General features: G+C 53.1%; 52 protein-coding genes and 1 tRNA gene (2 of these 53 cut by a window edge). 42 read left to right on the plus strand and 11 right to left on the minus strand.

Annotated elements, in window-relative coordinates:
• Nucleotides 1-322: the 3' portion of a leucine-rich repeat protein gene (locus ABXT62_RS07100; RefSeq protein ID WP_415357905.1), read on the plus strand. 1,760 nt of this gene lie to the left of the window's left edge; 322 of the gene's 2,082 nt are visible here — the last part of the coding sequence; its start codon lies beyond the left edge, outside the window; the stop codon is at nucleotides 320-322.
• Between the two features lie 107 nt (nucleotides 323-429).
• Here ABXT62_RS07100 and ABXT62_RS07105 read toward each other — a convergent pair.
• From ABXT62_RS07105 to ABXT62_RS07115, 3 genes are all read right to left on the minus strand, one after another.
• A tRNA-Arg gene (locus ABXT62_RS07105) sits at nucleotides 430-506 on the minus strand.
• A 50-nt stretch (nucleotides 507-556) separates the two neighbouring features.
• The gene (locus ABXT62_RS07110; RefSeq protein WP_415357906.1) at nucleotides 557-2,065 is read right to left on the minus strand and encodes a flavin-containing monooxygenase; all 1,509 of its coding nucleotides are present in this window, start codon (nucleotides 2,063-2,065) and stop codon (nucleotides 557-559) included.
• Nucleotides 2,066-2,179: 114 nt separating this feature from the next.
• Nucleotides 2,180-2,836, minus strand: a complete 657-nt coding sequence (locus ABXT62_RS07115; protein ID WP_415357907.1) for a TetR/AcrR family transcriptional regulator — start codon at nucleotides 2,834-2,836, stop codon at nucleotides 2,180-2,182.
• Nucleotides 2,837-2,953: 117 nt separating this feature from the next.
• Between ABXT62_RS07115 and ABXT62_RS07120 the strand changes: the two genes are divergently transcribed.
• The 6 genes from ABXT62_RS07120 (at nucleotide 2,954) to ABXT62_RS07145 (ending at nucleotide 9,215) form a co-directional block, all read left to right on the plus strand.
• Nucleotides 2,954-4,240 carry an aromatic ring-hydroxylating oxygenase subunit alpha gene (locus tag ABXT62_RS07120; protein ID WP_415357908.1) on the plus strand — a complete coding sequence of 429 codons (1,287 nt, stop codon included), beginning with the start codon at nucleotides 2,954-2,956 and terminating at the stop codon, nucleotides 4,238-4,240.
• Nucleotides 4,237-4,797 (plus strand): aromatic-ring-hydroxylating dioxygenase subunit beta, encoded by a 561-nt coding sequence (locus tag ABXT62_RS07125; protein WP_415357909.1) that lies wholly within the window; start codon nucleotides 4,237-4,239, stop codon nucleotides 4,795-4,797. The genes ABXT62_RS07120 and ABXT62_RS07125 overlap by 4 nt, the downstream gene beginning before the upstream one ends.
• Nucleotides 4,798-4,919: 122 nt before the next feature.
• On the plus strand, nucleotides 4,920-6,881 hold the full coding sequence (locus tag ABXT62_RS07130; RefSeq protein ID WP_415357910.1) for a transglycosylase SLT domain-containing protein: 1,962 nt from the start codon (nucleotides 4,920-4,922) through the stop codon (nucleotides 6,879-6,881).
• A 66-nt stretch (nucleotides 6,882-6,947) separates the two neighbouring features.
• Nucleotides 6,948-7,901 (plus strand): arsenosugar biosynthesis radical SAM (seleno)protein ArsS, encoded by a 954-nt coding sequence (gene arsS / locus ABXT62_RS07135; protein ID WP_415357911.1) that lies wholly within the window; start codon nucleotides 6,948-6,950, stop codon nucleotides 7,899-7,901.
• Complete coding sequence (locus ABXT62_RS07140) at nucleotides 7,901-8,578, plus strand: TIGR04283 family arsenosugar biosynthesis glycosyltransferase (RefSeq protein ID WP_415357912.1); 678 nt, start codon at nucleotides 7,901-7,903, stop codon at nucleotides 8,576-8,578. Before arsS ends, ABXT62_RS07140 begins: the two co-directional genes overlap by 1 nt.
• Entirely contained in the window at nucleotides 8,568-9,215 is a 648-nt protein-coding gene (locus tag ABXT62_RS07145; protein WP_415357913.1) for a TIGR04282 family arsenosugar biosynthesis glycosyltransferase, read from the plus strand. Before ABXT62_RS07140 ends, ABXT62_RS07145 begins: the two co-directional genes overlap by 11 nt.
• A 38-nt stretch (nucleotides 9,216-9,253) precedes the next feature.
• Here ABXT62_RS07145 and ABXT62_RS07150 read toward each other — a convergent pair whose 3' ends face one another.
• Nucleotides 9,254-9,637: a hypothetical protein gene (locus ABXT62_RS07150; RefSeq protein ID WP_415357914.1), complete on the minus strand. Its 384-nt coding sequence runs from the start codon at nucleotides 9,635-9,637 to the stop codon at nucleotides 9,254-9,256.
• Nucleotides 9,638-9,967: 330 nt separating this feature from the next.
• Nucleotides 9,968-10,333, minus strand: coding sequence for a translation initiation factor Sui1 (locus ABXT62_RS07155; protein ID WP_415357915.1), 366 nt, complete (start codon nucleotides 10,331-10,333; stop codon nucleotides 9,968-9,970).
• Between the two features lie 86 nt (nucleotides 10,334-10,419).
• Here ABXT62_RS07155 and ABXT62_RS07160 point away from each other — a divergent pair, with 86 nt between their 5' ends.
• From ABXT62_RS07160 to ABXT62_RS07180, 5 genes are all read left to right on the plus strand, one after another.
• A complete protein-coding gene (locus ABXT62_RS07160; RefSeq protein WP_415357916.1) occupies nucleotides 10,420-10,653 on the plus strand; it encodes a SlyX family protein in 234 nt (77 codons plus the stop codon).
• Nucleotides 10,654-10,674: 21 nt separating this feature from the next.
• Nucleotides 10,675-11,910, plus strand: coding sequence for an acyl-CoA dehydrogenase family protein (locus ABXT62_RS07165; RefSeq protein ID WP_415357917.1), 1,236 nt, complete (start codon nucleotides 10,675-10,677; stop codon nucleotides 11,908-11,910).
• Between the two features lie 10 nt (nucleotides 11,911-11,920).
• On the plus strand, nucleotides 11,921-13,048 hold the full coding sequence (locus tag ABXT62_RS07170; protein ID WP_415357918.1) for an acyl-CoA dehydrogenase family protein: 1,128 nt from the start codon (nucleotides 11,921-11,923) through the stop codon (nucleotides 13,046-13,048).
• Between the two features lie 63 nt (nucleotides 13,049-13,111).
• Entirely contained in the window at nucleotides 13,112-14,821 is a 1,710-nt protein-coding gene (locus tag ABXT62_RS07175; protein ID WP_415357919.1) for an amidohydrolase, read from the plus strand.
• Between the two features lie 220 nt (nucleotides 14,822-15,041).
• Nucleotides 15,042-16,424, plus strand: coding sequence for a hypothetical protein (locus ABXT62_RS07180; protein WP_415357920.1), 1,383 nt, complete (start codon nucleotides 15,042-15,044; stop codon nucleotides 16,422-16,424).
• 6 nt (nucleotides 16,425-16,430) lie between these two features.
• On the opposite strand, the gene ABXT62_RS07185 is transcribed toward ABXT62_RS07180, so the two are convergent.
• The 3 genes from ABXT62_RS07185 to ABXT62_RS07195 form a co-directional block, all read right to left on the minus strand.
• The gene (locus tag ABXT62_RS07185) at nucleotides 16,431-17,582 is read right to left on the minus strand and encodes an epoxide hydrolase family protein (protein ID WP_415357922.1); all 1,152 of its coding nucleotides are present in this window, start codon (nucleotides 17,580-17,582) and stop codon (nucleotides 16,431-16,433) included.
• Nucleotides 17,583-17,737: 155 nt separating this feature from the next.
• Nucleotides 17,738-18,070 (minus strand): hypothetical protein, encoded by a 333-nt coding sequence (locus tag ABXT62_RS07190; protein ID WP_415357923.1) that lies wholly within the window; start codon nucleotides 18,068-18,070, stop codon nucleotides 17,738-17,740.
• Nucleotides 18,071-18,235: 165 nt separating this feature from the next.
• Nucleotides 18,236-19,198: an MBL fold metallo-hydrolase gene (locus ABXT62_RS07195; RefSeq protein WP_415357924.1), complete on the minus strand. Its 963-nt coding sequence runs from the start codon at nucleotides 19,196-19,198 to the stop codon at nucleotides 18,236-18,238.
• A gap of 128 nt (nucleotides 19,199-19,326) precedes the next feature.
• Between ABXT62_RS07195 and ABXT62_RS07200 the strand changes: the two genes are divergently transcribed.
• The 7 genes from ABXT62_RS07200 (at nucleotide 19,327) to ABXT62_RS07230 (ending at nucleotide 29,174) form a co-directional block, all read left to right on the plus strand.
• Nucleotides 19,327-20,082: a lysophospholipid acyltransferase family protein gene (locus tag ABXT62_RS07200; RefSeq protein WP_415357925.1), complete on the plus strand. Its 756-nt coding sequence runs from the start codon at nucleotides 19,327-19,329 to the stop codon at nucleotides 20,080-20,082.
• Nucleotides 20,083-20,086: 4 nt separating this feature from the next.
• Nucleotides 20,087-20,344: a hypothetical protein gene (locus ABXT62_RS07205; RefSeq protein ID WP_415357926.1), complete on the plus strand. Its 258-nt coding sequence runs from the start codon at nucleotides 20,087-20,089 to the stop codon at nucleotides 20,342-20,344.
• Between the two features lie 69 nt (nucleotides 20,345-20,413).
• Complete coding sequence (locus ABXT62_RS07210; protein WP_415357927.1) at nucleotides 20,414-21,598, plus strand: acetyl-CoA C-acyltransferase; 1,185 nt, start codon at nucleotides 20,414-20,416, stop codon at nucleotides 21,596-21,598.
• Between the two features lie 292 nt (nucleotides 21,599-21,890).
• Nucleotides 21,891-22,457 (plus strand): class I SAM-dependent methyltransferase, encoded by a 567-nt coding sequence (locus ABXT62_RS07215; protein WP_415357928.1) that lies wholly within the window; start codon nucleotides 21,891-21,893, stop codon nucleotides 22,455-22,457.
• Nucleotides 22,458-22,546: 89 nt separating this feature from the next.
• On the plus strand, nucleotides 22,547-24,223 hold the full coding sequence (locus ABXT62_RS07220) for an autotransporter assembly complex protein TamA (protein WP_415357929.1): 1,677 nt from the start codon (nucleotides 22,547-22,549) through the stop codon (nucleotides 24,221-24,223).
• Nucleotides 24,224-24,228: 5 nt separating this feature from the next.
• Nucleotides 24,229-27,924 carry a translocation/assembly module TamB domain-containing protein gene (locus ABXT62_RS07225; protein ID WP_415358177.1) on the plus strand — a complete coding sequence of 1,232 codons (3,696 nt, stop codon included), beginning with the start codon at nucleotides 24,229-24,231 and terminating at the stop codon, nucleotides 27,922-27,924.
• A 248-nt stretch (nucleotides 27,925-28,172) separates the two neighbouring features.
• Complete coding sequence (locus tag ABXT62_RS07230) at nucleotides 28,173-29,174, plus strand: metal-dependent hydrolase (protein ID WP_415357930.1); 1,002 nt, start codon at nucleotides 28,173-28,175, stop codon at nucleotides 29,172-29,174.
• A gap of 12 nt (nucleotides 29,175-29,186) precedes the next feature.
• On the opposite strand, the gene ABXT62_RS07235 is transcribed toward ABXT62_RS07230, so the two are convergent.
• Together ABXT62_RS07235 and ABXT62_RS07240 are read right to left on the minus strand one after the other, a co-directional pair.
• Entirely contained in the window at nucleotides 29,187-30,368 is a 1,182-nt protein-coding gene (locus tag ABXT62_RS07235) for a pyridoxal-phosphate-dependent aminotransferase family protein (RefSeq protein WP_415357931.1), read from the minus strand.
• Between the two features lie 222 nt (nucleotides 30,369-30,590).
• Nucleotides 30,591-31,487, minus strand: coding sequence for an LLM class flavin-dependent oxidoreductase (locus ABXT62_RS07240; protein ID WP_415357932.1), 897 nt, complete (start codon nucleotides 31,485-31,487; stop codon nucleotides 30,591-30,593).
• 199 nt (nucleotides 31,488-31,686) lie between these two features.
• Here ABXT62_RS07240 and ABXT62_RS07245 point away from each other — a divergent pair, with 199 nt between their 5' ends.
• The 6 genes from ABXT62_RS07245 to ABXT62_RS07270 all read left to right on the plus strand — a co-directional run bounded on the left by ABXT62_RS07245 (nucleotide 31,687) and on the right by ABXT62_RS07270 (nucleotide 38,258).
• Nucleotides 31,687-32,697, plus strand: coding sequence for a TIGR03617 family F420-dependent LLM class oxidoreductase (locus tag ABXT62_RS07245; protein WP_415357933.1), 1,011 nt, complete (start codon nucleotides 31,687-31,689; stop codon nucleotides 32,695-32,697).
• Nucleotides 32,698-32,820: 123 nt separating this feature from the next.
• On the plus strand, nucleotides 32,821-33,543 hold the full coding sequence (locus tag ABXT62_RS07250; RefSeq protein WP_415357934.1) for a hypothetical protein: 723 nt from the start codon (nucleotides 32,821-32,823) through the stop codon (nucleotides 33,541-33,543).
• Nucleotides 33,522-34,625 carry a hypothetical protein gene (locus ABXT62_RS07255; protein WP_415357935.1) on the plus strand — a complete coding sequence of 368 codons (1,104 nt, stop codon included), beginning with the start codon at nucleotides 33,522-33,524 and terminating at the stop codon, nucleotides 34,623-34,625. The genes ABXT62_RS07250 and ABXT62_RS07255 overlap by 22 nt, the downstream gene beginning before the upstream one ends.
• Before the next feature lie 115 nt (nucleotides 34,626-34,740).
• A complete protein-coding gene (rlmKL, locus tag ABXT62_RS07260; RefSeq protein WP_415357936.1) occupies nucleotides 34,741-36,909 on the plus strand; it encodes a bifunctional 23S rRNA (guanine(2069)-N(7))-methyltransferase RlmK/23S rRNA (guanine(2445)-N(2))-methyltransferase RlmL in 2,169 nt (722 codons plus the stop codon).
• Between the two features lie 397 nt (nucleotides 36,910-37,306).
• Entirely contained in the window at nucleotides 37,307-37,762 is a 456-nt protein-coding gene (locus tag ABXT62_RS07265; protein WP_415357937.1) for a flavodoxin, read from the plus strand.
• 13 nt (nucleotides 37,763-37,775) lie between these two features.
• Nucleotides 37,776-38,258 (plus strand): PaaI family thioesterase, encoded by a 483-nt coding sequence (locus tag ABXT62_RS07270; RefSeq protein WP_415357938.1) that lies wholly within the window; start codon nucleotides 37,776-37,778, stop codon nucleotides 38,256-38,258.
• On the opposite strand, the gene ABXT62_RS07275 is transcribed toward ABXT62_RS07270, so the two are convergent.
• Nucleotides 38,255-39,139, minus strand: coding sequence for a LysR family transcriptional regulator (locus ABXT62_RS07275; RefSeq protein WP_415357939.1), 885 nt, complete (start codon nucleotides 39,137-39,139; stop codon nucleotides 38,255-38,257). The genes ABXT62_RS07270 and ABXT62_RS07275 overlap by 4 nt on opposite strands.
• Before the next feature lie 121 nt (nucleotides 39,140-39,260).
• On the opposite strand from ABXT62_RS07275, the gene leuC reads away from it, so the two are divergent.
• The 17 genes from leuC to ABXT62_RS07360 all read left to right on the plus strand — a co-directional run.
• Nucleotides 39,261-40,679 (plus strand): 3-isopropylmalate dehydratase large subunit, encoded by a 1,419-nt coding sequence (gene leuC, locus ABXT62_RS07280; RefSeq protein ID WP_415357940.1) that lies wholly within the window; start codon nucleotides 39,261-39,263, stop codon nucleotides 40,677-40,679.
• Between the two features lie 12 nt (nucleotides 40,680-40,691).
• On the plus strand, nucleotides 40,692-41,339 hold the full coding sequence (leuD, locus tag ABXT62_RS07285) for a 3-isopropylmalate dehydratase small subunit (protein WP_415357941.1): 648 nt from the start codon (nucleotides 40,692-40,694) through the stop codon (nucleotides 41,337-41,339).
• A 46-nt stretch (nucleotides 41,340-41,385) separates the two neighbouring features.
• Nucleotides 41,386-42,411 (plus strand): aspartate-semialdehyde dehydrogenase, encoded by a 1,026-nt coding sequence (locus ABXT62_RS07290; RefSeq protein ID WP_415357942.1) that lies wholly within the window; start codon nucleotides 41,386-41,388, stop codon nucleotides 42,409-42,411.
• A 187-nt stretch (nucleotides 42,412-42,598) separates the two neighbouring features.
• Nucleotides 42,599-44,704 (plus strand): FimV family protein, encoded by a 2,106-nt coding sequence (locus ABXT62_RS07295; protein WP_415357943.1) that lies wholly within the window; start codon nucleotides 42,599-42,601, stop codon nucleotides 44,702-44,704.
• A complete protein-coding gene (gene truA, locus ABXT62_RS07300; RefSeq protein ID WP_415357944.1) occupies nucleotides 44,694-45,533 on the plus strand; it encodes a tRNA pseudouridine(38-40) synthase TruA in 840 nt (279 codons plus the stop codon). The genes ABXT62_RS07295 and truA overlap by 11 nt, the downstream gene beginning before the upstream one ends.
• 79 nt (nucleotides 45,534-45,612) lie before the next feature.
• Nucleotides 45,613-46,266, plus strand: a complete 654-nt coding sequence (locus ABXT62_RS07305) for a phosphoribosylanthranilate isomerase (RefSeq protein ID WP_415357945.1) — start codon at nucleotides 45,613-45,615, stop codon at nucleotides 46,264-46,266.
• Nucleotides 46,256-47,476, plus strand: coding sequence for a tryptophan synthase subunit beta (gene trpB, locus ABXT62_RS07310; RefSeq protein WP_415357946.1), 1,221 nt, complete (start codon nucleotides 46,256-46,258; stop codon nucleotides 47,474-47,476). The genes ABXT62_RS07305 and trpB overlap by 11 nt, the downstream gene beginning before the upstream one ends.
• Before the next feature lie 24 nt (nucleotides 47,477-47,500).
• Nucleotides 47,501-48,322 (plus strand): tryptophan synthase subunit alpha, encoded by an 822-nt coding sequence (gene trpA / locus ABXT62_RS07315; protein WP_415357947.1) that lies wholly within the window; start codon nucleotides 47,501-47,503, stop codon nucleotides 48,320-48,322.
• Between the two features lie 53 nt (nucleotides 48,323-48,375).
• Nucleotides 48,376-49,320, plus strand: coding sequence for an acetyl-CoA carboxylase, carboxyltransferase subunit beta (gene accD, locus ABXT62_RS07320; RefSeq protein ID WP_415357948.1), 945 nt, complete (start codon nucleotides 48,376-48,378; stop codon nucleotides 49,318-49,320).
• Nucleotides 49,313-50,605 (plus strand): bifunctional folylpolyglutamate synthase/dihydrofolate synthase, encoded by a 1,293-nt coding sequence (locus ABXT62_RS07325; protein WP_415357949.1) that lies wholly within the window; start codon nucleotides 49,313-49,315, stop codon nucleotides 50,603-50,605. Before accD ends, ABXT62_RS07325 begins: the two co-directional genes overlap by 8 nt.
• Entirely contained in the window at nucleotides 50,606-51,205 is a 600-nt protein-coding gene (locus tag ABXT62_RS07330; protein ID WP_415357950.1) for an SPOR domain-containing protein, read from the plus strand.
• A gap of 26 nt (nucleotides 51,206-51,231) precedes the next feature.
• Nucleotides 51,232-51,717 (plus strand): CvpA family protein, encoded by a 486-nt coding sequence (locus ABXT62_RS07335; RefSeq protein ID WP_415357951.1) that lies wholly within the window; start codon nucleotides 51,232-51,234, stop codon nucleotides 51,715-51,717.
• A gap of 60 nt (nucleotides 51,718-51,777) precedes the next feature.
• The gene (purF, locus tag ABXT62_RS07340) at nucleotides 51,778-53,298 is read left to right on the plus strand and encodes an amidophosphoribosyltransferase (protein WP_415357952.1); all 1,521 of its coding nucleotides are present in this window, start codon (nucleotides 51,778-51,780) and stop codon (nucleotides 53,296-53,298) included.
• A 9-nt stretch (nucleotides 53,299-53,307) separates the two neighbouring features.
• Nucleotides 53,308-54,510 carry an O-succinylhomoserine sulfhydrylase gene (locus ABXT62_RS07345; RefSeq protein ID WP_415357953.1) on the plus strand — a complete coding sequence of 401 codons (1,203 nt, stop codon included), beginning with the start codon at nucleotides 53,308-53,310 and terminating at the stop codon, nucleotides 54,508-54,510.
• 26 nt (nucleotides 54,511-54,536) lie between these two features.
• On the plus strand, nucleotides 54,537-55,466 hold the full coding sequence (locus tag ABXT62_RS07350; protein ID WP_415357954.1) for an AAA family ATPase: 930 nt from the start codon (nucleotides 54,537-54,539) through the stop codon (nucleotides 55,464-55,466).
• Complete coding sequence (locus tag ABXT62_RS07355; RefSeq protein ID WP_415357955.1) at nucleotides 55,450-56,481, plus strand: DUF58 domain-containing protein; 1,032 nt, start codon at nucleotides 55,450-55,452, stop codon at nucleotides 56,479-56,481. Before ABXT62_RS07350 ends, ABXT62_RS07355 begins: the two co-directional genes overlap by 17 nt.
• Nucleotides 56,478-57,671 carry the 5' portion of a transglutaminase TgpA family protein gene (locus ABXT62_RS07360; RefSeq protein WP_415357956.1) on the plus strand. 846 nt of this gene lie beyond the right edge of the window, so the window shows 1,194 of its 2,040 coding nt (coding positions 1-1,194); its start codon is at nucleotides 56,478-56,480; its stop codon lies beyond the right edge, outside the window. Before ABXT62_RS07355 ends, ABXT62_RS07360 begins: the two co-directional genes overlap by 4 nt.

Below are 57,671 nucleotides of genomic sequence, written 5' to 3' on the forward strand. Positions count from 1 at the left end.
CACTGCCTTGTGCTTCAACACCATCTCTGATTCCTCCATCGTTAGCAGCTCGGCCTCACCCATAACGGTCACGGGGCTTAACAACGGTGTGAGCTATGTCTGTTTAGTCTCAGCGACCAACGATGTAGGAACCGGTCCATACTCCGCACTCAGTGCACTGGTTACACCCGCAGGCGATGTTGACGGTGATGGCGTGAATGATCTTCTCGACAATTGTGTGTCCATTGCAAACCCCGGCCAAGAGCCTTCTGCCATCAATCCAAATTGCGGTGAAGCCTGCGTGACATCGAGTTGTGCAGGGACGTTTTGTGAGAATCACTGATAGAGGCAGCTTAGATAAGCTTTGCAACAAATGCGCAACAAAGTGTCAAGCATGTAAAGCCCTAGGTGAGGATAATTAAGAAAAATATATATAAATCAGTAATTTAATGGTCCGCCCTTCAAGATTCGAACTTGAGACCTTCCCCTTAGGAGGGGGACGCTCTATCCAGCTGAGCTAAGGGCGGATAACTGATGGGCGCGGATTATTCCGTGTCCGATTACAAATCGCAAGTCACTATTTTATCAAGTGGTATTCAGAATAGTCGGGATTGCGCATTGATTTCAGATAGTGCAGTGGCTTCCACGGATAGAGGTTGGGCACGCCGCTTTTATCGAAGTACCAGCTTGTACACCCTCCGGTCGCCCAGGTAGTGTTTTTGATCGCTTCTCCCATAGCTGCGTTATAGTCATCATAGGCCGTCTGTTTCGCGGCGATAGCGGCGAGTCCCTCTGCCTTCATGTGGTCTAGCATGCTCACGATGTAATCGACCTGATGTTCGGAGATGGCAATGAGTGACAGGTTGCCCACCGGTCCAGTGGGGCCTTCTACCATCCAAAAGTTTGGGAAGCCCGGCAACGCAACGGCACGGTGGGCTCGTGGTGCACCGTCCCATTGGGTCTCCAGATCGACACCGTTCTCGCCTGTCACACGCGCCGGCAGAACAAATGCAGCGGCATTGAATCCCGTCGCCAAGATTAATGCATCGAGCTCATGCAACTTGCCGTCTGCCGTGCGGATGCCTTGCGCTTCTATCTGCGTGATAGCGTCGGTAATAAGATGGGCGTTAGGCCGACTGATTGCTGGATAAAAGTCAGAGCAAAAAATCAGGCGCTTACACGTTGCATCGTAAGCTGGGGTTAGTCTAGCGCGCAGTGCTGGGTCAGGCACATTGTCTTTAAGGTGCTTCACGCACGTTTTGTTAATGAGACGTTGCATGAACTTGTTGCCAACAGTGGCCGCGCTGAAGGTGTGGACCATAAGCCGGCAGTAATAGTGATAAGCCAGTCGTTGCATGAAAGGAAACGCAGACAATAAGCGATTCCAACCTGTCGAATAGGCTATCTGCGGCAGTGGCGACAACCAATGCGGTGTGCGCTGGAATACGTGCATTTCGCTCACCTGATCGGTGATAGCACCGACGATCTGGCAGGCTGTAGAACCGGTGCCGATGATGCCAACGCGTTGACCTTTTAATTCTGAGGCGTGATCCCAACGTGCGGTGTGGAAACAGGCACCCTGAAAACTGTCGAGGCCATCGATGTCCGGATAGTTTGGCTGATGCAGGATGCCCGTCGCCGAGATGACCACATCGAATATTTCCTGCTTGCCATCGGAGGTTACAAGGTGCCAGCAGGGCGCATCGTATGTGAGTTCGGTCACGGCGGTGTTGAATGTCACTTTGTGTGTGACGCCAAAATCCTCTGCCACCTGTTCCAGATAAGCTTGAATGTCTGCGCCGTAAGAGTATCGATGCGGCCAGTCGGCCTTCAGCGCAAAGTAGAAACTGTACCAACGTGACGGAACATCGCAGGACAGTCCCGGGTAAGTGTTTTCTCGCCAGGTGCCGCCTACTCGATCGGTTTTTTCATACACGGTGACATCTGTGTAGCCTGCTTTTTGTAGTTTCACCACGGCGGCAATGCCGGACATACCTGCGCCAATGATTGCGATGCTAGGCTGGCGTCCTGACTGTGCCCACGGTGCGTTGTTCGTGGCAGTCTCATGGGCTTCTGATGTAGTCATGCTGACATTCTTGTTGTCCGGTGGGTGGCGACATTACTTGATACCAGTAGGGTATCGGTTCTGGCTGTGCGCGGCCAGTGTTGGCGCTGCAATTTTTGTGTGGAACGAGGCTATTTAGCTGATTAACATCGCCCTGATGACTTTATGTAGTAGCCGTTTTTGTCTGGCGATGTTGTCCGCATCTAGCAGGTCGCCTTGCGCAAGGGAGGTGAATACCCGCTGCGATAGAAAGTACCCCGTCGTGAGATTGAACATGGCGATTAAGTTGATGGCAAGTGCGGCGCGGCTCTGCGAGTCGGTTTTTTCGGTTCCGGTGGTCGTGATGCCGTCAAACGATTGCAGACTTATCATGCCCTGATTCAATAATTTCTCCAGCCAAGCATTTACCAATTGGTTACCTGCAGACGCACTGTCGCCTTGCATGGCCCGCTGGAACAATACCGCCATTAGAGGGTGTTCTAGCAGTATGTCTGTAATAGTAGCGGGTAGGTCTGCGTATTCTCTGAGTGTTGCCGCATTGTTTATGTGATTCGACAAGGCCAGCGTCATTGGGTTCAGCGCTCGAAATAAGACCGCTTTGTAGAGCGCCTCTTTGCTTGCAAAGTGGTTGTAGAGTCCAGGTTGCGCGATATCCGCTCTCTCGGCAATCTGGCGCAAACTGGTGCCGTCGTAGCCGTGTGCGGCGAAGAGATTTTCGGCAATGTCCATGATGCGGTTGGCGGTGCGCTCACCCTTGGTTCTTGCAACTGGTTCGGCAGTGTTCAATGACATAAATGATCGTATGATTGCTAAATATTGGTCAAAAACTACCACAAACCCCTTCAAGTTTCGATCTGAAGCCGCTTATACTGATTAAATATTACTAAGTGATAATATATGGAGTCTGTGGTGAGTCTGAATATCAGTGCTTTAGTCAATGAGGACGCCTCTCTAATAAGCCGGCGCTGCTGGTCCGATGAAGGCGTTTACGTACTGGAAAAGAGGGGTATTTTCGGGAAATCCTGGCTGTTTCTTGGGCATGAATCACAGATCCGCGCGCCGGGTGATTTCGTGCAGGCCTATATGTGTGAAACGCCAATCATTCTCTCCCGCGGTCAGGATGGCGGTATTTACGCCAATATCAACAGCTGCACGCATCGTGGGTTACCCGTCTGTCGGGCTGATCACGGCAATACCAAGCGGTTTGTTTGCCCCTATCATAATTGGTCATACTCGGTGGAAGGGAATCTGATGACAATTCCACAGGAGAGCGAAGTCGTCCGCAAACCGGATAAGACTCAGCTGGGCCTCAAACGGGTGCCACGCGTTGAGTCCTGGCGGGGCATGATTTTCGGTAGCTTCGATGAAGCCATTATTCCTCTGGACGAATACCTGGGCGATATGCGTTTTTATTTGGATGCTTTTTTTGACCGTTTCCCTGCCGGCATAGAATTTATGGGTGCGCCTCACCGCTGGGTGATCAATGCTAACTGGAAGCTTCCAGTAGAAAACCAGTTGGGGGATGTCAACCATGGAGCCTTTCTGCACAGTGCCATTATTCCCAAAGAAGCACAGGACATCATTGAACAGCTCGGCCACAGTGTGGTGACTACCCCCGGGCATGGTGCCACGTTTCGCTTGATGCCCGAGAACACGCCGGTGGACGATGTTGCCTGGGGGATGGAGGCGGTGGGTTCAATCTTCGGTGGCGGCGAGGTGCAAAATTATTTGCGAGACATTCAGGCGCAGGCCAGCGAGCGCGTAGGGGACCTGCGTTCGCGAATGAAAGGGTTAACCTATGGGGTCTATCCCAACCTATCGTTCCTCTGGTCGAACACGTCGTTTAAAGTGTCTCATCCCAGAGGCCCCGGTAAAGTGGAATACTGGTCATGGGCGGTGGTGCCAGCCGACGCGCCGGACAATATCAAGAAAATTTTACGCACCAATTACAGTTCCTTTTTTGGCCCCGCGGGCATACTGGAGCAAGAGGATTCGGAGGTGTGGGCGCAGCAGTTTTTGGGCAGTAATATCGACTTTGCTGATGACCGTCCTTATTACTACGGGTTGGGTCTGGGTGAAGAAAAGCCCCATCCCGATATGCCGGGTCTGGTCAGTGTGACGGCAAACGAGTTTTATGCGCGACACTTTTTTACCCGGTGGAAAAATGAGCTGCAGGCAGTGGAGGGTTCACTATGAGCGCACTGTCTGTTGAGGTCACTCCAGAGCAGCAGAGGCAGTTGGAGCGCTTTTATTTTCACGAGGCTAGGCTGCTCGATAGTCGCCAGTATCTGCAATGGTTAACGCTGCTCAATGAAGATGTGCGTTATATCATTCCCTCTCGCGTCAATGTGCAGGTGAACAATCGCGCGCGTGGACACGAAGACATGATCAGCGTTGAGCATGAGTTGGAGGGAGAGGACTCCATGGGTTGCCCGCACCGCGAAGAAGGTTATATTCTTCTAATGTTGCGTGCTGAGCGAGCCTACAAGATAAATTCTTGGTCAGAAAATCCGCCTGCTCGCACCCGACGTATTGTCGGCAACATTGAGTTGATGGAGCACAGTGGCGACACGTTATCCGTGTTGAGTAACTTCCACCTCTATTACGCACGCCCCGGTAGCGACACTATTGTCTACAGTGGGCAGCGGCGCGATACGCTATTGTCTCAGACTGATGGATTTCGCATTGTTCGCCGTGAGGTGGTGCTGGACTATGCCGCTATAGAGTTGCCGACACTCGGCTTGTTTTTCTAGGCTGAGTGAGGTGCCGCCAGCGCCCCTAACGAAAATACCGATGGATCTATTGCAATTGTGCGGTACCCACCTCACTCTAGCGACAGTTTGGGTAGGGGTCAGCATGCGGCGTGATCTTAAATATGGGTGTGATTGAGGGAGGTGTTGTGCGGTACCGGTCGAGTCAGGGTAAGAAGCGTTTTACATGGGTGTGTGTGCTGTTGGCAGTGGCGACACAATGCACTGTTGTGGTGGCCCAGAGCCTGGCCGATCAGCGCAGCAATTATGCGGAGGCTGTGCAAGCGATAGACCGCGGCCAATGGACGACGTATGAAACATTGCGTCCGGCGCTGGATGACTACCCCTTGGCGATTTATTTGGATTATTTCCAACTGACGCGTCAGTCGGGCAGGGTGGATCCGTCAGACGCTCAGGCTTTCCTCGTTCGCAGCGCTGATACGCCACTACCCAACCGTTTTCTGGCGATATACCTGCGTGAGACGGGTAGCGCGCAGCGTTGGCAGGATTTTTTGCAAGTTATGCCACAAGAGCCCAACAGTATTGTGCTGAAATGTTATTACTTTAGAGCACAGTTGGCGCAAGGCAATAAGGAGGCGGCCTGGAATGGTGCCCAAACATTGTGGGTGTATGGCAAGTCGCAGCCGAAGGAATGTGATCCGTTGTTTAAAGCCTGGCAGTCTGCGGGGCAATTGACCGATGAGATTGTCTGGACGCGGATGCTTAATGCGTTCGCCGCGCGGCAGCCCTCGTTGATGGGATTTGTCGGCAAAAAAGGCAGTGCTGCCCTGCAGCCCTGGGTGAAAAAATTACGGGCGGTGTATGCCAGTCCCGAGTCTCTCACCCGGATGTCTTTGCCGGCGGACAACCCTCACTCATCAGACATCGCCATTCGCGGCCTGGCCTATCTGGCTACGTACAGTCCGCAAAAGGCATTGGCTGATTGGGCCGAGTTGCGGCCTAAGCTAACGTTCAGTCCTGAACAAATCAATCAGGTGGAGTACGCCATTGCGCGACAAACGCTGCTCTCACGCACCGCCTCCAACAATGATTGGCTGGAGGGCGCTCTGGCCCGCCTCGACGATGATAAGCTCACTGGCATCCGGCTACGTTGGGCGCTCAAGGAGCAAGACTGGGCAGCGCTGGAGCGGAACCTGTCACTGCTGTCCACAGCCGCTAAAGAAGAGACCGTATGGCGCTACTGGCTTGCGTTCGTGCAGGAATGGCGGGGTGAGGCCGCAACGGCAAGGTCCACCCTAGAACGTTTGGCGGACGAACGTGATTACTACGGGTTTCTTGCAGCAGACAAGGTCGGACTGCCGTATTCACTCAACCATGAAACGCTAGTGATGGACGCTGCTAGCCCGGTGCAAGATTTTCCTGCTTTGCAGCGTATTGAAGAGCTGAAATTTCAACAGGAGGATAGGCTCGCACACTCTGAGTGGTACACGTTATTACAAGGTACGGAAGATCTTGCGCAACAGCAGAATCTCGCATTGCTGGCCACACAAAACGGTTGGTATCGTATGGCGATCGACGCGGCGACGAGGGCCAAAGTCTGGGACGCGTTGGATCAACGGTTTCCTACGCCTTATCAGGATATTTTTACGCGGCACGCCGCGACCCATGACGTGCCCCGTACAGAACTCATGTCCATTGCGCGTCGGGAGAGCGCATTTTTCCCGGGTGCGCAGTCTCCTGTTGGCGCGCGCGGTCTGATGCAGATTATGCCCGCCACGGCGAAGCAGGTAGCGGCATCTTTGAAGGAGCCTCATACGCAGGCTGACTTGTTCGAGGTGGAGCACAATGTACTGCTAGGAAGCGCGTATTATCGTCAGGTGTTAGCCCGTTTCGGCGGCAATAGAGTGTTCGCCCTGGCCGCTTACAACGCCGGTCCTCATCGAGTAGATCGCTGGCGCGACAGGGCAGGCGAAGGCGTTCCGGTTGAGGTTTGGATTGAGACGATTCCTTACCGAGAGACGCGTAATTACGTGCAGGCCGTGCTCGCCTATAATGTGGTGTTCCAGTATCTGCTGGGTGATACTCAACGTCTGTTCACTCCCCTCGAGCGACAGACGCGTTATTGAGTGGTTGCAGCGCTGCTGCGTTGACGCCATTCGAATCATAGTTTTTATAGAGGTTGCTCGACGGTAATGCGTGACACACGTCCACTTTTATTACACAGCGATTTTCCGCCGGTTCATCGCGCCTCGCTCGAGACACTGCAGGTGAATCTGGGGTATTTATGTAATCTCAGCTGCGTGCATTGCCATGTTAATGCGGGCCCTCACCGCACTGAACAAATGGACAGGGAAACGATTGACACGCTGCTGGCATTGCTTGACAGGGCTGCAATCCACACGCTAGACCTCACTGGCGGCGCGCCAGAGTTAAATCCGCATTTTCGATATCTGGTGCGCGAAGCGCGTGCTCTCGATGTGCATGTTATCGACCGTTGCAACCTCACGGTATTGTTAGAGCCTGGTCAGGAAGATCTGGCCGATTTTCTTGCAGAGCAGCAAGTCGAGATCTGTGCATCGCTACCGTGTTATGTGCAGGAGAATGTCGAAGCGCAGCGTGGCAAAGGTGTTTACGATGCGAGTATTCAGGCATTGCAGCAGCTCAATGCGCTTGGCTACGGCGCAGAGCGAATACTCAATCTGGCCTATAATCCGGTGGGGCCTGTGTTGCCGCCGCCGCAGGAGGCGTTGGAGGCGGATTACCGACGTGAGCTGAAAGATCGATTTGGCATTCGCTTTAACCACTTGATGACGATTACGAATATGCCTATTAGTCGTTTTGGGTCGGTACTGTTGGCGCAAGGCCAGTACACGGAATATATGCACTTGCTGCGGGAAAACTTTAGTCAATCCAATATGGAGACGCTGATGTGTCGTCGCCTGCTTAGCGTCGATTGGCAGGGTTTTCTTTACGATTGTGACTTCAACCAGATGCTGGACTTGCCGTTGTTGGCCAGTGATCGACGTCGCCATATCCGCGACTTATTGTCGACCCTGACGCTGGACGAGCCGATTATCACAGGGGAGCATTGCTATGGCTGTGCTGCAGGGCAGGGCAGTAGCTGTGGCGGCGCTTTGGACACCTGATGAGCGTCGGCGTCAGTTTTGTTATCCCGGTACTCAATGAGGAGGATGCAGTAGCCGATTTACTGCGGGACTTGCGACAGCGTTATCCACACAGCCAATTAATTGTAGTTGATGGCGGTAGTCGCGATCGTACCGTGGCATTGGCGCTCCCTCTGTGTGATCAGTTGTTGTTGATGGCAACTGGTAGGGCGCGGCAGATGAATCTGGGGGGGCAGGTAGCGTGCATGCCTTACGTGTGCTTTCTGCACGCCGACAGTCGCCCCGGTGTTTCCGCGTCAGCGCTTGAAGCATATCTTGTGGCGCGACCCGCGTGGGGTTTCTGTCGAGTGCGTTTGAGTAGTGAGAGGCTGCCGTTTCGTATTGTCGAATGGTTTATGAATCAACGTTCACGTATGACTTCAGTGGCGACAGGCGATCAGATGATGTTTGTCAAAAAAACCGTATTTGATGAAAGTGGGGGATTTGACGATATCCCCTTGATGGAAGATGTTGCCTACTGCAAACGCCTGCGTCGCGTGCAAACGCCAATCATTATTCAGGCACCGGTGCTGACGTCTAGTCGTCGCTGGGAGGAGGGTGGTGTGGTGCCCACGGTGCTGCGTATGTGGCTGCTGCGCTTGGCCTACTTTTTGGGTGTGGCGCCTGCCACTTTATGGCGCTACTACTATGGACACTGATAGGGGGTCGCTACTGCTTGTTCAGTTCGCCCGGTCGCCTCAGGAGGGCTGCGTTAAAACCCGCATGATGCCGCATCTTTCCGCCTCTGAGGCCTGCGATTTACATTGTCAGTTAACGCTCTGGACGTGCGATCAGTTGCTCAACTGCGGTCTTGGTGCTGTGGAGTTATCAGTGGCGGGAGATACAGATCACGCTCTCTTTAGACAGTGTGAGGCAATGGGCATTGCTCGACTGACAACCCAATATGGCTCAGATCTCGGCGAGCGTATGTTTAATGCTGTGGCTCAGGGTTTGGCGCATTACGAATGCGTTATTCTGGTGGGCAGTGATTGTCCGGGTATTGACGTGTCATATCTTGAGCAGGCGTTTGAGGCATTGCAGGCGTCATCCGTGGTGGTGGGTCCGGCCACTGACGGTGGCTATGTATTGATTGGCGCCCGGCAGATCAAGGACGAGATTTTTCAAGGCATACCCTGGGGCAGTGATCAGGTTTATACGCAAACGCGTCTCGCGTTGACGCGGTCAGGGCTGACGTGGGCGGAGTTGCCGTACTTGGCGGATATTGACAGACCAGAAGATCTCCCTTTATGGGAAGCACTGCAGCGCGATAGACCGAGCGGCTCAATAGGCGTCTAGCACCAGGAGACTCATGGCCAGCTCGACCTGCGGTGGTGTCAGGCTCGGGCCACGGACTGGGGTTGTGCCTGCACGCCACCGGCGCGATGTTGCATTAGCCACGCTATCGCAGCGCAATAACTGAGGTTGGTTTGCAGTTCACTGTCAGGGTCACTGAGAAACGCCCGCTGGCTGGCTAACCCCCTGACTCTGCTAGCGAAATCGGGATTGAAAGCCAGGTATCTATCCCACAGGTCGCTGTGTTGGGCGGCGGTGATGTGGAAAATCCCCAGACCCTCAGGTTTCGCGGCGAACAGTCCCACATCAGGGGGATTAACCGCGGCATTGAGGAGAAACGCTTCATTCGCTGGGTTCAAAGCACCCATATATTCGAGGGCGGGTCGAATGACCTGATCTCTCAGGTGGTCTGCGCTAAGGTACATATCGCTCGTCCTCGGAGGGATGACTCGTCCCTCATTTACGGCTGTTTCATTCTTATCGTTTTTTAAAGCGGCCGGGGTATTTTGCGACTTCTGTGGAGATCGTGCCCACATCGCGCCTTTTCCTAGCTGCCAGACAACTTTTTAGCACAAATAAAAAAATAATCCAATAAAAATAAGGAGTTGTGGTGGATAATTCACAATTATTTTGGAAAAGAGAGCTAACTAGTACTCAGCAGCGGCTGGTGTAATCCTATTCTTCGGCAAAAAAGACGCTAAAATCGCTCCAATAGGCGGCATAAATCGATAAATTCTCAAAACACACGGTATCTTTTAGCCGCCTGCAATTTTAACAGTGTAGCCAAGTTTTTCTAATTCTTCTTTGAGGAGCTCGCGCTGGTCGCCTTGAATTTCAATAGTATTGTCTTTTATGGCACCTCCAACGCCGCACTTTCTCTTTAGTTGAGTGGACAGAGACTTTAATTCATCGCCGGCTAGGGGAAGACCTTTGACGAGTGTGACGGCCTTGCCACCGCGCCCCTTGGTTTCCCGGTGAAGTCTTACGATACCGTCTCCAGTGACCGAAGGTCGGTCTTTTCCGCAGACACAGCTGGTCACCGTGCGCAGGCATTGCGGACAAAGCCGGCCCCCGTCGGTGGAATAAACGAGGCGGCTGTCAGTATTTTTTTGTTTACTCATGGGCAGATCGTGTCTTTATGGCGAAGGGGGCAGTATATTAGGCGCCCGTGCCCATGCAAACCTGGAATGCGAGGAGACAAGCCGGAATGTCAGCAGACGTCGATATATTGAAACAACAAATACTGGAACTGCAAAGTCAGCTTGCGTTCCAGGAAGACGCAGTACAGAGTCTCGACCGGGCTCTCGCGCAGCAACAGCATGAGATGTTAGTGATGCGGCGACAATTAGAGTTACTGCGCCAACATCAACTGCAGCAAGCCGAAGACAACGGCGCTGGGCCCGATGGCAATCCAGCCAATGAGCTGCCGCCACACTATTAACGAGAAGTCAGAGAGGGATATATGTCAGAAAGTGCCCGTCAGGATTCGCCGGAACAGGCGGAGTTTCGTCAGTATTGTCGACAGTGGTTAGCGAGTAATAAACCGGGGGAGCCGTCGGTGCGGTTGCCATTGTCTCCGCTGGAAATCATGACAGAAGAACAACTCTCCTATTTGCAGGACTGGCAGAAGTCTGCTTACGACGCGGGTCTGGTGGGTTGTGATTACCCGGTCGCGGTCGGAGGCGGAGGACGCACCGATTGTCAGCGTATCGCCAACGATGAAATGATTGGTGCGCGAACGCCCTTTATGCCCAATGTGATCGGGCTGGGTATGGCTGCGCCCACAGTGTTTCATCACGGACAAGAAGCACTCAAAGAGCGGCTATTGCCACGCCTGTTTTCTGGTGAGGATATCTGGTGCCAAGGTTTTAGTGAACCCGGGGCCGGTTCGGATCTTGCCAGTGTACAGACCTTTGCTGAGCGCAAAGGCGACAAGTGGGTTATCAATGGCCACAAAGTCTGGACCTCTCTGGCGCATTTTGCCGAGTGGATGATCCTCCTGTTACGCACCGACCGTTCGCATAAATACGACGGCCTATCGTATTTCGTAGTGCCGATTAAGTCCGCCCTGGGTAAGGGCGTTACCGTGCGACCGCTGATCAAAATCACCGGCGAAACCGGTTTTAATGAAGTGATTTTTGAAGACCTTGAAGTGGATGATGGTTATCGCTTGGACGAGTTGGGTAAGGGTTGGCAAGTCGCCATGACTACCTTGTTGCATGAGCGTGGCGCAGGAGAATTGCAGACGCCGCGTTCGGGCGGGATGAAGAGCAAGGCGACCCACTCAACCAATACGGCTAACCTGATCGAGTTGGCTCGTGTGACGTCGCGTAATGGCAAGCCGGCTGCGGACGATCCGCTGATCAGAGATCGCATCATGCAATTGGTGATTCAAGAAGCGGGTTTGGGACAAAATCAGCGCCGCGCACGGGTGTCTGCCTTGCAGGACCATCCGGCCCGTCTGTTGCTGCAAAATAAATTGCTGGCCAGCGAAATTGCGCAGGCCATTGGTGCCACAGCAATGGAAGTGGAGGGCGCTAGTGCGTCTTTGTACCTCGGCGATGACAATGCACCGGCCGGGGGGCAGTGGCCTATGGCCTATATGAATTCCTACGGCATGACCATCGCCGCAGGTACCAGCGAAATACAGCGCAATATTCTCGGCGAACGTGTACTTGGCTTAGCGAAATCAAAATAGGGTAGGGGACATGACACAACCGGACAACTTTGGTTTTGGTGAAGAAGCTGGGCTGCTAAAGGATTCTGCCCGTAAATTTTTTGCCGATAATTTTACCACGGATAAATTACACCGTATGGTGGCCTCGGATCATAATCCAGAACGCATGAGTGCCTGCGTCTGGGACCGCGATCTGTGGCAGCAGATGGTAGAACTTGGCTGGACCTCGTTGGCAATACCGGAATCTGCGGGTGGACTGGGTATGCCGCTAGTGGCTGTAGCGGGGTTGGTAGAGGAGTTGGGGAGGGCTGCCTTTCCCTGTCCACTGCTGGGGTCTCTTAACGCGACCTACGTTTTGTCCGCCTGCGACAGTGGTGGTGAAGCAGCCTTGACTGAAATTGCTGAGGGAATGACGGCAACGCTTGCGATTACCAATGCTCAGGGTTCCTGGGACTTGGCTGATACGGATGTGCAAAGTACGAAAGGGCAGTTGAACGGTATGGCCTACTTTGTGCAGGATGCACGCAAAGCCGATCGTCTACTCGTCAGTGCGCGAACGGAAAAGGGACTGTCACTTTACTGGGTGGCGACGGACGCCGCAGGCGTCACGATTGCGCCTGATGCCATCGTGGACCTCACCCGCGATCAGGCACATGTCCGTTTTGAGAATGTGCAGGCGCAGGCAGTATCAGACAATGGCGTGGCTGCGCTGTCACAGGCCATGCCCGCCATCTGGACGTTACTGGCTGCAGACATCACTGGCGCAGCTGAGTGGCAGTTGCAGGCAACAGTTGAGTACGCCGGCACACGTCAGCAGTTTGAGCACCCTCTAGGATTTTTTCAGGCGGTAAAGCATCCACTGGTGGATGTTATGATACTGATAGACCAGTGCAAATCACTGGTGTACAACGCTGCATGTGCGTTCGATATGCAGCCGCCACGCGCTGCTGAGTTTGCGCATATGGCCAAGGCCTCAGCCAGCGAATGTGCGGCCTTTGCCTCTAGTCGCTCGGTGCAGTACCACGGCGGTATCGGCTTTACCTGGGAGTGCTTTATCCATCTTTATTTCAAGCGGCAGAAACACAGTCAATTATTGTGGGGAGATGCGGCCTGGCACCGGGCACAACTGGCGAACATTTTAATAGGTACGGCGGCTTGAAACTGATCATTCCCGCGTGCCTGCGCGGTCGTAAAACAACCTAATCAAACCGGTAGATTTTTTATGAATTGGAAAACAGTCTTCGCTGTGCTGCTCGCGCTGGTGTTTGGTGTAGGGGTGTTGATGAAAATCGCCCTGCGTACTCCTCAGGCGCCACCGCATCAGGTGTTTATTAATGGCAACGTCTTGACCATGGATGCCAATAATACAGTGGCTGAAGCGTTGTCGACCAAAGGCGAGTTGATCGAGGCCGTCGGCTCCACTGACGAAATAATGGCGCTGGTGGGCAATGAGACTGAAGTTATCGATCTGCGCGGACGCACGCTGCTGCCAGGATTTATTGACGCGCACGGTCATTTTCCGGGCTCAGGTTTACGGGTTGTCGCCGCGGACCTGAACAGCCCTCCCATTGGGAATATCGAGACCATGGCGGAGGTGATGGCGGCACTGAAGGAGCAGGCTGAAAAGGCTGCACCCGGTGAATGGGTCAGCGGCTTTGGCTATGACGATACGTTATTGGCGGAACAGCGCCATCCTACTCGCGCGGAGCTGGACGAAGTTTCCATCGAGCACCCGGTGGTGGCCATGCATATATCAGGGCATATGCTCGTGGCCAACAGCATGGCGCTCGAACAGGTTGGCATTAACGCATCCACGCCTAACCCTGAAGGTGGCGTGATTGGAAGGCGGCCTGGCTCGCAAGAACCTAACGGCCTATTGGAAGAAACGGCTAGAATGACGGTAATGAGTCAGATGCAGGATATCAGCATTATTGACACCTATCGTCTGATGAAGGCTGCGGCCAACGAATATTCGGCGATGGGTGTGACCACCGCGCAATCTGGCGGGGTCAGTGCGCGCTTGGCGACGGGTCTTTCTTGGTTCAGCAAGGTGGGGGTGATTCCACAGCGACTGGTGGCATTCCCTCTTGCAGAGGAGTTTGGTGAAACACTGCTGAATGGGGATTACAACCCTGAAGAGTACAGTGGTGATAAACTGATGATGGGCCCCGTCAAGATTGTCGCGGACGGCAGCATACAGGGCTTCACTGGTTATTTAAGCGCACCCTACTATACGACCTACAAGGGAGATGCTAACTATAGAGGCTATCCGTCAGTGCCGCGCGAAAAGTTATTTGAGCAGGTGAAGGGGCTACACAAGGCAGGCTACCAAATGGCCATTCACGGCAACGGTGACCAATCGATTGAAGATATTTTAGACGCCTTTGAGGCCGCGCAAGACGCGCATCCTGTCGACGACCCGCGCATGATCCTCATCCATGCTCAGATGGCCAGACAAGATCAGATAGCCAGAATGCGCGAGCTGGGTGTTACGCCGAGCTTTTTTACCGCCCATACCTGGTATTGGGGAGATCGTCACCGGGATATTTTCATGGGGCCAGAGCGCGCCGCGGTGATGAGTCCCTCTCAGTGGGCGCTGGATTATGGCGTGCGCTTTAGTTCTCATCTGGATACGCCGGTGACGCCGATGTCGCCGCTGCAAGCCGTATGGAGTCAGGTGCACCGCATCACCTATGGTGGTGATGTGTTGGGGCCAGAGCAGCGAATCGGTGTGATGGACGCATTGCGGGCGGTGACGATCGATGCCGCATGGCAGATATTTCAGGAAGACAACCGAGGTTCGCTGGAACCGGGAAAATACGCGGATATTATTGTGCTGTCGGGGAGTCCTCTGGACGATGCCATGGGGATGCGTGATCTTGTTGTGGAGCGCACCCTAATTGGTGGCGCGACCGTCTACCAGAAATACTAGCCGTCCATCATTGATGGCCGGCGTAAGTTGCACTCAGGTAGGCGCCCAGTCGTGTTGAGCGAGTCTGCTTCGAATTGCCCATGACAGCAGCCTAGAACTGCACTAAATGACTGATTACATGGACAGATGCGTGCTATTCGGCTATAAATACCTCTACCGCTTAGCGAAAATTTCGCTGACGCTTTGTTTGCGATTTTCAAGGAAAGTAGGTCGTATTTAAATGATTCGACATAGTATAAGCAACACAGTCATATACAGCCCGGATGATATTGTCCTTTTCAGGGAATCGCCCTTCGCCGCTTGGATGGAGCGGCTGACTCTGGAGAACCCCCGCCACGGAATTCCGCCTGACATACACACTACGGCGTCAAAAGATACGGAGTCGTCGCAAGCGACCCTCGTTGCAACCCTGCGGGTCGAGGGTAGGAATGTCGTCGTAATCGACTCGGAACTGCAGGAACCTGATCGCAACATTGCCACCCTGGAAGCGATGCGCACTGGCGCGGACTTTATCGTCAATGGGCAGCTGACCGTCGATACGTTGTCAGCCAAACCCCATTTTCTGATGCGAACCAGTGGCTATTCCGACCTTGGGGCTTTTCTGTATATTCCCTGCGACACGCAGGCTGAGAGCAGTCTGAATTCGGGCTTTCGATTGTCTTTTGTGGCCGAGCTGTTGCATGTGTTGCAGGGTCAACTGCCTCCACAGATGTTGATTATTCGTGAAGGCGCAGACGTTGTGCCGCTGCTGACGGAAGATTATATTTATTACTATCGGACCGTGCAGCAGCGATTTTTGCAGGCTATGCAGAGTTTCCGCAAGCACCGGATGCCTGATCCGGCAGAGTCATCACATTTTGGCCGCTGGTCGGTCTGCGCTAGCGAGATGTTCAAACAAAGGGCTAGGCGCGAACAGCAAAAAATAGAAGAGCCTGAAGCTGATGAGCCACCTGAAGAAACATTCGAAATGCCTCAGCAGGCCGTCGCTAGCGCAAATGCAGCGACGTATCCCTTTTATGACAATGCGATGGTGCGCCAGCCTGACGCAGGCTCGGAAGAGATCAATCGCTCCACTCTGGTCGCGACAAATACGCCCCGCAGCGAAACTGACGCTAACGCTAACGCTAACGCTAACGTGGCTGGGCAGGCTATGCCTAGCCATTATGGTGATGACGCTAAATCCAGCTATACGCCTGACCTCGCCCCTTTAAGTTGGGCTCGTACCGTCGCAGCAACGCCGTCTCTAGCAAATATCGATGCCGCCCTGCATAACCTAGAGTTTATCGGCAGCAGCGGGCCGCAAGATCCCGGGTTTCTTTCGGAAAGTGAAGCAGCACGGTCTGAACGACAACAATACAATTTCATCGATAGTGACCGTGTCGAGGTTAGCGCTGTAAGCGCTGATTCCCTGATTGATATGGACGATGTTTCAGCTGTCCCTCCGCAACCGTTAGCGGACGTTGAAGAGCCACAGGTTGAAGCTGCTGTCAGCGCTTCATTGAGGAATACGGAGCAGGATCAGGCGCAACCTGAAGCCGAAAACCCTGTCGCACGGCCATTCAGCAACAGCCTGCTTACCAGCGAAGAAAGCGGCAGATACTAGCCTTATTTAGCGCAGTGCACTAAAGCAGCTGCGTATCTCTTGCAAGAAAAGCTCAGGCTGTTCCAAGGCTGCGAAATGCCCGCCGCGTTCCAGTTCGTTCCAGTGAATGAGGTTTGAAAAGCGCTTTTCTGCCCAGCGGCGGCTGCTGCGAAAAATCTCCTTGGGGAAGATAGAGCACCCGACAGGGATGTTAATCGGGTCCATATTAGCGTTTTCGAAACTCTCCCAATATAGACGTCCGGAACTGGCAGCGCTATTGTTTAGCCAATACATCATGACATTGTCCAGCAATTCATCTTTTGTCAGGACATTTTCTGGGTGTTTCGTGCCATCCTTTTCGCAGTCGGTCCACATGTAGAATTTCTCGACCACCCACGCCATCTGCCCGACGGGAGAGTCAGCGAGACCATAACCCAGCGTCTGGGGGCGGGTTGATTGTTGCTTGGAATAGCCAGAGCCTTGTTCCATATAGGCGCCCATGTCGACCAGTGCGGACTGCTCCTGTGCGGTGAGGTTGTCCATCGTGTCTGGGTCTGGTGCGACGATCGGCATGTTGATGTGAATGGCAGCACAGTGCTCAGTCTCGGTCATGCCCATGCTTTGGGTGACCATGCTGCCCCAGTCACCACCTTGTGCCACATAACGCGTGTAACCCAGTCGGCCCATCAGTTGGCCCCACATCTGGCCAATTTTTTCTACAGAGGTGCCTGTGCTGGTGGGTTTGCCGGAAAATCCGTAGCCGGGTAAACACGGAGCTACCACATGGAAAGCGTCTTCTGCTTTTCCGCCATGTTCCGTTGGGTTCGCCAGTGCGTCGATGATTTTGTGAAACTCTACAATTGAACCGGGCCATCCATGGGAGATAATAAGGGGAAGGGCATCTTCATGCGGGCTTCTCTGGTGAATAAAGTGAATGTCGATGCCCTCGATACTGGTCATAAACTGTGGCCAGCTATTCAGCTTTTTTTCAAAGCGTCGCCAGTCATAATCTGTCGCCCAGTACTGTGCCAGCTCTTGGGTATACTGCAGCGGAATACCCTGACTCCAGTCTTCGCAGGTCTCTTTCTCGGGCCAGCGCACATGTTCAAGGCGCTGTTTAAGGTCCTCTAGTGCCGAGGAGGGGATAGCTACTGTGAACGGAGTGATATCGATAGTCACGTGTCGGTTCCTTTTCGTTTGGCCTGATAAAATAGCCACTGGATTGCGTCGATGCAAGTATTTCGGACAGATCGGGGAGTTTTCTCAGCGAAAAGCGCTGCCATAGTGGCGTTGTAGAGGGAAGACTTCGGTGACGTTGCTGAGTCCGAGAAAATTTATTCTTCTTGCCAGATACGGCGCAGAGGTTCGCCGAAATCGTCGTAGATTATTTTGCGTTGCCGGGATGGCGTGCGACTTTTGAATCGCGGCTTGTGGCGTATTTTTTGAATACGACGCGCTTCAATAGCCGCGACGACTTCTGGCACAGGGGTGCGGGGGCTTTTGGGCTCAGCGAAGAGCGTGCGATTAAGGAATACCGCTGGATCTCCCGGGTTCTTGCCCGAAATGCCCTGAGCAATTTCATTAACAGCGCCGCCGGCTTTGAGGAAGCGTTGGGTCTCCTCGAACAGTTCGTCCCTGATGTCTGCTTTTGTTGTTAGTTTTTTCAATGATCCTGTTGCCAGCACGGCGCGGTTTTGCTCGCCCACTAGTATAGCGGTGTCGTTAGAGAATAACAGGTTCTTTGGTAGAACGATCTGCAGGCGGCCTGGAGCATTCAATGTGGTGAAGTGTGTTGAAGTGTGGCGTAGCGTTGCCGAAAAAATGGACTAGGCTTATGTTCGATCGGTGGTGTCAAAGCCGGCCAGAGCAGCCATTTGACTCATTAACTCAAGCATATTGGTCTTCGCCTGGTCTCCTGAAAATTCTCGATACAGACTGTCCACATTGACCGCGATTCGTTCCGGGTCAGACCAGGCAGAGTATTCCGTCAACTCAATATCCTTGGCGGCCTCGAATGCGCTCATGCCAGCGTCATACCGTATGCGTGCCTGATCATGCACATATTGCAGGTAGCGCCGGACCTTGGCTACACCGTGTTTGTCAGTGATGGGTCCGTGCCCCGGTACAATGAAGTCTACGTCCATCGCTTCGATGAGTAGGCAGGCCTTAATCCAGTTTGCGGCCGGCCCCTCCCACATGAGCGGTGTGCTATCAATAAATAGAATATCTCCGGTAAACACCACTCGGTCGGATGGAGAATGCACCAGCACGTCTCCTCGGGTGTGGGCCGGGCCAACTTCTAACAGATGTACCTGCTTGTCGCCTATCTTAAGGTCTAATTCACCGTTAAAGGTGTGCGTTGGTGGCGTAAAGCGGATCCCATCAAAGCGAAACTGACCAAAGCAGTGCTGAAAATAATCGCTTAATGGGCCAGGCTCCCGTGTGCTCTCCATAATGGCCGCCATCGCTTCAGGCGTTAACTCGCCCATTTCCAGGGCCGAGGCCGCTGATGCGATAATATTGGCACCCGTGACCAGTTCGTTGCCGTGACAGTGATCGCCATTAGCGTGAGTATTGACGAGCGTGCCAATCGAATGTGTCGCCGGTTCAGCGGCGCGCATCTTACGCAGCATTTCCCCCGTCAGTTCGAGGTCGTACAGCGTATCGACCAGCAATGACTCCTCTTCATCGACGATCAGCCCCGCATTACTCCAGCCCCAGCCTCCGCTTGGCGCTAACCAGGCATACGCTCCTTTCGCCAATGGGTGCAGGCCGGGGTGTTGCTCAGTAGGCATAGAGATTGATTCCAATACGATCGAAAACGCAATATTAACGCTATTATAGGGAAAAAGGGCATGTCGGGTTTTCGTCGGGGGCAACAATCTGTTTTAATGCACTTCCGTTAAATTGTGGTTCCCTGACAATGAATGCCATTCGATCGGTACTTGTCTTTACTTGGATTGTTATCACTGTTATCCCAGTCGGGCTTACGCTGGTCTTTTGCTCGCTCTTTCTCAGTGATATTAGGCTGTGGTGGTGGTTCGCAGCGCCCTGGCTGCGCGGCGTTATCGGCGCGGCGCGCATGGTTGGGCGGGTTAATTACCGCGTGCATGGCGAGTCCAATCTGCCCGCAGCTGACGATATGCGTCGCGTTATTCTCTGCCCTAAGCACCAGTCGACTTGGGAAACCTTTTTTTTCGCAAGTTTTACCTCGCACCCGCTAGCCTATGTGTTTAAAAAAGAACTGTTACGCGTCCCCATTTTTGGCTGGGTGATGGGCCGACTGGGTATGATTCATATCGACCGAAAGCAACGCATTGATGCGTGGGCTAAAGTAAGGGCGCAGGGAGAAGTGCTGATGGATCGCGGTAAGTGGATCATTATGTTCCCCGAGGGGACTCGCGGTGAGCGGGGCAAAAAAGGTAACTACAAAGCGGGTGCGACACGGTTGGCAGTGGCCACCGGAGCGTATATCGTGCCGATTGCGGTTACGTCAGCGCGCTGCTGGCCGCGGCGCTCTTTTTCACTCATACCAGGGACCATCGATGTGTCGATTGGCCCACCTGTGTGTGCTGAGGGGAGAGAGCCTGGAGAATTGATGGACGAAGTAGAGCGATGGATTGAATCGGAGATGCACCGTCTCGATCCGCAAGCGTATAAAAACCAACTAAGAGGATAAAGAGATGTCTGTAGGAAAAATAGTAATGGTAGTGCTGTATGCCGTTTTAGCAGGGCTGGCGATAACGCAGGGTGATACTTCTGCGGGTATTTGGGCCGTGCGCGTACTTGGGATACTTGCCGTGGTGCATATTATTGAGACAGTGGTTTTTTTCAATCTTTGCAAAGCGGCAGGAGGCTCTCTCGGCGTGAATCTTCTGAGTGTATTCTTGTTCGGCGTGCTCCATGTGAAAGAGCTTAAGGCGGCACAGGGCGAAAGTTGATGGTCATGCACTGATGCAGCAATTCTGCGGGTCAGTTTACGTTACGCTAAATATAATGGAGTGTGAAAGGTGACAGATGCCTATATCGTAGGAGCGGTACGCAGTGCCGGTGGTAAGAAAAACGGGCGGTTGTCTAAGATCCACCCGATAGACCTCGGAGCGGAGGTAGTAGATGCCCTCGTGGCGAAAACCGGCGTTGCTGTATCTGAAATAGATGACCTGATCTTTGGGTGTGTTTCTCAGGTGGGTGCCCAATCCAGCAATATTGCACGCAATATTTGCCTGTCATCCGTGTTAGGCGAAGTAGTGCCGGGAACGACGGTAGATCGACAGTGTGGATCGGGGCAGCAGGCGATGCATTTCGCTGCACAGGGCGTGTTGTCAGGCACCCAAGATCTGGTTATCGCCGGCGGTGTAGAGAGCATGAGCCAGGTGCCCATCGGCGCAAATATTATTGATGGCTACAAGGCCGAACACGGGCTTCCCTACGGTAAAAAAATGTCGGAGCGGTATCCAGGTGTGCAATTCAATCAATTTGCTGGCGCAGAAATGCTGGCACACAAATATGAGCTGACACAGAATGAACTGAACGCGTTCGCATTTGACAGTCATGTAAAGGCAAAGCGCGCAGTATTAGAAGGGCGATTCAAGGACGAAATAGTCGCAATTCAGATCGAGTTGGAAGACGGCACCACTGAGTCGCATGAGCAGGACGAGGGTATTCGCATGGATGCCACTCTTGGCGCGATTGCGGGCCTACAGCCTCTGCAGGAAAATGGGCTGCTAAGTGCCGCGAATGCTTCGCAGATTTGTGACGGTGCAGCGGCGGTCATGATCGCTAACGGGGCTACCTGCAAGCGACTTGGCCTCAAGCCGCTTGCGCGAATCGTAGCCATGAGTGTTATTGGTTCGGACCCAGTTATCATGTTGGAAGGCCCTATTCCAGCGACCAAAAAGGTGCTCGAGAAGGCCAATCTAAGTGTGGATGATATTGACCTGTTTGAAGTGAATGAGGCCTTTGGTTCCGTGCCTTTAGCGTGGGTTAAGGCGTTGGGCGCAGATATCAGTAAGCTCAATGTTAACGGTGGCGCTCAGGCTTTGGGCCATCCTCTGGGGGGGACCGGCGCAAAACTCATGACGACCCTCGTACATGAATTACATCGCACGGGTAAGCGCTACGGATTACTTGCGATCTGTGAGGGAGGTGGGACCGCCAATGCCACGATTGTCGAGCGTGTGGAAGAGGTTTCCTGATCAGAACAAGCGACAGTGATTTTTAAACCTTAGGGTTGCGCATGCGGTGCTCAGCACTCGGCTAGTTGGTGATTGATGTGCAGTGATATGATTACGTACGGCCTGGGTGTAACTGGATGCGGTTAAAAAATAGTGGAAGTATGTTGTATTGAGTGGCAATTTTTCCTGGTATTTCTGTCTACCACTTACAGTGCAATCAATCCTCGTCTCAGCCGGAGAATTTACAATGGGATTTTACGATAGGTACGTAATGCCACGGTTTATCAACTGCGCTTGCGCAACCAAACCGATCATGAAGCAGCGCGAAAAAGTGGTACCGCGTGCGTCTGGCACCGTGCTAGAAATTGGCATTGGAACAGGGCTCAATCTGCCGTATTACGATGCCAGTAAAGTGAAGCGAGTCATCGGCCTGGACCCGTCGGAAAAATCTTGGGACTTGGCAGGCGAGCGCGCTGCGCAGCTTGCGTTTCCCGTTGAGTTTATTGGGTTGCCCTCAGAGACTATCCCGCTCGAAGACGACTCTGTTGACACGGTAGTCGTCACCTTTTCCCTGTGTACGATTCCTGACCCTGTCACGGCTTTGTACGGTATGGCGAGGGTTTTGCGACCGGGGGGGCGTCTTATCTTCTGCGAGCACGGCAGGGCGCCTGATGAGAGTGTTTATCGATGGCAAAATCGAATCAATCCGCTCTGGAAAAGGTTTGCCGGTGGCTGCCATTTAAATCGCGACATTCCGCAGCTGCTCATTGCAGGCGGCTTTGCGGTGTCTGATATGGAGGCGGACTACCTTCCTAGTACGCCCAGAATTGCGGGTTACAACTTCTGGGGCAGCGCTAGGCCGATAAATTCCGCATCCTAGATCGATATTATTTTATGAGGTGTCCAGCGCTTGGATGCGGCTTATTAATTCTGTTGCTGATGTCTTCCGCGGCGGGTGCCACCACAACATTGAAATTGTCAGTTGTGGGCATTCAGGGCGAGCAGAAGAAAAATGTACTGGCATACTTAGGAGCTGTACCTGAGTCAGATGAGAATCGGCGGAATTTTGTAGTCTCTGCCAGAGACAAAGTGGAGAGCGCTCTGCAGGCCTTGGGCTATTACCAGCCAGAGATAGAGATTGATCTGCAGCGTACAGAGCCAAAGTGGCGACTAAGCATAGTGGTTAATGCTGGCGAGCCCGTGCGTGTTCGCGATATCAACATTCAAATACTGGGCGCCGCCGCCAACGACGATAATTTTACGCGTCTCACTTCCGATATCGGTTTTTCCTCAGGTGATGTGCTTCATCATGGGCGGTTCGAAAGTTTTAGGAAAAAGGTGCTATCACTGGGGCAGCGACGCGGCTATCTGCGCGGCGAAATTGTAGCGAGTAGGATAGAAATCGAGGTTGACGCCGGCACCGCAGATGTCATGCTGTGGTATGAGAGTGGCCCCCGCCTACGATTTGGTGAAATCATTGTCGACAATACTCTCATTGACAGTGACCTGTTCGATTCAATGTTAACGTTTCAGCCGGGCGACTATTTCGATCAGGTTAGGCTGCAAGAGCTTCAGTCACGGCTACAGAGAACCAACTATTTTTCCAGCGTCATTGTCCTGCCGCAGCGTAAACGTTCTCTCGGCGACCGGATCCCAATTATGGTTAACTTACAGCGCGCGAAACGGCATAGTTTCGATGTTGGAGTGGGTTACAGCACCGACACAGAGGAGCGTCTGTCGCTAACGTGGCGGACGCCGAGAATCAATCGCCACGGTCACAGTCAACAGACACGACTGGTATATTCTCCCATCAACCCGAGTGGCCGTTTTACTTACTCCATACCCGTTTCGGATCCGCTGACCGATGTTGTTCAGCTGTGGGCGAGAGTTGAAGAGAACGAATTTGGCGATATTGATAGTCGGCAAAATGAGCTGGGTATAAAGCGAGAAACGAAAAATCGCAATTGGATATATGGGTACTCACTACGCGAGCTCAACGAATCTTGGGATATTGCGGGTTATAGCGCCTCAAACGACTATCTGTTGTTTGGGGGTTCTGTTTCCCGCAGGACCCATCGGGGATCCATCGTAGATCCTGAAGGGGGCTTTAGCCAGCTGTACACCGTGGAGGCGACTGCTGATCAATTGGGCTCTGATTTAGATCTACTGCGTGTCACCGCAGCACTGCGATATGTGATGACTCCTGTGCCGCGCAACCGCTTGGTCACACGGCTTGACCTAGGGCGAGTCAAAATAGCGAATGGTGATAGGCGGGATCTTGCACCGTCGCTCGCTTTTTTCGCAGGTGGCAGCCAGAGCATACGCGGTTATGCCTATCAATCGCTGGGTGATGAACTGACGGTAGTAGAGCCAAACGGTGAAACAAAGACGCTTGTCGTGGGTGGAGATCGATTAGTCATAGGGAGTCTCGAGTACCAGTATTATTTTACAGCCACCTGGCGTGGCGCACTTTTTGTTGATGCAGGCGATGCCTTTGATAGAGGAGAGTTTGATGCCAAGGTCGGCGCTGGTTTCGGCGTTCACTACGTGACTCCGGTTGGGGCTGTTCGAGTTGAGTTGGCCAACAGTGTGAGTGAAGATGATCCTAGTTGGCGGCTGGTGTTTGCCATAGGGGCTGAATTTTGAAAGCTGTGGTGCGATCCCTGCTGTTGTTTTTGCTGCTCGCGGCAGCACTGTTGTTTGCTGTTTCTACGGAGCTGGGAAGCCAAAGGTTGCTCCAGGTCCTAGAAAAGGTTTTGCCGATAGAGATCAATTACGGTAGCGGCAGTTTAAGCGACCGATTATACCTTGAGCGATTACGTCTTGAGACAGACGACATTCACATTGAGCTGACAGGACTAGTGACGCAGGTCGACCCCATCTGCCTGTTGCGGGGCACCATCTGTCTTAGCGAGTTTCAGGCCAGCAAGCTGGATATTGCACTTTTGGAAAGTTCAGAGCCCGCAGTGGAAACGAAGCCTGACCTAGATGAGCAAAATGTCGCTGAGTTGATCGCGTTCCCTGTAGCATTAGAGATAGAAAGTCTTGATGCTGATGCCGTTCTCGTCCATTGGTCCGCAGGTGAGTGGAGACAGGGATCAACACGGGGTCGGGTGCATATCAGTGGTTCCGTCATTAAGGTGTTCAGCGGCATGATAATAGAGCCACAGTTGGTTCTACAAAAAATGACAGACGAAAACATTGCTGAGATCGATCCCACAGTGCTGCCGCGTGTTGATCTCCCGTTTGAGCTGTTAGTTGATGAATTGACGTTGATCGAGCCCTCGTGGGATTTCTATGGCGCCCAATACCGACAGGACAGCATCATACTGGCGGGACGCTGGCTTAATCGTGTTTTAAAGATGACTCGACTGGATGTCAGTAGTCGGGATCTTGGTGAGCTCACGCTGCAGGGCGAACTGGCGTTTGAAGCTGATTGGCCTGTGCATGCCGGTGCAAAAATCGATCTTGCACAGCCATCTATTCTCCCGGATTTGTTCGGTCAAAGACTCACAATAGACGTCCAGGGAAGTCTGGCATCACTGGCAATGCAGCTCACCTTTGCAGGCGATATTCAGACCGTAGTCGATGCAGAGGTCAATGTGCTAGGCGCCGAGCTGCCGTTTAGTGCAACGCTCACAGCGACATCAAATGTCGCTTTGAGGCTTGCTGACTTAGACGCCGTGCCGGATTTTTTTCCTGATGTTGAATTAGCGTTTCCTGTTGTGGCATCCGTCAGCGGCACTGCGTCCAGCCAGAAGTTTGCAATGCAGGCCGTCGCCGCCGGAAAGGATTATGACGCTTTGGCGTTGTCTTTAAAGGGCGAGCATGAGGCGGGGAAGGTGCTTATTCGCCAGCTGTCGATACTGGATGGCACCGCAGAGAATGCACTGCATGCCAGTGGTGAAGTGGTGGTGGCGGATGCCGTTACGTGGTCAATACAATTGCAGTCCGACGGTGTCGATTTGCCGAATGTGATCGACGCTGTGGAGGGTCGCATGGCTGGTATTCTGCAGCTCTCGGGTGAAATGCGTGCCGCACACTGGGCGGTTAGTGTTCGGGACGTGCAGTTAGACGGTGCGATCAATGGCTTGCCCGCTCACATTAGCGGCTTCGCAGGTATCAATAGTGAAATACGGTTACTCCGTAGTGAACTCGACGCCGAATTAAACGGCGCTAAGGTATCGCTGCGGTCGGGGGGCGCAGTAGACGATGTGGGTCGTGTCAAACTGTCCATCGATGACATCGGCCGGTGGCAGGCCGGTGACCAGGGACAGGTGCAGTTGGAGGCGTTGATTTTATCCAAGGCGAAGCAGTTTCAGTTGTCCGCAGAGGTCCAAAATATTGTCTGGCGTGGTCTAACGCTGCATACGGGAGCGGTGGCTGGAGAGTACCGGCTGGATGCGAAACAGCCGTTCAGTCTCGACGTTGCTCTGGCTGATGTGGTGTTCGGTGGTGTCGAGCTGAGTTCAGCATCGTTGTCGGCGCAAGGAGATGCTACGCAACAGTCAGTGTCCGTTCTCAGCGCCGGCGACTTTGTGGGAGAGTGGGTGTTGACGGGAACCCGAAAGGGACCACTGTGGGAAGGCACCCTGAAACCCACGCAACTGCAAACGGCCTTTGGGCTGTGGCAGCTATCAGACCCTGTGCAATTAGTGTGGTCGGGCGCTACGGAGCAACTGGCGTTAGACGCGCACTGCTGGCGGAATCAGTACGCAAATCTCTGTTCTGGCCAATGGTTACTGGGGGCACGCGGCCGAGGCAGTGTGGACATGTCAGGTGACATAAAGCTGTTTGCAGATCTGCTGTCTTCAGACTTGGATATGCAAGGCGCGATGGAATTTGAGGTTGAGGCCAGTTGGGATCAGGGCGGTGAGATTGTCGCCACGGGTAAAGCACAGGTGCGGGATGTTACCGTCACTCGGGAAATTCCCGAAGAGCAAAACGCTATCGTTGGCTGGGAGGCGGGTGATGCGAGTTTTACCTACGATAGCGATGGCCTCCAGCTGGACTTGGGACTACAGCACGAAGGACGCGAGATTGCCGACGTGAAACTGCAATTGCCTGCTGACAGAAATACTGCGCTTGCAGGTTCAGTGCGTTTTGATCGTCTTCAATTAACGAGCTTTACACGGTTCATTCCTGCAGTGTCTACCCTGTTGGGTGAGGTGACGGGCAAGCTTTCGTTATCAGGAACAGTAGACCAACCCATGGGCTATGGGAGCCTATCGCTGTCAAACGGGGGTTTACTTTTAGCGGACAACCCTACCGAACTGGATCGTTTGGATCTGACTTTTGATGTACGCGGTGATAGCGCAAAGATACAAGGATCTGGGTTGCTCGGCGGCGGCGAACTCGCGCTTTCCGGTGAGCTCAAAACACGCCCCCGTCTGAGTATGGTTTTGTCGGTGGACGGGCATAAAAATACTATTTTGTATCCACCGTCTGCCCAGTTACAGGTGTCGGAGAGTCTTCAGTTGCGCTTAGGACGTGATCTTCTTGCCATCAGAGGTGACGTCATCGTGCATAAAGGTTCAGTCCAACTTGAGGAACTGCCGCAGGACAGTGTTTCCATATCAGCGTCAGCGGTAGAGGTTGATTATGCCGGGAATGTCCTTCAGGAAACGCTGCCTTTCAAAACCAGAATGAATTTGAAGATCGCGATAAAGGACAAACTCAAAGTCGCCAGCAGTGTATTTCAGACCACTTTGGGTGGAGACCTCAATGCGCAACAACGTCCCGGACATCCATTGGAGCTGTTCGGGAATTTACGCACTATTGGGGGCGAGGTTTATGCGTATCAGAGTCATCTAAAAATCAAGCGCGGCACGCTGAGCTTTTCTGGGCCTCCTGGCAATCCCACGCTTGATTTACGTGCTGAGCGCGATATCACTGCAGGCAATATTACGGTAGGCGTGCAGGTGCAGGGGCCATTAGGGGAAGACCTTGAGTTAGATGTTTATTCTGATCCGGTGATGTCCCAGCCCAATGCCATGTCGTATTTACTCAGGGGTAGGGCGATGGACGTCGGTGCTGGCAGTGATGGCGCTGCCCTGGCCTTATCTTTGGCTAGTGGCGTGGTGAACCGCTCTTCACTGGTCTCAGAGCTCAACAGTATTCCAGGCGTCAACAACATTGCGTTTGGAGCACAAGGTACAGAAAATGATACTGCAGCGACGCTTAGTGGTTATATTGGTGAGAGAATATACCTCTCCTATGGAATCGGTTTTTACGAGCCTATTAATGTCCTCACCGCGCGATTTTATTTTCGCTCCCGGATCTGGTTGGAAATAGTCAGTAGCCTCGAAAATTCAATAGACCTTTATTATTCGTTCGATATCGAGTAGCGAGAGTGCGGAAGGTAGTAGTTAGCGACACACTAAGGTACATTAAAATCATCCTCGTTGGACGTCAGAGAGCTTGCTTGCATGCGTAGAAAAAATGTTATTGGCAGGTTCATTAATGCCCAAGGACCGGCTCCGTCGAGGATGCGCTATCGTTTGATTGACAGTCGAAAATCGGTTCGCCAATTAAACCCTATCACTAGAGATTCCAATCACCCTACGAGTGTGAACACGCCGATTCGAGTGATCTGATGGACCCCTTAACTCAGGGAGTTTTAGGCGCAACGTTACCGCAGGCAAGCGTCTCTGGTCGTTATGCCGCTAGTGCTGGATTACTCGGATTTCTTTCCGGATTGGCGGCAGATCTTGATGTGCTGATTCGGTCTTCAACAGACCCTTTATTGTTTCTCGAGTATCATCGGCAGTTCACTCACTCGCTGATGTTTGTGCCTTTCGGTGGACTGATTTGCGCTGCGGTGTTGCACTTCGTTATTGGGCGTCGACGTGGCTTGTCATTTCGTCAGACTTGGCTGTTTTGTACCCTGGGCTACGCGACCCACGCCTTACTGGATGCCTGCACTACTTACGGCACCATGCTGTTCTGGCCTTTTAGCGACGCGCGGATTGCCTGGAATACGATTTCTATTATTGATCCACTGTTCACCATTCCAATACTCATTGGAGTGCTGCTGTCGGCGAGGCGACTCACACCGCTTTTCGCGCGCCTCGCCCTAGTGTGGGCTCTCGGCTACATGGCTCTGGGGTTATGGCAGCGCAACGAGGCGGTCAGTATGGGCTATATCTTAGCATCCCAGCGGGGACATACACCGACCCGACTCGAAGCCAAACCCAGTTTCGGCAATATTCTGGTGTGGAAGACAGTCTATGAAACCGATGACCGCTTTTATGTGGATGCCGTTCGAGCCAGCTTAGCGCCGCGGGTGTTCTACGGCACATCGGTGCAGAAGCTAGATATACAGCGGGATATCCCCTGGCTGCGTCAAGATTCGCAACAAGCGCGAGATATCGAGCGCTTTCGTTGGTTCAGCAATGACTACCTTGCACGTTCCCCTGAATTCGGCAATCGGATTATTGATATTCGCTACTCCATGCTTCCCAATGAAGTGGCCCCGCTATGGAGTATTCAATTGGACCCGCACGCCAAAGACAACGAGCACGTCATTTATCAAGTGCACCGAGATAGAGGCACGGAAAAAACAGCGCAGCTATGGAAGATGCTAAGCGCGCCGTGATTCCTGGTCCCTTTAGGCGCCGTCAAACACCAAGCGGGCTGCCTGAAGTGCTTCTCCGGTAATGATGGGGGCCTGCTGGCGCTGCAGAATGGTTTCCATTGCGCTGAGGCAAAACACCACATTGCGTTCATTGCTGGCAAACCCCATGAGACCAATACGCCAGGTTTTTCCGGCGAGGCCGCCCAGTCCTGCGCCAATTTCTAGATCAAACTCGTTCAGCAGGGCAGCGCGCAGAGCCGCATCATCCACGCCTTCAGGGATGATCACTGAATTGAGCTGAGGCAGGCGATAGTTGGGCGCAACAGCCATAGACAGCCCCATAGCCTCCAAACCCGCTACAAGAGCGCGATGGTTGAGCCAGTGACGAGCCTGCGTCGCCGCGAGCCCTTCTTCCTGCAACATGAGTAATGATTCATGCAGTGCATAGAGATTGTTGACGGGCGCAGTATGATGGTAGGCGCGTTTGCTTTCGCCACCCCAATAGCCCATGACCAGCTGCATATCGAGAAACCAACTTTGTACTTTGTGTTGTCGGTTTTTAATCCGCTGCGCGGCCCTGTCGCTAAAAGTGACGGGAGACAGTCCAGGCACACATGAAAGGCATTTTTGTGTGCCGGAATACATTGCGTCGACGCCCCACTGATCGACTAATACTTCAATGCCGCCGAGTGAGGTCACCGCATCAACAATGGACAGTGCATCGTGACGTGCAGCCAGAGCGCAAAGCGATGCCGCATTACTGGCGACGCCGGTCGATGTTTCTGCGTGGACAAAAGCTAGGATGGCAGCATCGGGATGGTTATCGAAAGCGGCTTCTACCTTAGTCAGGCTGACGGGGTCGCCCCACTTGTCCTCTACCATGATTGCGGTACCCCCGCAGCGCTCGACGTTTTCTTTCATGCGCCCGCCGAATACGCCGTTCTGGCAAACAATAACTTTGTCTCCCGGCGACACTAGATTGACAAAGCACGCTTCCATGCCCGCTGAACCCGGCGCAGATACAGGCAGCGTAAGCGCGTTATTGGTTTGAAAAGCGAACTGTAGCAGGCTTTTTGTTTCGTCCATTAATTGCACGAACAGTGGGTCAAGATGCCCAATGGTAGGGCGGGCCAATGCTCCGAGTACGCGAGAAGAGACATCTGAAGGGCCCGGGCCCATCAGCGTGCGCTGTGGCGGAAAGAAACTGCTGGTCATCGACAATATGCTCCATGAAAAAAGACAGAGCTAAACGGTAGCAGATTTTACGGCCAAGCTTAAGTTGGCTGGAGAAATTGTGCGTATTTACCCGTGTGATACCGGTGGTAAATACCCCAATAAGCCGGCTAGCGTTCCTTAATGCGTCCGCATGGCGTGCCGACCTGCATCGCTATGGAAATAGCGTAAAGCATATTTTCCTGAACAGAACGAAGCGGGCCTTTAGCGCTTTGCTAGCAGCTCGCAGAGACCGTCGATCTCACAAAGGTCGGCCGTGGCCGGCACCATGAAAAGCTCTTCGCAACCGGCGGCTTCAGCATTATCAAGCGCGGCTAGTATGCTGTCAGCGGAGCTGCGGTGTACCGATTCAGCCATCATGGTGGCAATCTCTGGCCCGGAGATTGACAAGTACTCATAGACATAGTCATAGAGCTTTTGTTGGCCATTTTCAGCCAGCGTGTACCAAAAGCCGCCCATTCGATAGGGTATTTGTTCGCGACCTGCTCGCTCCCATGCAGCATCGGCCATGGCAAAGGTGCGGCTTAATTCTACTTCCTCACCGTTTCCAGACCAGGCATAGAGGCCGTCAGCCCACTGTGCGCAGCGTTCAATGCTTTTAGGTCCCATCGCGCCGGCTAACATTCGAGGTGCTTGGGCCCATGTTGGGGTAGGGCCTATCATGCCGCCGCCGTCAACAATTTCATCGCCACGCCATACGGCACGCATTTCTTCTACCTGACGATCCATTCTGCCATAGCGCCCGTGGAATTTAGCGCCCACGGCTTCGTAGTCTTTGGTTCGTCCGCCATAGCCGACAGAGATATTCCTTACCCTGCCGCCTGACAATATGTCCAGTGTGGCCAGTTCTTTGGCAACCCGAGTGGCGTTGTGCATGGGCAAGACGTAGAGTGTGGGCGTTATCTCGACCCGGGTCGTAGCCATCGCTGCACATGCCAACAACACGCGCATATCAAAGGTTGGCCCATGAACCCGCTCGCCGCAGGAGACTGCGTGAAATGGGCCATCGTCGATTGCCTTGAACCAGGCCAGATAGTCTTCGCGGTTCAGGCCGGCTTTCATATAGGGTAAACAGATGCCGATTTTCATGGTCGATGGCATTAACGTGTTGCCTCTTTAACAGTGGACTGCATATATAGACTCCCAGTTTATCCCACTTCTTAGCTCAGCCTGTTCAGTATGCTGAACCGCTGCTATATTGCGAGGCTCTATTGCAGACGGCATTTGGTCAAGCAGCATGATTAGTGTAACTTTGCCGCGCTCGTAACACACAAATATGACTCTTTCAGGTGAACTCAGCATGAAAATTGATGGCCCGTTCTACGCACAACTTGGCGACGCTGCAAGCGAGGCTCGACGCCTGTCGGAAATTGGTTATGACGGGGTCTATACACTCGAAGGCAGTTGGGATCCGTTCTACCCGCTGGTGATGGCAGCAGAGCATGCGCCAGAGCTTGATATTGCCACCGGTATCGCCGTTGCTTTCCCCCGAAATCCGATGCACCTCGCTTATCAAGCCTGGGATTTGCAAAAATTTAGTAACGGGAAATTTTTATTGGGCATTGGCTCACAAATAAAACCGCATATCGAAAAGCGATTTGGTGTGGATTTTAGTCCCCCCGCCGCGCGTATGCGAGAATATATTCAAGCGCTGAAAGCGATTTTTGATTGCTGGCAGAACGGCAGCAAACTTGACTTTCATGGCAAATATTTTCGTCACACCTTAATGACACCGATGTTTAACCCTGGGCCTCTTGAATGTGGCGTTCCACCAGTATTGCTGGGAGCACTGGGCCCCCTGATGACGCAAGTAGCCGGTGAAGTGGCCGATGGGTTGATTGTTCATCCGTTCAACAGTATGCCTTTTCTCACCGATCACGCGCTGCCGGCAGTGCATAAAGGGCTAGCAAAATCCGGTCGTGAGCGCAGCGATTTTATTCTGCAGATTAACGCCATTGTGATTACAGGAGAGACCGAAGAAGCGCGTGCTGTTGCCACGGAAAGTGTCAAAGGTCTACTCGGATTTTATGCATCCACACCCGCCTACAGGCCACCTATGGAGGCGGTTGGGTATGGTGATTTGCAGCCGGAATTAAACCGTTTGTCGAAGGAAGGCCGCTGGGACGAACTGGGCTCTTATATTGATCAGACGTTTCTAGAGGCTTTCGCCACCATTGGCAAGCCTGAAGAAATTGCCGGCAAGCTACGCCAGAAGTATGGCAAGGAGGCTGACCGACTAGCCATCTATGCACCTTATGGAGCGCCGGACGCCATGTGGGCGTCTATTATCGCCGAGCTTAAAGCAGGCTGATTAGGATGGTGTGCGGCCGCTGTCCTTTTTTACAGCGGGGTTGGGTTGCGCCTCAATATTTTGGGGCATTATTCGCCGGGCACTCGCCCACATGGAATGCCTTAGGGTACACTCCACGCCCATATGAATAGATCTCTTACACCATTGTCTACTACGGTTACATTTTTTGTGGTGTGTATACTGTTGTCTGGCTGCGCCAGCGCCCCAGTAGAGAAGCCTCGATTGCAGCGCGAAAATTTGCAAGCAGTAGATTTTAGCGGGTCTTGGGAAATGGATTATAGCCTCAGTGATAGCACTCAGGACAAACTGGATGTAATGGCGCGCGACTTGAACCGACAGGCACAGCGACGCGCCCAGAGCGAGGGTCGTCGACGACCTGCAGGCGCAGAGATGATGGTCAGAAACAGCGCAGGGCCCAACAGCGGTTCCTCCGTCCTTGGACTGGCCCGAATGGCGGACCTCATCACACAATCGCCTCTGTTAGAAATTCATCAGGACACGCACAAAATCAGTGTGAAACGCGAAGAAGACTTTTCTTTGACCTGTGAATTCTATCCGGGTGAAATGCATAAGGTAGAAACCCCTTTTGGCACCGAAATTTGCGGCTGGAATGGACATCAACTGGTGTTCGAGTTGCGACTGCCCGAGGGGCTGAGTATCCAGCATATAATAACAATGGGTGCTGCGGGGCAAAAACTGCTTATTGCGACCACCGTGGTGTCTAGCCAGGTGTCCTTTCCGTTTTCACTTAACCGGGTCTATAACCGATTCGAACCTGGCGAGAGTGGTTTTCAATGTCAAGAAACGTTGACCAGAGGCAGGGTATGTACGACCGAATCGCGTTAATGCTATCTCAGGCGCGGCGGGTAGTGAGCGTCGATGGCACGGTGTTGTGCGCTGCATTATTAATGGTGGCCGGGACTGTTAGCGCCGCATCAACACAGCAAGGTGGGCTTGTTGATGTCGGTCTAGTGGTGTTTGATCCGGGTATTCCAGCGGATCAATCGACCCACAGTCAACGGGGTATTTTTCCGGAAATTCGTAAGGCTGAGGCCAAATATATGCCAGTCGTATTGCGGCAGGTGCTGATTGAGTCAGGCGATTGGGGCGTTGTACGGGTGCTGCCGGAGGTGCTCGATTCGTCAGAGCTGTTGGTCACTGGCACCATATTGCAGTCCGATGGCCTGCGTCTCCAGTTGCAAATCAATGCCCGCGATGCCAGCGGTGTGGAATGGCTGAACCGGGTTTATTCTGGCTCGACAAGGTCCACAGATTATCCCGTAAGCCTGCCAGGAGACCCCTATCTGGGACTCTATCAGCAAATCGCCGATGACCTTGTCGCCGTGCGCCGACAAAAAAGCGCAAAGCAGTTGGCGACGATACGAGACATTGCCCTCATGCGATATGCCATTCAATTGGCGCCTACGGTGTTCGCATCGTATTTGACGGAAATGCCCCAGGGACAGTATGTGTTATTGCGTTTTCCGGCAGAGGGTGATCCCATGTTGGCTCGCGTTATCCGAATTAGAAACCAGGAATATCTGTTTATTGACACGGTCGATGAACAATATGAGCATCTCAGTGAGGAGATGGCCCCCACCTATAATTTGTGGCGTCAGTACGGCGCCGAGCAAGCGATCTATCAGGGTGAATACAAGGAACGCGTGGCTAACAGAGGCGTTCAGGGTCGCCGAGGATCTTTTACTGCACTTGAGCAAAGCTATAACACGTACAAGTGGTCGAAGATTCACGAGCAGGATCTCGGTGAATTGGCGCTGGGCTTTAACAATGAGGTTGCGCCTACGGTAATGGATGTCAGTGGTGCCGTCGTTGAACTCAGCGGCACATTGGACTCCCAGTACTCTGAGTGGCGCGACATCTTGCAACGTATCTTTACGCTGGAGACGGGCTTGCCCCCGGCGTCCTGACTTCTGCTATGCTGCGCTTCTGGCGGGGAGAGACGCACGCGAGACCGCAGCGGTGTCCACCGCCATTGTAAAAAAACAGTTAGCCTCCGTTTGATAACACATTGATTGGGTACTCGTGAGTAACGCTGATAGTCATTCCTGGTTCGCCACATGCCCCAAAGGTTTGGAGTCACTCCTAGCGGTTGAATTGGGCTCTCTCGGTGCCGACAGTACGCGAGAGACTGTGGCGGGCGTCTATTTTACTGGTCCGAGCGCGCTGGCCTACCGAGCCTGTCTCTGGTCGCGGCTCGCTAACCGTATTCTTTGGCCGCTAGCGCAATTGGACGCCACTGACGGGGATATCTTTTATCAGGGTATGAAGGACATCAAGTGGGGCGGTGTGTTTGATTCAAACAAAACCATCGCGATTGATTTCTCTGGAGAAAACCGCAACATTCGCAATACGCAGTTTGGCGCCCAGCGCAGCAAGGATGCAATTGTTGACTGGTTTGTGGCCACGGGTGCGCCACGGCCGTCAGTGGATCGAGTAAACCCTGATGTGCGGCTGAATGTACGTTTGGTGCGCGATCGTGCCCACCTGTCGATTGACCTCTCTGGCGGCAGCCTGCATCAACGCGGTTATCGCTTACAATCGGGTGTCGCGCCTCTGAAGGAGAATCTGGCTGCGGCAGTATTATTGCGCGCTGACTGGCCGGGTATTGCCGCGCGCGGTGGTGCGCTCATCGATCCTATGTGCGGTTCGGCAACCTTATTGCTCGAGGGCGCCATGATGTCTGCTGATATCGCCCCGGGCCTAGGACGCAAAGGCTTCGGCTTTGAACATCTGCTGATGCATGATGCTGCGCAGTGGGGGGCTATTTTTAGCGATGCAAAAAGCCGGGCGGAGCGGGGCAGGGCCGCACAGTTACCAGAAATTCGCGGCTACGACTGGGATCCTGCGGTGATTCGTCGTGCGCAGGAAAACATTGCGCGAGTAGGGCTTGAGAATGTGGTTCGAGTGAGTTGCAAACCTGTCTCCGAATTGACAAAACCCACTCACCGGCCATTACCGATTGGCTTGCTGGTGTGCAATCCGCCTTACGGTGAACGCATTGGCGATAAGGAACAACTCGCGGGGCTTTACAGGCAATTGGGCGAGGCCATGTTAAACGAGTTTCCGGGTTGGCAGGCCGCCGTGTTGACCTCGGACCTCGATCTGGGCAAAGCAACGGGCCTGCGCAGTTACAAACGCTATGCACTCTATAACGGCGCCATCGCTGCCAGTCTTCTGCTGTTTGATCTGTGTGTTAATGAACTACGCGAGATGGGAAGAAGTCAGGTGGATGCTGAAACGCCGCCGCCCCTCACTGAGGGTGCGACGATGTTTGCCAATCGTGTCGTTAAAAATCGCAAGCGACTTTCTTCCTGGGTGAAGCGTGAGAAAATTGACTGCTATCGTGTCTACGATGCAGATATGCCAGAGTATTCTGTGGCAGTGGATATTTATGGTGAGCATGTTCACGTCGCTGAATATCAGGCACCCAAAAACGTATCGGTGGAAGCCGCTGAGCGCCGTTTAGATGAGATTCGCTCTGCGCTGCCTGCAGCACTGGGCGTTGATGCTGAAAAGATTATCTACAAGCAGCGTAGTCGTCAGCGCGGAGCAGAACAGTACACCAAGCGGGATAGCCAAGGTGAGTTGCTGACGGTCACAGAGGGCCAGGCAAAACTGCTGGTGAACCTCAGCGATTACCTCGATACCGGTTTGTTCCTCGATCACCGTCCGTTACGATTACGCATTGGCCAGGAAGCCGCGGGTAAGGATTTCCTCAATCTGTTTTGTTATACCGGCAGTGTAACGGTGCATGCCGCTCTTGGCGGAGCGCAGTCCACGACGAGCATCGATCTGTCGAAAACGTATCTCACTTGGTTGGGTAAAAATCTGGCCGTGAACCAACTTGATGAGCGCTGCAACACTGTGATTCGTGAAGATTGTCAATCTTGGCTGACGCTGGCGCGTGGTCGTTACGATTTAATTCTGCTCGACCCTCCGTCGTTTTCTAATTCAAAGGCGATGACAGAGAGCTTTGATGTGCAGCGCGATCACCCGCAACTCGTGCGCATGAGCATGGGCGTATTACGCGATGAGGGAAAGCTGTATTTCTCCAATAATCGACGCGGTTTTATTTTGGATGCGTCTTTGCAGGAAGAGTTTCTCTGTGAAGATATCACCGAAAAAACGCTACCACCCGACTACCAACGTAAGCGCAAAATGCATTGCTGCTGGTTAATCAGTCATAAATAAAGGCGTTTGATGCTTGTAGTGGCCAAGTTTTTCTGCTTAACGATATCCACAAAATGGATTCAATTCTTCTGAATCTTTTTCTTGTCCTCGTGCGGAGCTACAAAAAAATCATAAGTTATTGATTTAAAATAAAAAATAGTATTCTTCATTTCGTCTGCGCTGCTGTTTCAGAGGCCACAAACGACGCGTACATGGGGGATAGAATGGCCTCTGTCCCCAATGTTATCCACAGAATATGTTGTGGATAACTTCTTTTGGCACACCGTATTGCCACGCTTTTCCTAGGGGATGGAGCCGTCGCGATGCCTGTTTTCTAGACTGCCTTTAGGCACCGAGACATGACACAGGGTTAGGGCTGTGTTCAAATCGCGCTGTCGATTCCGCATAGTGCCCTATTATGAAATCTCTGTTGATTGTCTATCACAGCCAGAGTGGCACCAGTGCGAAACTGGCGAACGCAGCCTGGCGAGGCGCACAGCGTGAAGCGGATATTGAGGTTGCCGTGATGCGCGCCTGGGATGCAGGGACGGTGGATCTAGACCGAGCGAGTGGTGTGTTGCTGGTGATGGCCGAAAACTCCGGAGCACTGTGCGGCACCATGAAAGATTTTCTGGACCGCACGTTTTATCCTGCGATAGCTCGGGGGTTGGTATTGCCCTATGCTCTGCTTATCAGTGCCGGCAACGATGGACGCGGCGCGCAGCAACAGGCCGAGCGAATTCTATCGGGCTATCCATTTCCTGCGGCAGCAACGCCGATTATATTGCGCGGGAAATTCTGTCCGGCACATGAGCGTGCAAGCTGCGAGTTGGGTCAGGCATTTGCGGCAGGGTTGTCGATGGGCATATTTTAGAAGAGGGTTTTGGGTGACAGAGAAAATGATAGAGACAGCGCCGCCAGGCTTTGAGCTTTTACCGCAAGGGTTGGGGTACACCGATACTCTGCAGCCGGCCTATCGCAAAGTTGAAGGTGATAGTGCGATTTTTGGCCTTGTGGTGGGCACACAACACAGTAATACCATGGGTATTTGTCATGGTGGAGTACTGATGACGTTGGCCGATATAACGGCAACCACCGGTGCCAATCTGGCACACGGCGTTGCGTCTGGGAGCCCTACGGTTCATCTCAGCATTGATTTTATTGCTTCTGCACGTCAGGGAGAATGGTTGCAGGCGGAGGCGGAACACGTGAGCGTCAAACGGCGCTTCGGATTTTCTAGTGGCGGAATTTATAATAGCGCAGGTGCCGTGGCCCGCTTTAGCGCGACCGTCTATTTTCCAGATCACCAAGGTATGTGGAAGGACGGGCGCCGTGGTGATGGCTTGCTAAAGCGGCAGGAGGAGGGCTAGTCCTTTACGCTACCTTCGAATGATTCTAGCGCCTCTATAAAAGCTTGTGCTGCCCTAGATAGGCTGCGTCCTTCGTGGTGGATGGCTCCGAGTGTTCTCTCGATACGGGCATCCCGAATGGGCAGTGTCGCTAGAGAGGGGTCGCGCATACTACGCGGTAATACGGTCCAGCCAAGTCCTACTGATGCCATCATCCTGATGGTCTCCAGGTAGTTAGTGGTGATCGCAATCTGGATTGGCAGGCTGCGCTGCTCGAACAGGCTTTTCACAATTTGCCCGGTATAGGTGTTGAGTCCGGGCAGGATCGCTGGATGTTGGCTTAGCTCCTTTAGGCCGAGAGCTTTCTTTCGGGTCAGTTGTGTGCCCTCCTGAACCATAAAATCTAGGGGGTCCAGCCAAATTGGCCGCGTAACAATGTTGACGATAGATGAAGGGGCCAGCGTCACCACGGCAAGTTCCACCTCTCCCTGTAGAGTGAGTTCATAGGCCTGTTCGGAATCCATAAAATCGATGTCCAATTGCACCGCCGGAAAGGCCTTGCTGAAAAAACTCAGCAGCGGTGGCAGTCGATGTAAGCCGATGTGATGACTGGTAGCAAGGCGCAGTCGGCCTCGCACTTCGCCGGCCAGATCGCGCACTGACTGCTGTGCTGCCTGCAGCTCAAGATGCACTGCGCGCGCGTGTGGAAGCAGTGCCTCGCCCGCTTCGGTGGTACTGATCCTTCTCCCAATACGGTCGAATAGGCTGACGTTTAATTGCGCTTCCAGCTGTGCTATCCGCTTACTGACAGCGGGCTGTGTCAGGTGTAATCTCTTTGCCGCTTTGGAGAACGATCCACTTTCAGCGACCAGCAGAAACGCTCTCAGGTTTTGGGTGTCCACGACAGATATTCCTCTTTGGAATCAATATTATGAAAATAATAAATTTGAGTTATCTAAAAATCAAGTACATAATTCCAATATCGCACATCCAGCTTTGCTAACCGGTGTATGGAGATTTCCTATGAGTGGACAAACGCTTTACGATAAATTATGGCATAGCCATCTAGTGGAGGAGCGCGATAACGATTGCGGTCTGATTTATATCGATCGACAGCTAATCCATGAGGTGACTTCGCCGCAGGCGTTCGAAGGCCTGCGTATTGCGGGCCGTCAGCCTTGGCGTGTTGATGCGAACTTCGCTGTTCCCGACCATAACGTACCCACGGAGCTGCATGAACGCAGCGGTGGTGTTGCCGGGATTATAGACCCCATTTCTAGGCTGCAGGTTCAAACACTGGACGATAACTGTCGCGATTTTGACATTCTTGAATTCCAAGTTAACGATGTGCGCCAGGGTATCGTGCACGTGGTAGGGCCGGAGCAGGGCGTAACGCTGCCAGGAATGACCATTGTTTGTGGGGATTCTCATACATCCACTCATGGTGCGTTGGGTGCTCTCGCGCAAGGGATTGGTACGTCTGAGGTGGAGCACGTAATGGCCACCCAGTGTCTGCTGCAGCAAAGAATGAAAAATATGCTGGTGCGTGTGGATGGGACGTTACAGGCCGGGGTCACCGCGAAAGATGTTGTACTGGCGATCATCGGTGAAATCGGTACGGCCGGCGGAACCCATCACGCTATCGAATTTGGTGGTGAAGTGGTGCGAGCGCTCAGTATGGAAGGGCGAATGACCATTTGTAATATGGCCATCGAAGCGGGTGCCCGGGTCGGATTAATCGGAGTAGACGACATAACGATCGAATATGTGAAGGGGAGGCCCTATGCGCCAACCGGTGAGCAGTGGGACCGAGCGGTTGATGCGTGGCGTGAGCTGCACAGTGACGATGACGCCCATTTTGATCGTGTGGTGGAATTGCGCGGTGAAGATATTGTGCCGCAGGTCACTTGGGGAACGTCTCCGGAGATGGTGTTACCGGTGAGCGGGATTATTCCGGATCCGGCAACGATGGACCATGCCGGTGAGCGTGAAGCAACTGAGCGTGCCCTCCAATACATGGGTCTCACGCCGGGCATGGCGATTACCGACATTCAACTCGATACGGTTTTTATCGGTTCTTGTACTAACTCACGGATAGAGGATCTGCGTGCCGCTGCGACGGTGATTCAGGGTAAGCACGTCGCTCCCACTGTCAAGCGGGCGTTGGTCGTGCCGGGTTCAGGCCAGATCAAGCAGCAAGCGGAGGAGGAGGGACTGGACAAGATTTTTATCGCGGCGGGAATGGAGTGGCGTGAGCCTGGATGTTCGATGTGCCTTGCAATGAACTCGGATAAGCTTGGCGTGGGAGAGCACTGTGCTTCCACGTCCAATCGAAACTTTGAGGGCCGCCAGGGTTTCGGTGGCCGCACCCATCTGGTGAGTCCCGCAATGGCGGCCGCTGCTGCGGTGGCCGGACACTTTGTCGATGTTCGCAATTGGTAGGAGTTTAGCATTATGAAAAGTTTTACTGTTTTGCAGGGCATAGTCGCCCCTATGGATCGCGCTAACGTGGATACGGATTTGATCATTCCGAAGCAGTTCCTTAAGTCTATCAAGCGCAGTGGTTTTGGGCCTTATCTGTTTGACGAGGTGCGTTATCTGGACCAGGGCGAGCCCGGTCAGGACTGCACGAATCGCCCAATTAACGTCGATTTTGCTTTGAACCAGGCGCGTTACAAGGATGCGGCGGTGTTGCTCGCCAGAGAAAATTTTGGCTGCGGTTCAAGTAGGGAACACGCTCCCTGGGCCCTTGAGGACTTTGGGTTTCATTGCATCATTGCGCCTAGCTTTGCCGATATTTTTTTCAACAACTGTTTTAAGAATGGGATATTGCCCATTGAGCTGGATGCTAATGTGGTCGACGGGTTGTTTGCAGAGATGTATGCGAACGAAGGCTATTCAATGACAGTAGATCTGGCGACTCAGACGATAAAAACCTCTCTTGGGGAGACAGTCAATTTTCAAGTGGATGAGTTTCGCAAGCATTGTCTGTTTAACGGTCTAGATGATATCGCGTTGACCCTCAAGAGTGCCGATGCTATTCGATCTTATGAACAGGGCTGGCGTGAAAAATCGCCTTGGCTGTTCGACGTTATTAAGTAACGGGTTGTAATGAAAAGCTCGAAAAGTATCTACGGGGAGACTGACAATGAATCGTGAGTATGATGTTGCCGTCGTTGGGGCTACCGGGGCTGTCGGCGAGGCCATGATTAGCATCCTGGAAGAGCGGAATTTTCCGGTGCGAAAGCTCTATCTTCTTGCCAGTGCGCGGTCTGCAGGAAAAAGTATTATGTTTCACGGTAAGTCGGTCAGGGTGACCGACTTGGCGGAGTTCGATTTTAGCCAAGTGCAGATTGGATTGTTTTCTGCCGGCGCCAGTATTTCCGAGAAATTTGCTCCGATCGCTGCTGCAGCGGGCTGTGTGGTGATCGATAATACCTCGCAGTTTCGCCGCGACGAAGACGTGCCTCTGATTGTCCCTGAGGTCAATATTGAAGCGCTGGCCGGTTATAGCGCTCGCAATATTATCGCCAACCCCAATTGCTCGACCATACAGATGTTGGTGGCCCTAAAGCCGATCTACGATGCGGTCGGAATTGAACGCATCAATGTAGCGACCTATCAGGCTGTTTCCGGTACTGGCAAGGAAGCGATTGAAGAGTTGGCGGGTCAGACGGCCAGTCTCCTCAATGGGCAGGAGGTTGTGCGTGAGGTCTATCCCAAACAGATAGCGTTCAATGTGCTGCCACAGATCGATACGTTCCAGGAGAATGGCTACACCCGTGAGGAAATGAAGATGGTGTGGGAGACCCGCAGAATATTTGATGATTCCGCGATACAGGTCAACCCTACCTGTGTCAGGGTGCCGGTGTTCTTTGGTCACTCTGAAGCGGTGCATATTGAGACTGTGGACAAGATCACTGCGCAGCAGGCCAGATTGCTACTCGAAAAGGCGCCCGGGATCATCGTGATGGATGATCGAGTCGACGGCAGCTATCCAACAGCGGTGACAGAGTCCGCAGGGACGGACGGTGTATTCGTGAGCAGGATTCGAGAGGATATCTCTCATCCAAAGGGGTTGGACATGTGGATAGTGGCCGACAATGTTCGAAAGGGCGCAGCCCTAAATAGTGTACAAATTGCCGAGAGCTTGATATCAATCTATCTTGATTAATGTCGGTAATTCACTGATACTTTAGGTGTAATTTCAGTTTCTGTTAGCATTTGTGGGCGTTCCAAATGCGATTGCCCGCAGGTGCAGAGTCCGGATGTTTCTGGCGCGGCGGCACAGGCACTCAGAACCCGTGGTCGGCGACAGACAATTCGGCTTTAAATTCGCGGGATAATCATAAGGCGCTGGTATGGCTCGTAAGTTAGCTGCTGTGATGTTCTTGCTGGGAGGTCTCCAAGCGACCTCTGCGCTGTCACTTGGCCTTGGGGCGCTGCAACTTCAGTCTTTTCTCAATGAACCTTTGAATGCCTCTGTCGACTTGCTCGATATGGGTGGATTGCACGCAGACGAAATCATCATTCGACTGGCCAGCCGTGATGATTTTGATAAATTCGGGTTGGACCGGCCCTACTTTCTGAGCAGTATCAAGTTTGAAGTATCCGCCCAAGAGAATGGTGCCGCCAGCATCATTCTGTCCTCAGACGAGCCTGTTCTTGAGCCTTATTTGGAGTTTATCTTAGAGGCGCGCTGGCCTTCAGGCCGCCTGCTTCGAGAATACACTGTACTGATAGACCCGCCGTTTTTTTCTGAGGTCGAAACCGTGGCCGTTTCTGCTGGCCAGCGCGTGAATGAGATAGAAGCCATTCCAGCACCGACAAAAAAAAACGATGAGGTCATCTCCAGCGGGACCTCGGTAGAGATTCGCAGCACCGACCTTGCTCCAGACGCTATGCCTCAGCGTGACTACACTTCGGCAACCGTCTTATCGCCAGTGCCGGGTAGTCGCTACATGATTGGTCGAGAGGATACGCTCTGGCGCATCGCTAGCCTGGCAAGACCGCAAGGGGCCTCGGTACAGCAGACGATGCTGGACATCCAGCGTCTAAATCCTGATGCCTTTGTGAACGGCAACATCAATACGGTTAAAGCGGGATACATCGTCTACCTCCCCAGCGCGTCCGACATTAGCTCGGCAGATGCGGGTTTGGCATTGGCTGAAGTGCGGGAGCAGAACACTGCTTGGCGTGAGGGAAGAGATGCAACGCTAACGTCAGCCAGCGGGCCTTCATTAACGATTTCGACGGAGACTAAAGATGACGTGACGGCTGAAACGGTCGACATCAACGACACAGCTACCGGATCTGTCGGGGCTAAGGCGGCTCCGGAGTCATTACCTGTGAAAGCGAACTCGAACGACGCAGCGGCGCCGTCCTCACTGGCCGACGAGATGCAAGAGCGTCTTTTGGTCGCTGAGCAACAATTGGAGACGCTGCAGCGTATCATCAGTCTTAAGGATGACCAGATAGCTGCGCTTCAAAGTGCTCTTGTAGCAGCTGGCGTTGTCGCTGCTGTAGATGCAGACGCAGAGCCTTTGGGTGAAGATGCTTCAAGTGAAATATTACTCGATGGCGAAGAGCCACTGAAGGCCATGATTACGACGGATGTTGATGCTCCGCGTGACTCGTCTAAAGGAAGTGTCGAGGGGGTTGAGCCCGATGCAGAGTCGTCGCAGGACAAAGTGCCTGTTAACGTTCCCAAAGCGGTTCCTGTTATCGCCCCAGAAACCACAGCGAGTGGCGGCTGGCTGAAAGACCTCTTGTACTTACTGGGTGTTGTTGCTCTGGCAGTGGTGGCATTTGTTTTTGTGCGCCGACGTAAGGTAGATGATGAGGCAATCTCGCGCGCACCGGGTTTAAAGGCCGGTGAAGATGTGTTTTCACAGGTGCTGTTAGAAGAGCAGGGTCTTAATATTGAGGAGTCGGAAGACGAAGAAGCTGTTAGTCCAGTCGCTGTTTCCGTCGACGATCTTGGTACTAGAGAGCGTCATGATGATGAGCCTGCTTCTCACTCAGAGGCAGCCAATGTGCTGGCAGACGTCGACATTTATGTCGTATACGGACGTCACTCTCAAGCAATTGATCTGCTTAATAACGCCATTGCCAGTGAACCTGACAACCCGTTATATAGGCGTAAGCTGTCGGAGATTGAGGGGCAAGTCCATGGTGCGACGAGCTCTGAGCTGCAGATAGAAGAGCAGGACCTGCTCCGTGACGGAGAGGCTGACGTAGATTTTTCTATTGATTTTTCAAGTCCAAATGCTACAGGCTTGGACAGCGAAGAGTTAGTCATTGCGGCCGATGGCTACGGACTGTCGGCTAAACTCGACCTCGCCCGCGCCTACATAGATATGGGTGATGACGAGGCTGCGCGTCAGATTTTAAAAGAGGTCGTCGCTGAAGGTACTGACGATCTCAAAGCCGAGGCTAGCGCTTTACTAGACCGCATTGGCGGATAGTCTGTTTTCTACTGACCTCATTGCCGCCGACACTCGAATGGCTTGTCGTATCGAATACGATGGTAGTGGCTATAATGGCTGGCAGTTGCAGCCTCATGAAGGCGTAGTCACGGTGCAGGAAAAACTCGAGTTCGCACTGTCAAAAATTGCAGCAGAGCCGGTGCGGGTTCATTGTGCCGGACGCACGGATACGGGTGTTCATGCATTTTCTCAGGTCATTCATTTTGATGCTCCTGTGCCGCGCAGTTGCAAGGCTTGGGTGGTCGGCGGCAACGCAAACTTGCCGCGTGACATTCGTATCCACTGGGCTGTTCCGGTCACAGAGGACTTCCATGCACGGTTTTCCGCAGAATCCCGCTGTTATCGCTATGTGATTGCCAATACGGCGATCCGCTCAGCCCTGTCACTGAAACAGGTCACCTGGCACCGTCGTGAACTTGACCAGCTGGCGATGCATACGGCCGCGCAGACGCTGTTGGGTGAGCGTGATTTCAGTGCCTTTCGGGCCGCCTCCTGTCAGTCTACGAGCCCGATGCGCAATGTGCAGTTTATCGAGGTCCAAAGGCGCGGTGATCTGCTGATCATTGAAATAGTGGCCAATGCGTTTTTGCACCATATGGTAAGAAATATAGCGGGCGCATTACTGGCTGTGGGTGATGGTCGTAAATCTTTAGAGTGGATCGTTCAGCTTATGGCAGGGCGAGATCGCAGTCTTGGAGTGGAGACTGCTTCGGCGAGTGGACTGTATCTGGCGGATGTTCAATACCCTTGTCATTACACCTTGCCGCAAACACCTTATGGACCCCTGTTAATTGGGACAAAACTGTAAACTTAGCCTGTCCTGTAAAGACACCAATGGGCGTAATCTGCTATTATGCGCGTCTCGTTTCAGTAGGTTCTTAGGCGATATGTCCGCTACTCGTATCAAAATTTGTGGTGTTACCCGAGCGCAGGATGCCCAAGCTTCTGCAGCGAGTGGTGCTGATGCGATTGGGCTGGTTTTTTACCCTCGCAGCTCTCGAGCCGTCACCGTAGATCAGGCTGCCGATATTGTGGCTGCCGTGCCCCCTTTTGTGAGTGTGGTCGCTTTATTTGTCGATGAACCAATTGGCAGTATTGAGCGTATTATTAGCACCTTACCCATTGATGTTATTCAGTTTCACGGCGATGAGTCGCCAGAATTTTGCCAGCAGTTTGGTAGACCCTGGATCAAAGCATTGCGGGTGAAGCCCGGTCTCGATGTCGTGGAGGAGTGCCAACGGTTCAGTAAAGCACGCGGAGTGCTGCTGGATAGCTGGCAAGCTGATGTGCCTGGAGGTACCGGTAAGACGTTTGACTGGCGGCTCGCCACACAGGCTCTTTGTGTGCCTGTAGTGTTGGCGGGAGGGCTGACCCACGACAACGTGGGTGATGGTATGAGGGCGCTTCATCCTGCGGCAGTGGACGTCAGTGGGGGTGTAGAAGTTTCTCCGGGTCTAAAAGATGCGAAGAAGATACGGCAATTTATCGCGGCTGTTCGTGCCGCGGATCAACAGATGGAAGCGATACCCAATGACGATTAATGCGAGTGAGGATCTGTACGTTGCAGTCCCGGATGAACAAGGGCGTTTTGGACCCTACGGTGGCAAATTTGTTTCTGAAACCTTGATGGCGGCTCTGGCCGAGTTGGAGGTTGTATACCGTAACATGTCCACCGATAAACAGTTCCAGCAGGAATTGGATCACGATCTGCAACACTATGTGGGGCGGCCTTCACCATTGTATGAGGCTAGGCGTTGGTCCGACAGTATTGGCGGAGCACGCATCTACCTTAAGCGCGAGGACCTTAATCACACCGGGGCCCACAAGGTGAATAACACCGTTGGGCAGGCCTTGTTGGCTAAGCATATGGGCAAAAAGCGTGTGATTGCTGAGACCGGCGCTGGCCAACATGGCGTTGCAACAGCGACTATTGCGGCGCGCTTGGGTTTGGATTGCGTGGTGTTTATGGGGGAGACCGACATTCAGCGTCAGGCGCTAAATGTCTATCGTATGAAGCTGCTGGGTGCTGAGGTCGTTTCAGTGACGTCGGGCTCTCGAACGTTGAAGGATGCCATGAACGAGGCCATGCGTGATTGGGTCACCAATGTCGATAACACCTTCTACATTATTGGCACGGTTGCCGGTCCCCACCCTTATCCGATGCTGGTGAGAGATTTTCAGTGTGTCATTGGGCGCGAAGCGCGCGCTCAATCCCTGGCGCAAACCGGACGTTTGCCGGATGCGCTGGTGGCCTGCGTCGGGGGAGGCTCTAATGCGATTGGGCTGTTCCACCCGTTCTTGCAAGATGAGACGGTGGCTATGTATGGCGTGGAAGCGGGTGGGCACGGTATTGCCACAAATCAGCATGCCGCGCCTCTTACTGCGGGCACTCCAGGAGTGCTGCACGGTAATCGGACCTATTTAATGCAAGACAGTGACGGTCAGATTATGGACACACATTCAATATCGGCTGGACTCGACTATCCCGGTGTCGGTCCGGAACACTCTTGGTTAAAAGATATAGGCAGGGTGAACTATGTGGTAGCGAATGATGATGAAGCCCTACGCGCATTCCACAAGCTGACCAAGATAGAGGGCATTATGCCCGCTCTTGAAACGAGTCATGCACTCGCTTATGCAGAGACATTGGCCGCCAGTATGACGCCGGAGCAGACCATTATTGTCAATCTGTCGGGACGTGGCGACAAGGATATCCTGACGGTAGCTGAAATTGATGGCATCGTTGTCTAGCCGGCCCTTATTGGAGTAAAAGTAGTGAGTCGTATCGCGGGACGTTTTCAGCAGTTGGCAGCGCAGGGTCGAACCGCCCTTATTCCTTATATTGTCGCTGGTGACCCCAGTCAAGATATCACCGTGCCGCTCATGCATCGGATGGTGGAAAGTGGCGCGGATATTATTGAAATTGGGGTGCCTTTTTCTGATCCTATGTCCGAAGGGCCGGTGATTCAGCAGGGGCACGAGCGCGCCCTCGCAAATGGCATGTGTCTAAGCCGTGTGCTGGAGCTGGTGCAGGAGTTTCGCAAGTCTGATGACACTACGCCGCTGCTGCTGATGGGCTATGCCAACCCGGTCATGCATATGGGCTATGCGGCGTTCGCCGATGCCGCGTCAGCGGCGGGCCTCGATGCATTACTGACAGTGGATATTCCGCCCGAGGAGGTTGACGACATTAACGCCCAGCTTCAGCGTGTGGGCATCGACAATATATTCCTGGTTGCACCCACGACGCCTGAAGAGCGGATCACACGCATTGCAGCCGGAGCGAGTGGTTTTATCTATTATGTGTCGTTAAAAGGAGTCACAGGCGCGGGTCATCTGGACTCGGATGAAGTCGCGCAGAGACTTGCAGCAATTCGAAGACACAGTACATTGCCTCTGGCGGTGGGTTTTGGTATCAAGGACGCTGATTCTGCCAGGACGGTAGCGGCGGTAGCGGACGGCGTTGTTGTCGGTAGTGCGCTCGTCAACGCCATGGCTCAGACGCTCGCTGATGGCGGTAATCCTGGGCAGGCCATAGAGGCTGTTGCTGCCCTGTTGGGCGAAATACGCAAAGGGATTGACAACGCGGCTTCCTAGTTGAGCCGCTCCGCGCTTATAATGGTCCTTTCTATACAATGGCGGGGAACACGATGAGCTGGATAGATAAAATTCTACCTTCTGGTGTGCGCAGTTCTGTTGGCGACAAGACGTCTAGTAGCGTGCCTGAGGGCCTCTGGAAAAAATGTGTCAAATGTGAGGCAGTGCTATATCTTCCCGACGTAGAGCGCAACGAGGACGTTTGCCCCAAGTGCGATCATCACATGCGCATCGGCGCTCGCTGGCGTCTGAGTCGCTTTTTTGATGCCGGTACAAGTGAGGAAATCCTGTCTGAAATTGTGTCTGAAGATCGGCTGAAATTCAAAGACAAGAAACGCTATAAGGATCGATTGATATCAGCGCAAAAAGCGACGGGCGAGAAGGACGCGCTGGTGGCGATGCGCGGTACGCTGCAGGGTTTACCTGTGATCGCCGTCGCTTTTGAATTCGAGTTTCACGGCGGATCCATGGGATATGCAGTAGGTGAGAAGTTTACCCGCGCCGCTCATATGTCGTTGGAAGATAAGATTCCTCTTGTCTGTTTTTCGGCTTCCGGCGGTGCGCGCATGCAGGAAGCTTTGATTTCCCTGATGCAGATGGCCAAGACTAGTGCTGTTATCGAGAGAATGAAGCTGGCTGGTGTGCCTTATGTCTCTGTGATGACAGACCCGATCTATGGTGGGGTTTCTGCATCATTGGCCTTGCTGGGTGATATCAATATTGCCGAGCCAGATGCCCGCGCAGGGTTTGCAGGGCCCAATATCATCGAACAAACCATTCGACAAAAACTTCCGAAGGGATTCCAGCGCAGTGAGTTCCTGCTCGAGCATGGTGCGATCGATATGATTGTGCACCGCACTGATATGCGCGATACCATTGCGAGATTATTATCCAAGTTGACTGGGCGTCCGCTGACCATCGTAGTAGAAGAAGAATTGGATGAGCCTCAGGATAGCGAAGAAGCGCCTGCGGCTATCCCGGCGGAGGAGGATGAATAAAGCGTCTCTGACACAGTGGCTGCAGCGTCTGGAGACAGTTCATCCCAAGGAAGTAGATCTTGGTCTGGAGCGGGTTTCGACAGTCGCTTATGCATTGCAGTTATTACCACTAAAATACCCTGTCGTTACGGTTGCCGGAACGAATGGAAAGGGGTCCACCATAGCGGTATTGGAGGCACTGATAAGTGAGGCCGGATATCGCGTCGGTATTTTTACGTCGCCCCACTTGCTGCGCTTTAATGAGAGGATTCGAGTTGCTGGTGTCGATGCCTCGGATGCGGAAATCGTTCATGCTTTTGGGCTCATCGACCAAGCTCGAGGGTCAGTGTCTCTTACCTACTTTGAGTTTGCCGCATTGGCTGCACTGCTTATTTTTGAGGCCAGCGAGCCGGATTTTGTTATTCTGGAAGTCGGTTTGGGTGGGCGGCTGGATGCGGTGAATATAGTCGATGCGTCAGTGGCGGTTATCACCAGTATCGATCTCGATCATCAGGGGTGGTTAGGAGAGTCGCGAGGCGAAATTTCACGCGAGAAGGCTGGTATACTGCGCAGCGGTCGCCCCGCCGTTATTGCGGATTCTAATCCTCCTCCTGAATTGTTAGATTGTGTTGAGAGTGTTGCCGCCAGCCCGGCTCTGTATCTGGGGCGAGAGTTTTCGGTAGCCGCGGTGGACGGACAGTGGCAAGCTCAACTACAGATGCCAGACGGTCGTTCAAGGACGTTGTCGGCGCTTACAAATGGAGCCTTGTTGCCCGAGAATATTGGGGCAGCAGTGCAGGCTACGTTGTTGCTGGGCATTGAGTTCAGTGATGGTTGTTTAGCCGCTGCGCTGGCTAAGGTGAGTGCGGTGGGGCGTCGCGAGGTGCGGCGTGTGGCGGGACGAGACTACGTACTGGACGTGGCTCACAATCCGGCTTCAGTGTCTAAGTTGCTTGAGTTTTTGAATGCAAGACCTTGTAATGGCAAGAGAATATGTATTTTTTCTGTTATGGCAGATAAAGACATATCAAGTATTATAGAGGCGACAGCTGGGCACTTTGATGCCTGGTTTCTGGGTGATCAGCCGGGTAATACACGGGCTGCTGGCGCAACAGAGATTGCCGCATTGCTCGATGACAGAGGGCAGACCATGGTCAGTATCAGCAAGAATTTGCGGCAGGCTTTCCGGCGTGCACAAAGTGTCGCAGGAGAAGGCGACAGGCTAGTGGTGTTTGGTTCGTTTTACACACTGGCCGCAATCCTGCCGCTGCTAGACAAGGATCACAGTAAGTATGAGGCGCTGTAAGTGAACGATATCCTCAAGCAACGCTTGGTTGGTGCACTTATTTTGGTGGCACTGGGTGTTGTTTTTTGGCCCATCATTTTTTTGCAGCCTGACGATAAAACAGCGTCACAGCCACAGTCTATTGCGCCGCTGCCGGCCGCGTCCATCGGAGTTGTGAGCCAAGGGGACTCGAGAGCGTTGTCGGACCTCGCAATGCTTGGCGATAATCCTGATGGGGGTGAGCGTGCTGAAACTGCCCTTCTTGCAGTGGCAACACCTTCAACGATATCGTCCGAGGCGGTACCCCAGTCCAGCGACTCTAATACCATTGGAGCCCGCGCCAACGCGCCTGAGCAACTGGTCATGGACAGCGACGGCATACCCGTGGCCTGGACCCTTCAGGTAGTCACTGTAAGTAGTGCCGATAAGGCGGAGGCATTACGCAAACAATTGCTGGATATGAGCCAAAAGGCTTACATCGTCATCGTGCGCTCCAACGGCAAGAAACTGTATCGAGTGTGTATCGGTCCGAAGTTTGAGAGAGTTGAATTGGAAACGCTTCAGGCGAGTATTAATGCTCAGTTCAAAGTGAATTCGATCGTCGCGCGGTATATTCCGTGACACATTGGACGGCGGGGTAATCCACCATGGTGGATTGGGTTAATTTTACTGCGGTAGACTGGGCAATTATCGCTGTGCTGGGTCTTTCCATTCTGTTGAGTTTGTGGCGCGGCTTTGTTCGTGAAGCAGTGTCATTGGCAGGTTGGATTGCGGCATTTGTGATTGCCAATATGTTTGTTGGGGAAATGGCGGCGTTTCTGCAGCAATGGATTGCCAATGTTACGGGGCGCTATGTTGCTGCTTACGCACTGTTGTTTGCGGGCATGCTAATGGTAGCAGGGATAGCGGGTAAGTTGAGCGCCCAGGTTGTAAAAGTAACAGGACTGACACTACTGGATCGCTTGCTGGGTACCGTCTTTGGCTTCGCCCGCGGTATTATTATTGTGCTTGTAGTGGTTTATGTTCTCAGACAGTTAGCACCACCGCAGAATGTGCTGTGGTTAGATGAGTCCCAGTTAATGCCGCACGTCGACATGCTGGGGCAATGGGTACAAGCTTTGTTTTCCAGGTAGAGCAACAGATAAGTCCTGGAGCGTTCGAGCTAAATTTTTTCCAAGTGAGGTAGAGACTGAATGTGTGGCCTGGTGGGTTTAGTTGCGAAGTCGGATGTCGCCCCGGAGATCTACGATGCCTTGACGGTTCTACAGCACCGTGGGCAGGACGCTGCGGGTATTGTGACCTGTGTTGGCGGAAAATTTAGTCAGCGTAAGGGCGAGGGGCTAGTGCGGGACGTTTTTCGGCAGCAGCATATGCAGCGACTGGGAGGCCCCATGGGTATTGGCCATGTGCGCTATCCCACTGCGGGCAGTTCGGGTACTGCGCTTGCACAGCCCTTTTATGTCAACTCGCCGTATGGCATTGCCCTTGCTCACAATGGGAACCTAACCAACTCGGAGCAACTCGCCCAAGAGCTATTCCAGGATGACCTGCGGCACCTCAATACTGATTCTGATTCAGAAGTATTACTGAATATTTTTGCGCATGAACTACAGACCCTAGGTAAGCTCAGCCCTAGTGCAGATGATATTTTTACCGCTGTGGCATCGGTGCATAGGCGCTGTCGTGGCGGTTACGCTGCAGTAGGGTTATTAGTGAATTATGGGGTATTTGGTTTTCGCGACCCCTTTGGCATTCGACCGTTAGTGATCGGTGCTCGCAAGACGCATGCGGGTGAAGAATACATGATAGCCTCCGAGAGCGTCGCCCTTGATGTGGTGGGCTTTACCTTTTTGGATGATGTCGGCCCCGGTGAGGCGGTATTTATAGATCAGGAAGGTAAGCTGCACCGACGTCAATGTGCACCTAATGCCACTTTGCGCCCCTGCATTTTTGAGCATGTTTACTTCGCGCGTCCCGACTCACTGATGGATGGCATTTCGGTCTATAAGACGCGTATGCGCCAGGGTGAAGCGCTCGCTAAAAAAGTAAGACGATTGCGCCCGGACCTCCATATCGACGTCATTATCCCAATTCCTGACACCAGCCGTATTGCCGCACAATCCATGGCCTATGAATTGAATATAAAGTTTCGCGAAGGACTAATGAAAAACCGCTATATTGGCCGTACTTTTATTATGCCGGGTCAGAGTGAGCGCAAAAAATCGGTACGGCAAAAGCTCAACCCAGTGCCGCTGGAGTTTTCAGGCAAGAATGTCATGCTGGTGGATGACTCAATTGTGCGTGGCACTACCTGTCGCCAGATTATAGAGATGGCCAGAGATGCGGGTGCCGCGAATGTCTACTTTGCGTCGGCTGCGCCACCGGTGCGCTATCCCAATGTCTATGGTATCGATATGCCTTCGGCATCAGAGTTGATAGCGCATAACCGCAGTGTAGAAGAAGTTTGTGAGTTAATCGGCGCAGACTGGCTGGTGTATCAGGATCTTGACGATCTCATTCGCTGTTCCCATGATGGCAATCCTCACGTGGACGGATTCGACTGTTCGGTGTTTAATGGCGAATATATTACAGGGGATATCGATCAAAGTTACCTCGATCGACAAGAGTTTCTGCGTAGCGATGATGCACAGAATGAAAGGCGGGTGGAATTACAGGCAGAAGGCGGTATGGTCGGTCTGCATAACGATGTGTAGGGTGTAGTGATGAGTGATCACGAAGATTTCGATCCGCTTGCCGACGCGCATCATGATACGCGGGCTATCCGCAGTGGTATTAGCCGCACGCATGAAGGGGAGCATTCAGAGCCCATATTTGCGACGTCGAGTTACGTCTTTTCTAGTGCAGCGGAAGCTGCAGAGCGTTTTTCCGGTGAGTCTCCGGGCAATGTTTATTCTCGATATACCAACCCTACGGTGCGAGCATTTGAGCAAAGGCTTGCCGCACTGGAAGGTGCCGAAGCGGCCGTAGCGACGGCGTCAGGCATGGCTGCAATACTGAGCATTTGCATGGCCCTACTCAAGTCGGGAGACCACGTGGTGTGTTCCCGTGATGTCTTTGGTACGACGATTAGTCTGTTTAGCAGATACCTTGCCAAATTTGGCATAGAGGTCACTTTTGTGCCGCTGCTCAATATTGACGGCTGGCGCAGTGCCTTGAGGCCTAATACGGTGATGTTTTTTTTGGAGACACCGTCAAACCCACTGTGTGAGGTCGCTGATTTAGCCGGTCTGTCCAAACTTGCGCACTTAAACGACTGTCTTCTAGTGGTAGATAACTGCTTCTGTACCCCCGCGCTGCAGCTGCCCCTGACCTTGGGAGCCGATATCGTTATGCACTCGGCAACAAAATATCTGGATGGCCAAGGGCGCTGTGTGGGTGGGGCCGTAGTTGGCCGCAAGCAGCATATGGATGAGGTGGTGACGTTTTTGCGCACTGCAGGTCCCACCATGAGTCCGTTTAACGCCTGGGTTTTTCTTAAGGGTTTGGAAACACTGCGCTTGCGTATGGAGGCCCATAGTCGGTCGGCATTGGAGATCGCCGAATGGCTGCAACAGCAGCCGGCGGTGGAAAGGGTTTACTACGCCGGACTCAAGGATCACCCAGGGCATGCGTTGGCAGCCAAGCAGCAGTCGGCATACGGGGGGGTATTATCATTCCTTGTCAAAGGTGGGCGTGAACAGGCCTGGCAGTTTATTGACGCCACCCGTCTAATGTCCCTCACGGCTAACCTGGGTGACGCCAAGACCACGATTGTTCACCCGGCGACGACGACCCACGCGCGGCTCAGTGCAGAACAGAGAGAAGATGCGGGTATTCGCGACGGACTCATCCGCATCGCTGTAGGCCTGGAAAACGTGGAAGATCTAAGAGCAGACTTGCAGCGGGGTTTTGCCGGAATTCGCTAAAAAGTGCGGCTTTTCGGGGCTTTATAATGCATATACAGGGCATCATCGATTCCGCAGTAGAAGAAATAGGACGAACCCTATTGGGCAAAGAGCCTCAAATCAGGCTGGCTTTGTGTTGCCTGTTTGCCCGAGGACACTTGCTGATTGAAGACTTACCGGGGATGGGTAAAACAACGCTGTCTCATGCGTTGGCTGCTGTACTGGGACTATCCTGGAAGCGGGTGCAGTTTACCAGTGATCTGCTGCCAGCAGATATTCTGGGTGTCTCGGTCTTCGACGCTAACAATGGTAGCTTCAACTTTCACCCAGGGCCTATTTTTACGCAGTTGTTGCTGGCAGATGAGATTAACAGAACTACCCCGCGTACCCAGAGCGCCTTGCTCGAGGCAATGGCGGAAGGGCAGGTCACTGTTGAGGGCGAGACACGCCCTTTGCCACAACCCTTTTTTGTTATTGCCACGCAAAACCCAATTCATCAGTCTGGAACATATCCTCTTCCTGAATCTCAGTTAGATCGTTTCTTGATGCGACTGGAGCTGGGCTATCCACCGCCGCGCGCAGAACGTGAAATGCTTGAGCGTCGTCATAGTGCGGCTTTAGAAATTAAGCATCCGCGCCAGTGTATAGACTTGGATCAATTGGAAATGATTCGGGTTGCAGTGAGTCAGGTACACGCCTCCGACAATTTGTTGGATTACCTGCAGCGGCTGGTCGCTTATACCCGCCAGTCAGCGGAGTTTGAGGTCGGTTTGTCGCCGCGTGGCGCGCTAGCGTTACTGGACTGCGCCAAGACGTGGGCAGCGATGCACAATCGTGGACACGTGGTGCCAGAAGATGTGCAACTGGTTTTGCCCGCCGTGGCGGGACATCGCCTGATACCCAGTGGTGATTATGCTGGCGACGGTCACGCGCTCGTAGATCTATTGCAGCGCAATGTGGATGTTGTTGGGCCCTGAGCACGACTCAGTGGAGAACGACGCATTAGGCACGGAACGGCACAGCAAGGGTATCCGTGCGCAGATTAAAGCTCGGTTCCGCGGATGGATTGATCAACGTATTCCGCCTGCGCGCGAAGTCACCTTGGACCAGCGTCGCATTTTTATATTCCCCAGCCGGGTCGGTTTCTTCTTTGGCGGTTGTCTGTTGGTCATGCTGCTCGCTGCCATCAATTTCGAAAACAATTTGAGTTACGCACTGACGTTTTGGCTTGCTACGCTATTTATTGTTGCGATTCTGCATACCTATGCCAACCTATCTGGACTGACAATCCGTGCCTTGCGCGCGGAGCCTGCTTTTCCCGGGCAACAGTCTGAATTTCATTTAATGATAAAACGGAGTAAGCGCCGCGATCACTTTGCGCTCCATCTGAAATGGCCAAATAGTAGTGAGACTCTGGTAAACCTCGTCGATGAAGACAGCGTTATTGTGCAGCTGCATATGGCCGTGGGCTCGCGTGGCTGGTTCAGTCCTGGGCGCTTGTTACTGGAGTCGACTTATCCGCTGGGCTTATTGCGTTGCTGGACCTTGATCGATCTGGAGTTATACGCTCTGGTCTATCCCCGCCCTCTGGCATCGACAGACCTGCCTGGACTGGCGACGAATACGCCTGACGGTGCTGCAGTGTTTGTCGACGGTAGCGATGATTTCTACGGTTTCAGGGGCTACCGTAAGGGCGACTCACCGCGTCAGGTGCACTGGAAGGGACTCGCGAAGCAACAGGGCTTACTGACAAAGCAGTACACCGCTTACGCAGATCGCAGCGTCTGGTTGGACTGGGACATGTTTGCTGGACTGGGCACGGAGCAGCGCTTATCCCATCTCTGTTATTGGCTGCTGGAGTTTGACCGTCGCGGACAGGAGTACGGGTTGCGATTGCCAACCGGAGTGATTGAACCTGCACTGAGTGAGAAACACCGTGATCGCGTCCTCAAGGAACTTGCACTTTACGGCAAGGAGCAACGAAGCCGGTGAGTATTTTACAGCAGGTGCCACGCAATGCCCTGGTATGGATTATCATCTGTTTGTTCGCGTTGCTGGCACCACACGCGGGTCGCCTCCCGATATGGATTCTTGCCCTCTATGTGGTCGCTGTTATCTGGAGGCTGCAGGTCCACCGGGGGCGCTGGTCATTTCCCAGTCGGTCGGTGAAAGTGGCGATGATCCTCAGCGGCTTTGTTGGAATCTATGCCAGCTATGGTTCGTTTATCGGTCTAGAGCCTACGGTCGCTCTATTGCTGATCGCGTTTGCGCTTAAATTAGTGGAATTGTCACATCGCAAAGATGCCTATGTCCTGCTGTTTTTAGGATATTTTATTTGTATCACCGAGTTTCTATTTAGTCAGGATTTGTCGGTCACATTGTATGCGCTTGTCTCGGTAACGCTGGTGACTACTGCGCTGGTTGCGATTCATCGACCTGGAGAGCAGGAGTTCAGACTCGGCACAATTCGCGTTGCCAGCGTTATGTTATTACAGGCGATGCCGCTGATGATTATATTATTCTTTCTGTTTCCTCGTTTCGGTCCACTGTGGACGGTGCCAATAAAAAGTCATACCGCAAAGACTGGCATGAGTGATTTCATGAAGCCTGGCGATGTGGCAAGTCTCAGTCAGTCAGCCGATGTGGCCTTTCGGGTAAAGTTTGATGGTGACATTCCAGCTAAATCAGCACTCTATTGGCGAGGGCTAGTGTTCAGTCGAATTGAGCAGGGGGTGTGGTCAGCCCTTGAATTCTATGACCTCCCCGCGAATCAACGTCGACCTCAAGAAGTCATTGGTGACGGCGAGCCTATACGCTATAGCATCATTATGGAGCCCACTCAGCAGAACTGGCTATACGGACTGAAATACGCTCGCTCCGATACACGAGGGGTTATGCAGACATCCGACTTCCGTTTGTTTTCGCCCGTCCCGGTAGAAACAGAATATATGTACACGGTGAATTCATGGGCGAATGTCGCGGTGGACGAAGTACTGTCCGATTGGCGACGCAAGACAGAAACGCAATTGCCTCCAACAGGAAATGCTAAAACGCGAAAACTGTCATTGGATCTCAAGGCAAAGGCAAGCAGCGATGAGGCTTTTGTGGGTCTGGTGCTCGACACGTTCAGACGCGAACCCTATGTCTACACCTTGCGCCCCGGGTTACTGCCTGAGCAAGAC

The organism is Halioglobus sp. Uisw_031 (genome assembly GCF_047729875.1).
In the GTDB taxonomy this organism is placed as follows: domain Bacteria; phylum Pseudomonadota; class Gammaproteobacteria; order Pseudomonadales; family Halieaceae; genus Marimicrobium.

Excerpts from the sequence above, each read along its gene's own strand:
- ABXT62_RS07110 (WP_415357906.1), bottom strand. The coding sequence starts at position 2,065 with ATGACTACATCAGAAGCCCATGAGACTGCCACGAACAACGCACCGTGG.
- ABXT62_RS07115 (WP_415357907.1), bottom strand. The coding sequence starts at position 2,836 with ATGTCATTGAACACTGCCGAACCAGTTGCAAGAACCAAGGGTGAGCGC.
- ABXT62_RS07125 (WP_415357909.1), top strand. The coding sequence starts at position 4,237 with ATGAGCGCACTGTCTGTTGAGGTCACTCCAGAGCAGCAGAGGCAGTTG.
- ABXT62_RS07130 (WP_415357910.1), top strand. The coding sequence starts at position 4,920 with ATGGGTGTGATTGAGGGAGGTGTTGTGCGGTACCGGTCGAGTCAGGGT.
- arsS (WP_415357911.1), top strand. The coding sequence starts at position 6,948 with ATGCGTGACACACGTCCACTTTTATTACACAGCGATTTTCCGCCGGTT.
- ABXT62_RS07140 (WP_415357912.1), top strand. The coding sequence starts at position 7,901 with ATGAGCGTCGGCGTCAGTTTTGTTATCCCGGTACTCAATGAGGAGGAT.
- ABXT62_RS07145 (WP_415357913.1), top strand. The coding sequence starts at position 8,568 with ATGGACACTGATAGGGGGTCGCTACTGCTTGTTCAGTTCGCCCGGTCG.
- ABXT62_RS07150 (WP_415357914.1), bottom strand. The coding sequence starts at position 9,637 with ATGTACCTTAGCGCAGACCACCTGAGAGATCAGGTCATTCGACCCGCC.
- ABXT62_RS07155 (WP_415357915.1), bottom strand. The coding sequence starts at position 10,333 with ATGAGTAAACAAAAAAATACTGACAGCCGCCTCGTTTATTCCACCGAC.
- ABXT62_RS07160 (WP_415357916.1), top strand. The coding sequence starts at position 10,420 with ATGTCAGCAGACGTCGATATATTGAAACAACAAATACTGGAACTGCAA.
- ABXT62_RS07165 (WP_415357917.1), top strand. The coding sequence starts at position 10,675 with ATGTCAGAAAGTGCCCGTCAGGATTCGCCGGAACAGGCGGAGTTTCGT.
- ABXT62_RS07170 (WP_415357918.1), top strand. The coding sequence starts at position 11,921 with ATGACACAACCGGACAACTTTGGTTTTGGTGAAGAAGCTGGGCTGCTA.
- ABXT62_RS07175 (WP_415357919.1), top strand. The coding sequence starts at position 13,112 with ATGAATTGGAAAACAGTCTTCGCTGTGCTGCTCGCGCTGGTGTTTGGT.
- ABXT62_RS07180 (WP_415357920.1), top strand. The coding sequence starts at position 15,042 with ATGATTCGACATAGTATAAGCAACACAGTCATATACAGCCCGGATGAT.
- ABXT62_RS07195 (WP_415357924.1), bottom strand. The coding sequence starts at position 19,198 with ATGCCTACTGAGCAACACCCCGGCCTGCACCCATTGGCGAAAGGAGCG.
- ABXT62_RS07200 (WP_415357925.1), top strand. The coding sequence starts at position 19,327 with ATGAATGCCATTCGATCGGTACTTGTCTTTACTTGGATTGTTATCACT.
- ABXT62_RS07205 (WP_415357926.1), top strand. The coding sequence starts at position 20,087 with ATGTCTGTAGGAAAAATAGTAATGGTAGTGCTGTATGCCGTTTTAGCA.
- ABXT62_RS07215 (WP_415357928.1), top strand. The coding sequence starts at position 21,891 with ATGAAGCAGCGCGAAAAAGTGGTACCGCGTGCGTCTGGCACCGTGCTA.
- ABXT62_RS07230 (WP_415357930.1), top strand. The coding sequence starts at position 28,173 with ATGGACCCCTTAACTCAGGGAGTTTTAGGCGCAACGTTACCGCAGGCA.
- ABXT62_RS07235 (WP_415357931.1), bottom strand. The coding sequence starts at position 30,368 with ATGACCAGCAGTTTCTTTCCGCCACAGCGCACGCTGATGGGCCCGGGC.
- ABXT62_RS07240 (WP_415357932.1), bottom strand. The coding sequence starts at position 31,487 with ATGCCATCGACCATGAAAATCGGCATCTGTTTACCCTATATGAAAGCC.
- ABXT62_RS07245 (WP_415357933.1), top strand. The coding sequence starts at position 31,687 with ATGAAAATTGATGGCCCGTTCTACGCACAACTTGGCGACGCTGCAAGC.
- ABXT62_RS07250 (WP_415357934.1), top strand. The coding sequence starts at position 32,821 with ATGAATAGATCTCTTACACCATTGTCTACTACGGTTACATTTTTTGTG.
- ABXT62_RS07255 (WP_415357935.1), top strand. The coding sequence starts at position 33,522 with ATGTACGACCGAATCGCGTTAATGCTATCTCAGGCGCGGCGGGTAGTG.
- ABXT62_RS07265 (WP_415357937.1), top strand. The coding sequence starts at position 37,307 with ATGAAATCTCTGTTGATTGTCTATCACAGCCAGAGTGGCACCAGTGCG.
- leuC (WP_415357940.1), top strand. The coding sequence starts at position 39,261 with ATGAGTGGACAAACGCTTTACGATAAATTATGGCATAGCCATCTAGTG.
- leuD (WP_415357941.1), top strand. The coding sequence starts at position 40,692 with ATGAAAAGTTTTACTGTTTTGCAGGGCATAGTCGCCCCTATGGATCGC.
- ABXT62_RS07290 (WP_415357942.1), top strand. The coding sequence starts at position 41,386 with ATGAATCGTGAGTATGATGTTGCCGTCGTTGGGGCTACCGGGGCTGTC.
- ABXT62_RS07295 (WP_415357943.1), top strand. The coding sequence starts at position 42,599 with ATGGCTCGTAAGTTAGCTGCTGTGATGTTCTTGCTGGGAGGTCTCCAA.
- ABXT62_RS07305 (WP_415357945.1), top strand. The coding sequence starts at position 45,613 with ATGTCCGCTACTCGTATCAAAATTTGTGGTGTTACCCGAGCGCAGGAT.
- trpB (WP_415357946.1), top strand. The coding sequence starts at position 46,256 with ATGACGATTAATGCGAGTGAGGATCTGTACGTTGCAGTCCCGGATGAA.
- accD (WP_415357948.1), top strand. The coding sequence starts at position 48,376 with ATGAGCTGGATAGATAAAATTCTACCTTCTGGTGTGCGCAGTTCTGTT.
- ABXT62_RS07325 (WP_415357949.1), top strand. The coding sequence starts at position 49,313 with ATGAATAAAGCGTCTCTGACACAGTGGCTGCAGCGTCTGGAGACAGTT.
- ABXT62_RS07335 (WP_415357951.1), top strand. The coding sequence starts at position 51,232 with ATGGTGGATTGGGTTAATTTTACTGCGGTAGACTGGGCAATTATCGCT.
- purF (WP_415357952.1), top strand. The coding sequence starts at position 51,778 with ATGTGTGGCCTGGTGGGTTTAGTTGCGAAGTCGGATGTCGCCCCGGAG.
- ABXT62_RS07345 (WP_415357953.1), top strand. The coding sequence starts at position 53,308 with ATGAGTGATCACGAAGATTTCGATCCGCTTGCCGACGCGCATCATGAT.
- ABXT62_RS07350 (WP_415357954.1), top strand. The coding sequence starts at position 54,537 with ATGCATATACAGGGCATCATCGATTCCGCAGTAGAAGAAATAGGACGA.
- ABXT62_RS07355 (WP_415357955.1), top strand. The coding sequence starts at position 55,450 with ATGTTGTTGGGCCCTGAGCACGACTCAGTGGAGAACGACGCATTAGGC.